The organism is Actinomadura miaoliensis, from assembly GCF_039536785.1.
GTDB classification, from domain to species: Bacteria; Actinomycetota; Actinomycetes; order Streptosporangiales; family Streptosporangiaceae; genus Spirillospora; species Spirillospora miaoliensis.
On sequence record NZ_BAAAZG010000002.1, the window covers coordinates 23,569 to 80,574 of the forward strand.

Annotated in this window: 48 protein-coding genes and 1 pseudogene (1 of these 49 only partly in view); 20 read left to right on the top strand and 29 right to left on the bottom strand. The window is 70.9% G+C overall.

Annotation, left to right across the window (positions count from 1 at the left end):
- Positions 1-4 precede the first annotated feature (4 nt).
- Positions 5-892, bottom strand: a complete 888-nt coding sequence (locus ABD811_RS04470; protein ID WP_344942353.1) for an alpha/beta hydrolase family protein — start codon at positions 890-892, stop codon at positions 5-7.
- A gap of 265 nt (positions 893-1,157) precedes the next feature.
- Entirely contained in the window at positions 1,158-1,937 is a 780-nt protein-coding gene (locus tag ABD811_RS04475; protein WP_344941163.1) for a hypothetical protein, read from the bottom strand.
- Between the two features lie 199 nt (positions 1,938-2,136).
- Between ABD811_RS04475 and ABD811_RS04480 the strand changes: the two genes are divergently transcribed.
- Positions 2,137-3,405, top strand: a complete 1,269-nt coding sequence (locus tag ABD811_RS04480) for an acyltransferase family protein (protein ID WP_344941165.1) — start codon at positions 2,137-2,139, stop codon at positions 3,403-3,405.
- Here the strand turns inward: ABD811_RS04480 and ABD811_RS04485 are convergent.
- Positions 3,398-4,225 (bottom strand): NAD(P)H-binding protein, encoded by an 828-nt coding sequence (locus ABD811_RS04485; RefSeq protein ID WP_344941168.1) that lies wholly within the window; start codon positions 4,223-4,225, stop codon positions 3,398-3,400. The genes ABD811_RS04480 and ABD811_RS04485 overlap by 8 nt on opposite strands.
- Before the next feature lie 89 nt (positions 4,226-4,314).
- Between ABD811_RS04485 and ABD811_RS04490 the strand changes: the two genes are divergently transcribed.
- Positions 4,315-4,689, top strand: coding sequence for a winged helix-turn-helix transcriptional regulator (locus tag ABD811_RS04490; protein ID WP_344941170.1), 375 nt, complete (start codon positions 4,315-4,317; stop codon positions 4,687-4,689).
- Between the two features lie 4 nt (positions 4,690-4,693).
- Here the strand turns inward: ABD811_RS04490 and ABD811_RS04495 are convergent, their stop codons facing one another.
- Complete coding sequence (locus ABD811_RS04495) at positions 4,694-5,518, bottom strand: SDR family NAD(P)-dependent oxidoreductase (RefSeq protein ID WP_344941173.1); 825 nt, start codon at positions 5,516-5,518, stop codon at positions 4,694-4,696.
- Between the two features lie 218 nt (positions 5,519-5,736).
- On the opposite strand from ABD811_RS04495, the gene ABD811_RS04500 reads away from it, so the two are divergent.
- From ABD811_RS04500 to ABD811_RS04510, 3 genes are all read left to right on the top strand, one after another.
- The gene (locus ABD811_RS04500; protein WP_344941175.1) at positions 5,737-7,710 is read left to right on the top strand and encodes a protein kinase domain-containing protein; all 1,974 of its coding nucleotides are present in this window, start codon (positions 5,737-5,739) and stop codon (positions 7,708-7,710) included.
- Between the two features lie 167 nt (positions 7,711-7,877).
- The gene (locus ABD811_RS04505; RefSeq protein ID WP_344941178.1) at positions 7,878-8,330 is read left to right on the top strand and encodes a hypothetical protein; all 453 of its coding nucleotides are present in this window, start codon (positions 7,878-7,880) and stop codon (positions 8,328-8,330) included.
- Positions 8,317-8,895 carry a DUF3995 domain-containing protein gene (locus tag ABD811_RS04510; protein WP_344941181.1) on the top strand — a complete coding sequence of 193 codons (579 nt, stop codon included), beginning with the start codon at positions 8,317-8,319 and terminating at the stop codon, positions 8,893-8,895. Before ABD811_RS04505 ends, ABD811_RS04510 begins: the two co-directional genes overlap by 14 nt.
- On the opposite strand, the gene ABD811_RS04515 is transcribed toward ABD811_RS04510, so the two are convergent.
- Together ABD811_RS04515 and ABD811_RS04520 are read right to left on the bottom strand one after the other, a co-directional pair.
- Positions 8,880-9,989 carry a hypothetical protein gene (locus tag ABD811_RS04515; protein WP_344941183.1) on the bottom strand — a complete coding sequence of 370 codons (1,110 nt, stop codon included), beginning with the start codon at positions 9,987-9,989 and terminating at the stop codon, positions 8,880-8,882. The two genes, ABD811_RS04510 and ABD811_RS04515, sit on opposite strands and share 16 nt — an antisense overlap.
- A 1,077-nt stretch (positions 9,990-11,066) precedes the next feature.
- Positions 11,067-11,363, bottom strand: a complete 297-nt coding sequence (locus ABD811_RS04520; RefSeq protein ID WP_344941186.1) for a hypothetical protein — start codon at positions 11,361-11,363, stop codon at positions 11,067-11,069.
- 239 nt (positions 11,364-11,602) lie between these two features.
- Here ABD811_RS04520 and ABD811_RS04525 point away from each other — a divergent pair, with 239 nt between their 5' ends.
- On the top strand, positions 11,603-12,991 hold the full coding sequence (locus ABD811_RS04525) for a hypothetical protein (RefSeq protein ID WP_344941189.1): 1,389 nt from the start codon (positions 11,603-11,605) through the stop codon (positions 12,989-12,991).
- A 256-nt stretch (positions 12,992-13,247) separates the two neighbouring features.
- Here ABD811_RS04525 and ABD811_RS04530 read toward each other — a convergent pair whose 3' ends face one another.
- Positions 13,248-14,144, bottom strand: coding sequence for a LysR family transcriptional regulator (locus ABD811_RS04530; protein WP_344941192.1), 897 nt, complete (start codon positions 14,142-14,144; stop codon positions 13,248-13,250).
- 107 nt (positions 14,145-14,251) lie between these two features.
- Here ABD811_RS04530 and ABD811_RS04535 point away from each other — a divergent pair, with 107 nt between their 5' ends.
- From ABD811_RS04535 to ABD811_RS04545, 3 genes are read left to right on the top strand one after another with little or no spacing between them, the layout of a single operon-like run.
- Positions 14,252-14,752, top strand: a complete 501-nt coding sequence (locus ABD811_RS04535) for a cysteine dioxygenase family protein (RefSeq protein WP_344941195.1) — start codon at positions 14,252-14,254, stop codon at positions 14,750-14,752.
- Positions 14,753-14,764: 12 nt separating this feature from the next.
- The gene (locus ABD811_RS04540; protein ID WP_344941197.1) at positions 14,765-15,262 is read left to right on the top strand and encodes a pyridoxamine 5'-phosphate oxidase family protein; all 498 of its coding nucleotides are present in this window, start codon (positions 14,765-14,767) and stop codon (positions 15,260-15,262) included.
- Positions 15,263-15,293: 31 nt separating this feature from the next.
- Positions 15,294-15,752 (top strand): VOC family protein, encoded by a 459-nt coding sequence (locus tag ABD811_RS04545; protein WP_344941200.1) that lies wholly within the window; start codon positions 15,294-15,296, stop codon positions 15,750-15,752.
- Positions 15,753-16,062: 310 nt separating this feature from the next.
- On the opposite strand, the gene ABD811_RS04550 is transcribed toward ABD811_RS04545, so the two are convergent.
- On the bottom strand, positions 16,063-16,656 hold the full coding sequence (locus tag ABD811_RS04550) for a TetR/AcrR family transcriptional regulator (RefSeq protein ID WP_344941203.1): 594 nt from the start codon (positions 16,654-16,656) through the stop codon (positions 16,063-16,065).
- 103 nt (positions 16,657-16,759) lie between these two features.
- Here ABD811_RS04550 and ABD811_RS04555 point away from each other — a divergent pair, with 103 nt between their 5' ends.
- A complete protein-coding gene (locus ABD811_RS04555; protein ID WP_344941206.1) occupies positions 16,760-17,449 on the top strand; it encodes a nitroreductase in 690 nt (229 codons plus the stop codon).
- A gap of 109 nt (positions 17,450-17,558) precedes the next feature.
- Here the strand turns inward: ABD811_RS04555 and ABD811_RS04560 are convergent.
- The 3 genes and pseudogenes from ABD811_RS04560 to ABD811_RS04570 form a co-directional block, all read right to left on the bottom strand.
- Positions 17,559-17,690: pseudogene (locus ABD811_RS04560) on the bottom strand (IS630 family transposase); the annotation flags it as partial.
- A gap of 67 nt (positions 17,691-17,757) precedes the next feature.
- The gene (locus tag ABD811_RS04565) at positions 17,758-18,675 is read right to left on the bottom strand and encodes a hypothetical protein (RefSeq protein WP_344941209.1); all 918 of its coding nucleotides are present in this window, start codon (positions 18,673-18,675) and stop codon (positions 17,758-17,760) included.
- Positions 18,672-19,226, bottom strand: coding sequence for an RNA polymerase sigma factor (locus ABD811_RS04570; protein WP_344941212.1), 555 nt, complete (start codon positions 19,224-19,226; stop codon positions 18,672-18,674). Before ABD811_RS04570 ends, ABD811_RS04565 begins: the two co-directional genes overlap by 4 nt.
- Before the next feature lie 189 nt (positions 19,227-19,415).
- On the opposite strand from ABD811_RS04570, the gene ABD811_RS04575 reads away from it, so the two are divergent.
- Positions 19,416-20,048 (top strand): NAD(P)-dependent oxidoreductase, encoded by a 633-nt coding sequence (locus ABD811_RS04575; protein WP_344941215.1) that lies wholly within the window; start codon positions 19,416-19,418, stop codon positions 20,046-20,048.
- 41 nt (positions 20,049-20,089) lie between these two features.
- Here ABD811_RS04575 and ABD811_RS04580 read toward each other — a convergent pair whose 3' ends face one another.
- The 6 genes from ABD811_RS04580 to ABD811_RS04605 form a co-directional block, all read right to left on the bottom strand.
- Entirely contained in the window at positions 20,090-20,716 is a 627-nt protein-coding gene (locus ABD811_RS04580) for a response regulator (protein ID WP_344941219.1), read from the bottom strand.
- Positions 20,709-21,863, bottom strand: coding sequence for a sensor histidine kinase (locus ABD811_RS04585; protein ID WP_344941221.1), 1,155 nt, complete (start codon positions 21,861-21,863; stop codon positions 20,709-20,711). Before ABD811_RS04585 ends, ABD811_RS04580 begins: the two co-directional genes overlap by 8 nt.
- Before the next feature lie 13 nt (positions 21,864-21,876).
- A complete protein-coding gene (locus ABD811_RS04590; protein ID WP_344941224.1) occupies positions 21,877-22,617 on the bottom strand; it encodes an ABC transporter permease in 741 nt (246 codons plus the stop codon).
- A 1-nt stretch (position 22,618) separates the two neighbouring features.
- Positions 22,619-23,524 (bottom strand): ABC transporter ATP-binding protein, encoded by a 906-nt coding sequence (locus ABD811_RS04595; RefSeq protein WP_344941228.1) that lies wholly within the window; start codon positions 23,522-23,524, stop codon positions 22,619-22,621.
- Positions 23,525-23,660: 136 nt separating this feature from the next.
- On the bottom strand, positions 23,661-25,727 hold the full coding sequence (locus tag ABD811_RS04600; RefSeq protein ID WP_344941231.1) for a phosphocholine-specific phospholipase C: 2,067 nt from the start codon (positions 25,725-25,727) through the stop codon (positions 23,661-23,663).
- A 96-nt stretch (positions 25,728-25,823) separates the two neighbouring features.
- On the bottom strand, positions 25,824-29,702 hold the full coding sequence (locus ABD811_RS04605; RefSeq protein WP_344941234.1) for an nSTAND1 domain-containing NTPase: 3,879 nt from the start codon (positions 29,700-29,702) through the stop codon (positions 25,824-25,826).
- A 173-nt stretch (positions 29,703-29,875) separates the two neighbouring features.
- Here ABD811_RS04605 and ABD811_RS04610 point away from each other — a divergent pair, with 173 nt between their 5' ends.
- The 3 genes from ABD811_RS04610 (at position 29,876) to ABD811_RS04620 (ending at position 32,860) form a co-directional block, all read left to right on the top strand.
- The gene (locus tag ABD811_RS04610; protein WP_344941237.1) at positions 29,876-30,337 is read left to right on the top strand and encodes a hypothetical protein; all 462 of its coding nucleotides are present in this window, start codon (positions 29,876-29,878) and stop codon (positions 30,335-30,337) included.
- Positions 30,338-30,534: 197 nt separating this feature from the next.
- Complete coding sequence (locus ABD811_RS04615) at positions 30,535-31,395, top strand: sugar phosphate isomerase/epimerase family protein (RefSeq protein WP_344941240.1); 861 nt, start codon at positions 30,535-30,537, stop codon at positions 31,393-31,395.
- 16 nt (positions 31,396-31,411) lie between these two features.
- Entirely contained in the window at positions 31,412-32,860 is a 1,449-nt protein-coding gene (locus tag ABD811_RS04620; RefSeq protein WP_344941243.1) for a xylulokinase, read from the top strand.
- 19 nt (positions 32,861-32,879) lie between these two features.
- Here ABD811_RS04620 and ABD811_RS04625 read toward each other — a convergent pair whose 3' ends face one another.
- Entirely contained in the window at positions 32,880-33,299 is a 420-nt protein-coding gene (locus ABD811_RS04625; RefSeq protein ID WP_344941246.1) for a hypothetical protein, read from the bottom strand.
- 202 nt (positions 33,300-33,501) lie between these two features.
- Positions 33,502-34,317, bottom strand: coding sequence for an SAM-dependent methyltransferase (locus ABD811_RS04630; RefSeq protein ID WP_344941248.1), 816 nt, complete (start codon positions 34,315-34,317; stop codon positions 33,502-33,504).
- Between the two features lie 203 nt (positions 34,318-34,520).
- Here ABD811_RS04630 and ABD811_RS04635 point away from each other — a divergent pair, with 203 nt between their 5' ends.
- Positions 34,521-35,699 (top strand): cytochrome P450, encoded by a 1,179-nt coding sequence (locus ABD811_RS04635; protein ID WP_344941251.1) that lies wholly within the window; start codon positions 34,521-34,523, stop codon positions 35,697-35,699.
- A gap of 37 nt (positions 35,700-35,736) precedes the next feature.
- On the opposite strand, the gene ABD811_RS04640 is transcribed toward ABD811_RS04635, so the two are convergent.
- Positions 35,737-36,123: a YchJ family protein gene (locus ABD811_RS04640; RefSeq protein WP_344941253.1), complete on the bottom strand. Its 387-nt coding sequence runs from the start codon at positions 36,121-36,123 to the stop codon at positions 35,737-35,739.
- Between the two features lie 166 nt (positions 36,124-36,289).
- On the opposite strand from ABD811_RS04640, the gene ABD811_RS04645 reads away from it, so the two are divergent.
- Positions 36,290-37,624, top strand: a complete 1,335-nt coding sequence (locus tag ABD811_RS04645) for a hypothetical protein (RefSeq protein ID WP_344941256.1) — start codon at positions 36,290-36,292, stop codon at positions 37,622-37,624.
- 277 nt (positions 37,625-37,901) lie between these two features.
- Here ABD811_RS04645 and eccCa read toward each other — a convergent pair whose 3' ends face one another.
- Together eccCa and ABD811_RS04655 are read right to left on the bottom strand one after the other, a co-directional pair.
- Positions 37,902-41,921: a type VII secretion protein EccCa gene (gene eccCa, locus ABD811_RS04650; RefSeq protein ID WP_344941259.1), complete on the bottom strand. Its 4,020-nt coding sequence runs from the start codon at positions 41,919-41,921 to the stop codon at positions 37,902-37,904.
- A 1,564-nt stretch (positions 41,922-43,485) separates the two neighbouring features.
- On the bottom strand, positions 43,486-43,785 hold the full coding sequence (locus ABD811_RS04655; RefSeq protein ID WP_344941262.1) for a hypothetical protein: 300 nt from the start codon (positions 43,783-43,785) through the stop codon (positions 43,486-43,488).
- A 302-nt stretch (positions 43,786-44,087) separates the two neighbouring features.
- On the opposite strand from ABD811_RS04655, the gene ABD811_RS04660 reads away from it, so the two are divergent.
- Complete coding sequence (locus tag ABD811_RS04660; RefSeq protein ID WP_344941266.1) at positions 44,088-45,536, top strand: helix-turn-helix domain-containing protein; 1,449 nt, start codon at positions 44,088-44,090, stop codon at positions 45,534-45,536.
- Between the two features lie 566 nt (positions 45,537-46,102).
- On the opposite strand, the gene ABD811_RS04665 is transcribed toward ABD811_RS04660, so the two are convergent.
- On the bottom strand, positions 46,103-46,627 hold the full coding sequence (locus tag ABD811_RS04665) for an RICIN domain-containing protein (RefSeq protein ID WP_344941269.1): 525 nt from the start codon (positions 46,625-46,627) through the stop codon (positions 46,103-46,105).
- Between the two features lie 285 nt (positions 46,628-46,912).
- On the opposite strand from ABD811_RS04665, the gene ABD811_RS04670 reads away from it, so the two are divergent.
- The 3 genes from ABD811_RS04670 to ABD811_RS04680 all read left to right on the top strand — a co-directional run bounded on the left by ABD811_RS04670 (position 46,913) and on the right by ABD811_RS04680 (position 50,376).
- Complete coding sequence (locus ABD811_RS04670; protein ID WP_344941273.1) at positions 46,913-47,173, top strand: hypothetical protein; 261 nt, start codon at positions 46,913-46,915, stop codon at positions 47,171-47,173.
- Between the two features lie 347 nt (positions 47,174-47,520).
- Entirely contained in the window at positions 47,521-48,810 is a 1,290-nt protein-coding gene (murD, locus tag ABD811_RS04675; protein ID WP_344941276.1) for a UDP-N-acetylmuramoyl-L-alanine--D-glutamate ligase, read from the top strand.
- A 432-nt stretch (positions 48,811-49,242) separates the two neighbouring features.
- Positions 49,243-50,376, top strand: coding sequence for an alpha/beta hydrolase family protein (locus tag ABD811_RS04680; RefSeq protein WP_344941279.1), 1,134 nt, complete (start codon positions 49,243-49,245; stop codon positions 50,374-50,376).
- A 507-nt stretch (positions 50,377-50,883) separates the two neighbouring features.
- Here ABD811_RS04680 and ABD811_RS04685 read toward each other — a convergent pair.
- The 6 genes from ABD811_RS04685 to ABD811_RS04710 all read right to left on the bottom strand — a co-directional run.
- The gene (locus tag ABD811_RS04685; protein WP_344941281.1) at positions 50,884-51,543 is read right to left on the bottom strand and encodes a hypothetical protein; all 660 of its coding nucleotides are present in this window, start codon (positions 51,541-51,543) and stop codon (positions 50,884-50,886) included.
- A gap of 21 nt (positions 51,544-51,564) precedes the next feature.
- Positions 51,565-52,668: a DNA polymerase III subunit beta family protein gene (locus ABD811_RS04690; RefSeq protein WP_344941284.1), complete on the bottom strand. Its 1,104-nt coding sequence runs from the start codon at positions 52,666-52,668 to the stop codon at positions 51,565-51,567.
- A 534-nt stretch (positions 52,669-53,202) separates the two neighbouring features.
- Complete coding sequence (locus tag ABD811_RS04695) at positions 53,203-53,640, bottom strand: TY-Chap domain-containing protein (RefSeq protein ID WP_344941286.1); 438 nt, start codon at positions 53,638-53,640, stop codon at positions 53,203-53,205.
- A gap of 5 nt (positions 53,641-53,645) precedes the next feature.
- Positions 53,646-54,131, bottom strand: coding sequence for a DUF6301 family protein (locus tag ABD811_RS04700; protein WP_344941288.1), 486 nt, complete (start codon positions 54,129-54,131; stop codon positions 53,646-53,648).
- 6 nt (positions 54,132-54,137) lie between these two features.
- A complete protein-coding gene (locus ABD811_RS04705; protein WP_344941290.1) occupies positions 54,138-56,867 on the bottom strand; it encodes a hypothetical protein in 2,730 nt (909 codons plus the stop codon).
- Positions 56,864-57,006, bottom strand: partial view of a DUF6507 family protein gene (locus ABD811_RS04710; RefSeq protein WP_344941292.1) — the final stretch only. The gene runs 226 nt beyond the window's last position; the window shows 143 of its 369 coding nt (coding positions 227-369); the start codon falls outside the window, past its right edge; it ends in the stop codon at positions 56,864-56,866. The genes ABD811_RS04705 and ABD811_RS04710 overlap by 4 nt, the downstream gene beginning before the upstream one ends.

The window sequence follows — 57,006 nt, forward strand, 5'->3', positions numbered from 1 at the left end:
CCGCTCAGACGGGGCAGGTGTCGCGGTAGTCCGAGATGGTCAGGTCGTTGGGGGCCGGGCACAGGAACTGGCTGTAGCGGGTGTCGTCGTCGATGAACCGCTTCATCCAGCTGATCATGTACTTGGCCATGGTGGTGTTGGACGTCTGCGGGAAGAAGTGGCTGGCGCCGCGCAGCTCCATGTACGCCTTCTCCGGCGTGTTGCTCAGCGTCAGGTAGAAGGGGATGGAGTGGGTGGCCACCGGCGCGATGGTGTCGGCCTGGCCACCGATGATCAGGGTGGGGGTGCGGACCTCGGGCCAGGTCGTGTCGAGGTTCCACGGCGCGATCGGGATGGCGGCCTTGAGCGAGGGACGGTCCTTGGCGGCCTCCAGCGTGCCGCCGCCGCCCATGGAGTGGCCGGCCACGGCCAGGCGCGACGCGTCCACCCGGCTGCGGACCGAGCTGCGCTGGGTCAGGTAGTCCAGCGCGGCCAGCAGTTGGGAGCCGCGGCTGTCCGGCTGGTCGAGCAGCGTGTTGGTCTCGATGCCGAACACCACGAAGCCGTGCGAGGCCAGGCGCGGGCCCAGCCAGTCCAGGCTGGACCAGGTGGCGGTGAAGCCCGGCGAGATGGCGATCGCGCCGAACGTGCCCTCACTGGTGGTGGTCGGGTAGTAGATGACGCCGCCGCCGAAGCCGGTGACGCTCAGGCTGGAGACGGCGGTCTGGGACGTCGAGTACGGGCCGCGCGCCGACTCGATGAGGGCCTCGGTCGGGTCGGGCCCGTGCTGGTACGGGCTCGCCGCGGTGACGGCGGGCGGGGCGGCGGGAGCGGCGTGCGCGGCGGGAGCGGCGAGCGCGCCGGTGCCGGCGGCCAGCGTGACCGCCAGGGCCGCCTTGGCGACGGCCCGCAGGGCGCGGAGGCGGGGGGCGCGGTGGCGGGGGGCCGGAGCGGTCAGGAGCCCGGATCTGATGGGCGGGGCGCTGTCAGATGGGGTGTTCCGGGACTGCACGTCGATGCACTCCTGTTCGGGGAGGAACCGCGGCACGTGGGGGCCGTGACGTGGTTCACACGGATATCGACGTGGAGAGCGTGCAATCCCCCGCGCGAGCAGGCATCGGCGAAATCGCCTGCCTCGTCGCGGCCCTTGGCCCCACCAGGGCCGTTACCGCCGGGGGTTACCGCCAGCCGTAGGCCGCGGCCGCGGCGTCCCACGCGCTTGCGCCGCCTGGCAGGGGCCACGCCCGCGTCCGCTCGTCGTCGTACGGGACGGCCGCGGCCGTCCGCGCGAGCCCTTGGACGAGCGCGTCGATCTGCCGCTGCGCGCCAGGCTCCGGCCGCCGCCGCAGCTTCTCGATGACGCCGGTCACGTAGTCCTCCACGGCCTCCAGGACCGCCCGTTGCCCGGCGGCGTCCATCCCCCGCGTCAGGACGAGCATCGGTGGGACGACTTCCTCGGCGAGTGCAGCGGCCAGACGGTCGTGACCGTCCAGCACCACATGCCCGTCCAACCCGCTGACGGCCCACAGGAGCACGGGCGGCAGCGCACGTTCCCGTACCTGCTTGCGGTAGGCCTTCACCCGTCCCGCGTCAGGAGGGGAGAGCGGATGCAACGGCAGGATCCCGCCCCACCCGTTGCCGTCCCAGTCGATGTAGGTGGACGGCTCGGGCTCGGCGCCGACCAGGCCCCACCCCCACCACCCGGAGAGCGGCTCCCAGATGTTCGTGTTGAACATCCGCAGCACCCACCGCCCGTCGTGCAAGGGGGAGGTGTCGGCCTCGTCCAACCACATGGCGAACCGGTACGCCCAGTCGCGGCTTTCGCGCACACGCGCCTCGGCGGCACGCATCGGCGGCAGGGGCGAGGTGTAACGTCCCGTACGGAAGACGTCCACGCCCGACCGGTCCTCGTCCACCAAGCCGAGCAGCACCGCGTCGCGTCCCTGCCGCAGGAGCATGCGTCGTGGATGCGCCACCTCCATGCGAAGCCCCGGCACCCGACCCCGTTCGACACTCAGGCCGAACGCACGCCCATTGCCCAAGGCCTCGATCTCCACGTAGCGCATCGCGGGTATCGTCCCACCCGCCCCCCGCCATTCAGGAAACGTTCAGGGAAACGTCAGCATCATTGGAGTGTCCGCACCTAGCGTGACCCCGATGCTCGTGCCCGCGCTCGCGTCCGTCACGGCGCCCCGCAACCGCTCCCGTCCGCAACCGACCGAACGCGTACCGCCCAGTTCGCGACGCCTGGCGTGGCTGGACGGCCTGCGCGGCCTGGCGGCCATGGTGGTGGTCTTCGAACACTCGCTGGACGTGCTGTTCCCCGAGGTGCGCCGCACCGCGAGCCCGTGGTTCGACTTCGGCCGGTACGGCGTGTTCGTGTTCTTCCTCGTCAGCGGCTACATCGTGCCCGCGTCACTGGAGCGGCGCGGCGACCTGCGCGCGTTCTGGATCGGCCGCTTCCTGCGCCTGTACCCGCTGTTCGCGGTGGCCGGGCTGCTCGGCGTGACGCTGGCCGCGACCGGGGTGGCCTGGCCGCTGCCCGCCCCGCTCACCGACCGCCCGTGGATGGCCACGCTCGCGCACGCCACGATGCTGCAGGACCTGCTGGGCGTGCCGAACGTCGTCAACGTCTTCTGGACCCTCTCCTACGAGATGGTGTTCTACCTGCTGGTGACGGCGATGTTCGTGGCCGGGGTGCACCGGGCCAGCGCGGGCACGGCGGCGGCGTTCGCGGCCGTCGCCGCGTTGGCGGGCGCCGCGCTGCCGGTCTGGCTGATCGCGCTCGACTGGCAGATGGGGTCGATCGCGGTCACCGCCCTCGTCCTCGCCTGCGGCCTGCTGGCGGTGATGTACGGCACCGGACGGCTCCGCCGCTACGGCGCGCTCGTCGTGGCCGTCCTCGCCCTCGCCCTGCTCACCGTCAACAGCCGGATCGGCGGCATGGAGAGCCTGGCGATCCTGGCGACGATGTTCGCGGGAACCGCCCTGTACCGGGTCGAACGCGGCCAGATCGCCCGCCGCCCCGGGCTGACGCTGGTCGCGCTGGTGCCCGCGCTGACCGTCGCCGCCGGGGCCTGGCCCGCCCTCACCTCGGGCGACGCGTCCTGGGGCTGGCCGGCGGCGGTGACGGCGGCGTGGCTGACGTTCCTGCTCGGCTGGACCCTGCGGCACCACCGGATGCCGAAGGTGCTGGCCTGGCTCGGCCTCGTCAGCTACTCGCTGTACCTCCTGCACCCGCTGGTGCTCCAGGTCGTGTGGCGCCTTGTCGGGGAACCCGACGACATGGCCCTTGCCGAACGCCTGGCCTGGGGGGCGGCCGCCGTCGCCTGCGTGGTCGCCGCCGCGGCGTTCACCTACCGCCACGTCGAACGGCCCATGCAGAACCTGGCCCGCCGCCTGTCCCGCCCCCGCACGGTTACCTGAACGCCGCCACGTTGCGGACGGCCCACTCGGCGAAGGTTCGCGGGGCCCGCCCCAGCACCCGCTCCACGTCGGGACTCACCTGCTGCTCCTCCGGCAGCGGCTCCCCCAGGATGTCGAGCGTGCCGTCCACGACGGGCTCCGGCATGAAGGTCAGCATCTGCGCCCGCGCCTCCTCCCGGGTCTGCTCGACGAACCGCACGGGCTCGCCCAGCGCGTCGCCGATGGCCGCCGCCCGCTGCCTCGGCGTGCTCGGCTCCGGCCCGGTGAGCACGTACGCGTGCCCCTCGTGCGCCGCGTCGGTCAGGGCCCTGGCCGCCACTTCCCCGATGTCGGACGGGTCGATGAACGGCAACGCCACGTCCGCGAACGGCGCGGCCGCCACCCTCCGCGTGCGGATCGACTCGGCCCACGCGTACGCGTTGGACGCGAACCCGCCCGGCCGCAGGATCGTCCACGGCAGCCCCGACTCCCGGACGACCTCCTCCATCGCCCGCAGCGGCGCGTGAGACGGGTTCTCCGGCCGCGTCCGCGCCCCCTGCGACGAGAGCAGAACGACCCTCCGCACACCCCCGGCCTTCGCCAGGTCGAGAAGACGCCCGTTCAGGTCCCGGTTGTCGACCACCATCCAGAACAGGGCGTCCGCGCCCTCAAGGGCGGGCTTGAGCGTCTCGGGCTCGGCCACGTCGGCCTGGACGTGCCGCACGCCCTCCGGCACGTCGGCGGGCCGCCGCGACACCGCCGTCACCTCCTCGCCGGCCTCGGCGAGCGCCCGCACCAGCGGCCGTCCCACGTTCCCGGTGGCCCCGGTCACCACGATCATGAAAGCCCCCTCCATCACTTGACGAAGGGAAGCTAACATCCTGGATATAGTAGGTACCTAGAAGAAAGTGACTACCGGAAGGGAACCCGATGGCCGCGAAGACCGCCGAGCCCGTCGCCCCCGAGCAGGCATGCCCCATCGCCCCGGTGGTCGACATCGTGTTCAGCCGCTGGACCACGCCGATCCTGTGGACGCTGCACGAGTACGGGCGGCAGCGCTTCGGCGAGCTCGAACGCCGCATCACCACGATCACGCCGAAGGTGCTGACCCAGCGGCTCCGCCAGCTCGAACGCGACGGCCTCGTCGTGCGGACCTACCACCCCGAGGTCCCGCCGCGCGTCGAGTACGAGATCAGCGACCTGGGCCGCAGCCTGGCCCCGCTGTTCGCCCACCTGAGCGAGTGGGCCGCCGCCAACCTGCCCAAGGTGGAGCAGGCCCGCCGCACCTACGACGCCCGCTCGTAACCCCTCACAGCGACGGCAACGAGGTGCCGGTCAGCTCGGCGCACAGCGCGAGCAGATCGTCCTGCACCTTCAGCGACCGCGCCGCCGGATGCACCTCACGCGGCCGCTGGTGGTAGAAGTACCCGCCGGTGACCGTCGCCTCCGGCTCGTCGCTCGTGGCCAGCCACGCCTGCGTGACCGCGCCGAGCGTCAGATCGTCGGGCGCGCCCGGCCCGCCCATCTTCGTCGGCACCCAGCCCGGCTCCACCGCGTTCGACAGCACCTCCGGCCAGGCCCGAGCGACGGCGAAGGCCAGCACGACGTCGAACAGCTTGCTGTCCGAGTACGCCTGCGCCCCGTTCCACCGCCGCCCGACCCACTGCGGATCGCTCAGATCAGGGTGCCCGTCACGATGCATGCCCGAACTCAGGTAGACGAGCCGATCCGGCGGGGTGATGAGCGCGGTGAGCAGGTAGGGCGCCAGCACGTTGACGGCGAACACCTGCGACAGCCCGTCAACCGTCTCGATCCTCGGTTCCCGGTACCCGACCCCCGCGTTGTGGATGACCGCGTCGTACCGGCCCAGCTCATTCGCCTGCCGCGCCACCGAACGCATCCCAGCGATGGCACCCAGATCCCCCACGACAACGGCCTCCGCCTCGGGCAACGCCTCCAAGGCATCACGCGCCCGTTCCGAGTTACGCGCATGCAACGTCACCCGATGCCCGTCCCCGGCGAGCAACCGCCCGGCCATCAACCCCAGCCCATCACTGGACCCCGTGATCAGTATCCGAGACATCCCCCAAGTCCCTTCTCTCCCCAGGTAGCCGCCCGCTTCCCTGCGACGCATTCCCGCTACACCCAGGAAAAAGACAAACGAAACACCAGGAACAACGGCGAGCGGTGGGGACCGTCCCGGACCGCCGACCTGGCCGGTTTTGAAACTCCTGCGTCCGTCACCAACCGGCTCGCTCGTTTCGTTCGTCCAAGAAGCCAGAGAAGGTTGTGGCCTCTTTTCGTACTTTGGTGTGGACCACCTGAGAGGGGCGGAGCACTGTGGTGAGGCTCTTGTCGGGGCGATACGAGCTGCTGGAAGTGCTGGGGCGGGGTGCGATGGGGGTGGTGTACCGGGCGCGTGACCGGGAGCTGGAGCGGATCGCGGCGGTCAAGGTGCTGCCCGCTCAGATGCTGCGCGACGAGGACTTCCGGGCCCGGTTCCGGCGGGAGGCGCGGGCGGCGGCGGGCCTGTCGCATCCCAACATCGCGGTCGTCCACGACATCGGCGAGGACGCCGGTGGCGAGCAGCCGGTTCCGTACCTGGTGATGGAGCTGGTGCAGGGAAGGACGCTGGCCGACCTGCTGAGGGAGGCGCCGCCGACCCCCGCGGAGGCCGGGCGGATCGTGCTGGCGGTCCTGGATGCTCTGGAGCACAGCCACGGGCGGGACATCGTGCACCGCGACATCAAGCCCGCCAACATCATGGTCCACCGCACCGGCGGCCAGGTGCGGGTGAAGGTGATGGACTTCGGGATCGCCAAGCTCATGTCGGAGACGGCCACTCGGCTGACCGCCACCGGAATGCTGATCGGCACCCCGTCCTACATGTCGCCCGAGCAGGCCGACGGCAAGCCCGCCGACGCGCGCTCCGATCTGTACTCCACCGGCTGCGTCCTGTACGAGATGCTCACCGGCCGGCCGCCCTTCACCGGGGACTCGCCCACGGTCGTGCTCTTCCAGCACATCCAGAAGACCCCGCAGCCGCCCTCTCGGCTGAACCCGGCCCTGGCCCCCTTCTGGGACGGGGTGCTGGCGACCGCGCTGGCCAAGGACCCCCAGGAACGCTACCGGGACGCCGCGGCGATGCGGCAGGCCATCGAAGCCGGGTCAGCGACCCCCACCGTCCAGGTGCCGCCTCCCGCGTTCGCCCCCGCCACCCGGCTCGACGGCCCCGCCCCCACCGAAACGACGCTTCCCGCGCCCGGCTCTCCCTACCGCGAGGAGCGGCCGGTGCCCGAGTCCACAACGCCGGATCACGTCGCTGCCCCGCCGCGCCGACTCCTGACCCGCCGCCGCCTGCTCACAGGACTGGGCGCCGCGGGTCTGGCCGCCGGCCTGCCGACCGCTTACTACGCCTTCGACCGGAGAGGCACGGCGACCCTCCTCGGCCGGCCCCTCGCCGGCCACAACGCCGCCATCAAATCGGTGGTGTTCAGCCCGGACGGCAAGATCCTGGCCACCGGCAGCGTGGACGACACGGTGCGGTTGTGGGACGTGGCCGCCCGTACCCCGATCGGCCGCCCTCTCACCAGCCACTACGACTCCGTCCTGTCGGTGGCGTTCAGCCCGGACGGCAAGACCCTCGCCACCGGCAGCGCGGACGACACACTGCAGTTGTGGGACGTGGCCGCCCGCACCCCGATCGGCCGCCCCCTCGTCAGCGGCACGGACGTCGGATCGGTGGTGTTCAGCCCGGACGGCAAACTCCTTGTCACCAGCGACGCGAACATGTCCGTCCGCTTCTGGGCCGTCGCCACCCGCACCCCGGTCGGCCGCCCCATCGACCACAACTCCACGATCAACTCGGTGGCGTTCAGCCCGGACGGCAAGATCCTGGCCACCGGCGACGCGGACATGACCGTGCGGTTGTGGGACGTGGCCACCCGCACCCAGATCGGCCGCCCCCTCACCGGTCACACCGCCGGCGTCGAATCGGTGGCGTTCAGCCCGGACGGCAAAGTCCTGGCCACCGGCGGCATGGACAAGACGGCGCGATTGTGGGGGGTGGACACCAGCATCCCGATCGGCCGCCCGCTCGACCACGACTCCGCGGTCAACTCGGTGGCGTTCAGCCCGGACGGCAAAGTCCTGGCCACCGGCGGCGCGGACAGGACAGCGCGATTGTGGGACGTGGCCGCCCGTTCCCCGATCGGCCGCCCCCTCACCGGCCACACCGCCAGCGTCGAATCAGTAGCGTTCAGCCCGAACCGCAAAATCCTGGCCACCGGCAGCTGGGACAGGACGGCGCGGTTGTGGCAACTGTGAAGTCCCGCGCCGTGGTGCGGCTGGATCACCACCGACTGTACGAGGCCCTTCACCGAGGCTCACGGGCTGCGATGCGCGCGGTCACGTCGTAACTCCCTCCCGTGGGGGAGCCGCCTCCCGCGCTTCGGGGAGTTGGTGCTCACCGCGTGGTGACTACGGTCGCAGCCATGATTGCGTCCAATCGGCCGCGGCGGTGGCCGGGGTACGCGGTGGCGGTGCTGTTCCTCGGTTACGCCGTGGGGAAGGCCGTGTTCGCCGTGCAGGCCCGGCTCGGGTTCCCGGGCGGCCCGCCCGTTTCGGCCGCCGAGCAGGAGCACTACTTCCTGGACGCGGCGACGGCCCAGTGGCTCGCGACCGCGACTGGCGTGCTGGGTGCGTGTGTCGCCATCGCCACGGTCACCCCGCTGGCGCGTAAGGTGCCGCGAACGTTGATGCTGCTGGTGCTGGCCGGGATGCTGCTGTCCGTCGGCGGCGGCGCGTCGATCATGATCGTGGACGGGTTCGTCGGCATCGGTGTGGGGTGGCGCTGGTACCACGGCCTCCTCGGGATCGTCGTGATCTGGCTGGTCATCGCGATGATCCGGTCTTATGCGGCGGCGGTGAGACGTGTCGCGGGCTGATCGGGCGCGGGCGGGCGCGTACGGGGCGGCGGCCTGCGCCGCGGCCTACGGATCGATGAAGCTGGCCCAGGCGCTGGGGGCAGAGGCGCTGGCGGACAAGGACCCGCTGCCTCCGCATCTGCGCGAACGGCTGCTCGCGCGTGATCCGCTGTTCGTCGCGAGCCACTGGATTCTGGCCGGTGCCGCGGTGGTCGGTGTGATCGTCGCGCTGGCCACCGTGCGGCCCTGGGGTGCGGCGGTCCCGCGCCGGCCGCTGCTCACGATCGCCTGGACGCTGGGGATCTTCATGATCGTCCGATCGATCGGCGGGGTGGGGTTCGGATTCGTCGGCGACGGGCTGCTGCTGAGCGGTCTTCGGACGGCACCGGCCGAACACGCCGCGCTGGCCCGCGAACTGGCCCGCTGGGACCTGCTGCTGTGGTCGCCGTTCTTCCTGTTGTGGGGCCTGGGCTGGACGACGGCCGGATGGCGGCTGAGCAGACAGGCCCCGCCTCAGAAAGCAGCCCAAGGACGCCGACGGCGCGGCACCTCCGGTCGGCTCAACGACGGTCAGCCGCTGACGTAGACGAGGGCGGTGCGTCCCGGGCCGACCAACAGGAGGCAGGAATCGCCTTCACCGTGCAGGACCTCTTCGAGCGGGAACTTCTTGGCGTAGGCGAGCAGGACGCCGGACGTGCCCGCGACCTCGGCGGCGATCGTCGCGTAGAGGTCGCGCGCCAGCCAGGAGACGAGTTCGTCGCCGGGGATCTCCGGTGTGGAGTCGTCGAATTCCCAGAGCACGGTCGCGGCCCGGGCCGCTTCGACGATGTTCCGTTCCGACGCGGCCAGCGCGGCTTTCAGGGCGGCGGCGTCCAGTGCCCAGAGGACGTCGTCGTCCTCGTCGTCGCCCTCCTCCGCGATCAGCCATTCCCCGTCTCCTGTCCAGCCCGTCCGGAAGGCGGCGTCGGGATCAGCGACATCGAGGTCGACCTCGTGGGTTCCGAAGCTCACCTCGAATGTCACCGCGTCGGTGTTGTTGGTCCGCAGGAATTCGCCGAGGAGTGCTGTGATGCAGGCGATCCGGTACTCGACCCCCACGGGGACATCAGGGGTGGTCGGCCCCGGAGCCAGGGACAGCCGCCAAGTGCTCCTCCACTGGCGCGTCAGTAGGTGCAGCTCATCGTCAAGCGGGGGGCCGCCTGATTCGGCGGCGACCTCGATCCGCAGCAGGTCGGTGGCATCTGCGGCGAGGTAACCGGCGACGTATCCGGCCAGTGCCCGACCTCGCCGGTCCAGGCCACCACCGGATTCCAGTGTCCCGATGAGAAACTCGTACGCCTGTTCCGCGCCCTCGGCGGGCAGCCCCCAGGACGCGTGCAGGGGACTGTCGGCCGTCTCGTCCGGGTCTTGGATGTCGAACCATTCGACGGCCACCGGGTGGCGCCGGCCGCCGGGCCCGGCGAAGGTTCCCGGAAACGCTCCGCACTTCGCCACCTCGGTCAGGGACGGCGCGGACGTCCAGTTCTCCTCGGGAGCCTCGCCTCGGACGACCGCGAGCCGCCATCCCGGCACCCACAACCTGAACAGGCATTCCAGAGCTTGGAATGACCCAACCTGGCGAGTAGCCGTCAACGCCGATCTCCGAAGTGCAGGTGCAGAGGAAACGCCAAGAATAACCACAAAGGGAGGCTTTCCAGCGGGTCATTCGGCAGCTGCGACGTCCTCGATCGTCGGCGGCACGTACGCCGCCGATCGGCCTTCCAGAACAGGGGATCGCGCTCGCGTCTCACCGTGCTTCCATCGCGACCAGTCCGCCCAGCAGGCGCCGCAACAGCCCACGCCGCTCCCGCCGCCGCCTTGACGACCTCCGCCCGCTCGACGTCAACGGCCGCCCACCTCGTCGTCCACCTGTTGACGCGGGCGGCCTCCGCCCCGGCGGCCTCTGCCCGGCAGGCCTGGGCGCCCCGGCCCCGTCCCACCCCGGCCTTCCCTGCCCGAGCCCTCGCACCGCGTCTCGCCCCGGCGGCCTGTACTCGTTCGGCCCCGGCGGCCTCGCTCCGTCGTGACCCCGCAGACCCGGCCCGCCCGGCCTGGGCGGCATCGCCCCGTCCTGCCCACGCGACCACTGCTCACCGCGCACCGGCGCCCTAAGCCCGTCCCACACTGGCACCGTCGGCCCCTCATGCCCCGGCGGCCTCGCGCCGTCACGCGCTGGTGGCCTCGCGCCGTCAGGCGCTGGCGGCCTCGCTCCGTCGTGGCCTCGCATACCTTGCCCGCCCGGCCTGGGCGACATCGCCCCGTCCTGCCCACGCGACCACTGCTCACCGCGCACCGGCGCCCTAAGCCCGTCCCACACTGGCACCGTCGGCCCCTCACGCCCCGGCGGCCTCGCGCCGTCACGCGCTGGTGGCCTCGCGCCGTCACGCGCTGGCGGCCCCGCGCCGTCGTGACCCCGCAGACCCGGCCCGCCCGGCCTGGGCGACATCGCCCCGTCCCGCCCACGCGACCACTGCTCATCCGGCACCGGCGGTCTCTGCGCGGTCGGTGTGGGCGGCCGCTGGGGAGGGCGGCCCCATGTACGGGCCGCGTGGAGGAGTTGGGCCAGTTCGTCGGGGGTGGTGGCCTCGACCAGGCGCGCCGTCCCCGTGTGGTCGTAGACGAGCGCCCACAGGCTGCCGGTGAAGCGGCCGTGCCAGATCACTGCTTCGGGGAAACGGGCGCGCAGGCCGGCGAGCGCCTCGTCCGTGATGACCGCCGTCATCGCTCCTCACCGCCCGCACGGCGGTTGAGGTGCCCGATGATGTGGACGGCCGCGTCGATGATGTCGTAGGCGGGCGTGATCGGCTCCTGCCGGCCGGTGTAGAACCACAGCTCGTCGCCGTCCTCGGGACGCGGCCGGCACGTGACCGTGTCCGCCGCCTCCTCGCCGCCCTTGACCTGCGGATTCGAGACGCGCAGTCCGTCCGCCGTCAGCTTCGTCACCAGCCCTTTGGCCGCCATGTACGTGCCGAGCACCGCCAGCCGGTCGTAGGCACCCCTACGATCGATTCCCATGGGGGTTGGCCTCCTTGGAAGGTCGATTCCCTAGGCCCCGGGATGCGTGCTGCTACACCGCCCGGGGCCGCCTGGTCTTCGGGGCGGGACGCGGGCCTCGGAGGACCCGCCCGCGCGCAGATCAACGTCAACCCGCGTCCCGCTACTCTCAGTGAAAAGCCCCCACGCTCCGGAATTCCATGGCGACAATGGAGTCACGGACTCTGTATCCCCCTATCCCCATGTGAAGGGCGGACGCGATGATCAATGAGCAACGTCCGGAATGGGCGGCTCGTATCGAAAATGAGCGCGGTCGGCGGGGTTGGGGAAGATTCGCCATGGCCCGCCGCCTACGTCAGGCCGTGGGAATGGACGATCATCCACCCACCAAGATCAAGAACCTGGCCCGGCAGATCTACGGCTGGGAGCGAGGTGATCACTTCCCTCGCGACTGGGCGGACGCATACGTGCGAGTGTTCGAGATCGATTACGAAGATCTCTTTCCGGACGCACCTCAGGATCAGAACGCCGCCCCTACGGGTACCGTGGAGGACGCATCTACGAACGGCACGTACCCGAATAAACGGGACGAGGATGGCGAAGAGATGGAAAGACGCACGCTGTTGCAGGCGCTCGTCGCGCTCGGCGTTCCGGTCGCCGTGGGCCTCGAAGCGCTCCAGCCCATCCGATCCGGTGTCGACCGCGCCGTAGGCCGCAACGAGGACAGCCATCTGGACGAATGGGAACAGACGATCGCCGATTACGGTCACACCTACCGGCACGTCGCCCCGCGCCAGCTGATGCTGGAACTGGCCGCCGATCTGGCCACCGTCCAGCTGATCACTTCGCGGAACAAGAAGGAGAAGAGCGCGGCCTATCCCTCGTGGTGCCGGGTGAGCGCCGGCCTGTCACTGCTGATGGCCAAGACGCTGTCCAATCTCAGCCAGCCGCGCCTGGCCCGCGAATGGTGGTTCACTGCACTCCACGCCGCCGAGACCGCCGGCGACCGCGACCTCTACCTGTGGATCAGCAAGGAGCGCTTGATTCACGGTCTCTACGAAGGTCGTCCGACCGTGCTTCTTCTCCGAGAAGCCAACAAGATCATTGAACAGACCTCGGCCGCTCCGTGTCGTGGCCTGCTCGGCGTACGGGCGGCGCGCGCGCAACTGCTTTCGCTCGACGGTGCCGATGGCCAAGCCCGCGTGGAGATCCGAGCGTGCGGTGAAATGTTCGAGCGGCTTCCCGTATCCGTCACCGACAGCAAGCAACTGTCCATCAACGAGGGCTGGCCGGAAGATCGTCTGCGCTATACCGAGGCATACGTGTACGGCCAGCTCGGCGACCGCGACGAACTCGACCGCGCCATCGGCCGTCTCCGCACCATCCACCCCATGGACGGGCCTCGTTATCGGACGCAGGTGGACCTCCTGGAAGCCGTCGGCCACGTGCGCGCCGGGGACGTCACCGAAGGAGTCCGCCACGCCCGTGACGTCTACGCAGGTCTCCCGGGTGAGCAGCGCAGCGTCATGGTGACCAACCTGGCCGATCAGGTGCTCGCGTCCGTGCCCGCGCGGCGGCATGCCGAGGCCGGGGTCGCCGAGTACCGGGAGCTGCTGGGCGCCACCACCGACCGCAAGGCCATCACCTGAGCAAGCGGGCCGCGCGGACGCTGCCCGAGAAGACACACGCGCTGCCAGCCGCGCGGGGACCGATGAGCCCACGGCATGCTCTGCCCCTGGGCGTGCAGGGCGGGCAGCGATCGTGGCGCCCCACACCCGGTAGGGTCGCGCCGGTCGCGCACCGGGAAGTGGCCGAGGCGCCCCGGGTGCGTTGAGTACTGAATCAATCGATGGGGCAGTGATCGAGGCCCGATCGGACGATCATGGTGCTGGGCATCACGCCGCTTCACCCCACGTCTATGGTGGGCGGCTCGCCCGGTCGGGTTTCCTGGACGGCGTGGTGCAGGGCGGTCACGAAGGCCGTGGTCGCCGGCGGATCCGGCGGGTCGCCGTAGGTGGCCAGGTAGACGTGCCGCCGGAACTCCTGCACCACGCTGGCCTCGATCCCCGGCGCGCGGTGGGTGCGCAGCGCCAGCCCCGGCATCGTGGTCACGGCCATGCCCGCCGCGACCAGCGCCTGCTGCACGATGGTGTCGTCGCTGGTGTACGCGATGGACGGGACGAAACCCGCCTTGCCGCAGGCGTCGAGGAACTCGCGGCGGCAGTTCTCGCAGCCCGCGATCCACGCGGAGTCGCGGTTACCGGCCAGCGTCTGGTCGGGTTCGAGGCTGAGCAGGTACATCGGGTCGTCGAACAGGTGCGTGGCGCGGATGTCGTCCGGGATCGTGTCGTCGTAGCCGAAAACGACCGCGACGTCGATCTGCCCGGTTCGCAAAAGGTCGAGTGACACCCGCGGGTGCGCCTCGACCAGGTGCAGTTCGACGCCGGGGTGCTCGCGGCGCAGCGTGCTCGCGGCGTGCGGCACCAGCCCGGCGAGCGCCGACTGGAAGCCGGCGACCCGGACGCGGCCGGTGCGCAGGCCCACCATCGCGGACAGCTCGGCGGCGGCGGTGTCCACCCGGCCGACGATCTCGGTGGCGCGGCGGGCCAGGTGCTCGCCCTCCGGGGTGAGCCGGATGCCCCGGCCGACCCGCTGGACCAGCCTGGCCCCGGTCTCAGCCTCCAACCTGGCCAGATGGTGGCTGACGGCGGGCTGGGAGTAGTTCAGGTGCTTGGCCGCCTTGGTGACCGAACCCTGTGAGGCGACCGCCGCGAGAACCCGTAACCGCAGGATGTTCAGCATTCATCGAGGGTACGCATGTGTTCGCCCAAGTACTGGCATTGGACGGAATGAGTCGGCGCACGAGACGCTGATCAGGACGAACCCGCTGTGCGAGGGAGGACGCGGCCATGCCCCGCTCACTGGTGACGCTCACCGATCTGGTCGCGGCCGTGCGCCAGGCCGTCGACGTGCGGACCGGCTGGACGGACACCGCGGAACTGGTCGCCGATCAGCTCCGCGCGCACCTGCCCGGCCCCGAGATCCTGACCCCCGACCAGCGTCTCGGCCGGCCCGACCGGGTCGCCGGCCACCTCCTGCACACCGAACCCGACGGCGCGTTCTCCGTCCTCGGCCTGGTCTGGCGCCCCGGTCAGACCACCCGGATCCACGACCACATCACCTGGTGCGTCGTCGGCGTGCTGTCCGGTGTGGAGCACGAGGAGCTGTTCGACGGCGCGCTCAACCCGATCGGCGTGCGGGACAACCCGCCCGGCGAGGTCAGCGGCTTCGCGCCGCCCGGCGACATCCACCGCATCCGCAACGTCAGCGACGAGACCGCCATCAGCCTGCACATCTATGGCACCGACATTTCCCGCGTGGGCTCCAGCGCCCGCCGCTTCTACGACTGAGGAGCTCGAATCGTGGACCAGAACGCCGTCGACGAGGTGCTGAACCGCCCGCTCAGCCAGGAACTGCTGGCCCGTGACCTGGCCCGGCTGGCCTTCGTCGCGCTGGACGGCACGCCGCGGTCGATCCCGATCGGGATCGTCTGGAACGGCTCGCAGATCGTCATGTGCACCGCCAAGAACACGCGGAAGCTCCCTGCGCTGCGCCGCAACCCCGCGGTCGCGCTGACGATCGACACCGAGTCGCACCCGCCGAAGGTCCTGCTCATCCGCGGCCGGGCGGAGCTGGACGTCGTCGACGGCATCCCGGACGAGTACTTCCAGTGGAACGGCACGTACGAGATGACGCCGGAACAGCGCGCCGAGTGGGAGGACGGCGTGAAGGCGCTCTACGACGGCATGGTCCGGATCGTGGTGAGGCCGACGTGGGCCAAGCTGATCGACTTCGAGACCACCCTGCCCACCGCCATCGAGGAGCTGATGCAGCGGCAGCGGGAACGCCGGCGCGCCTGACCACACCCCACGGACCCCGACAGGAGATCTCATGACCCACACCGAGCAGCGCGGCGCGTTCCAGCGGATGGACAACATCGCCATCGTCGTCGACGACCTCGCCGCGGCCAAGGCGTTCTTCACCGAACTCGGGATGGAGCTGGAGGGCGAGGCGACGCTGGAGGGCGACTTGGTGGACCGCCTCATCAGGCTCGACGGAGTTCGAACGGACATCGCGATGATGCGCGCCCCGAACGGCACCGGACGGATCGAGCTGACCAGGTACCACTCGCCGGCGAGCCCGGGTGGCGACCAGCCCGTCCCGGTGAACGCGCTGGGCATGCACCGCATCATGTTCGCCGTCCACGACATCGAAGACGTCATCGACCGCCTCGAACCGCACGGCGCCGAACTCGTCGGCGAGGTGGTGCAGTACGAGGAGAGCCACCGGCTCGCCTACCTGCGCGGCCCCGCCGGCATCATCGTCGCGCTGGCCGAGGAGATCGGCTGACCGGCGCCTGAGGCGCGCGACCGCTCCCGGCTGTTCCTCTCCGACACGACCCGAGCGACCGCCGAGTTCGCCCGCGTGCTCAAGCCCGCCGGGCACCTGCCCGGGAGCGGATCCGGGCCCACGCCCTCGCGAGCGTGCGCGCCTTCGAGCACAACGGCGAGATCCGCGTCCCGGGCGTCGCCCGCTGCGTCGCCGGAACGAAACCGGACAGCGTCGGCCGCGGCGCGGTCCCGGGGGCGGCAGCGCGGCATCCGGGCCTCCCCGTTCCGGAGCCGCGCAGGCGGCTGTTGCGACACCGAAGTCCGCCGTGTCAGGTCGTGGTCGGCAGGGCGTGCGCGAGGAGGATCTCCGCTGCCGCCCGTGCGTGCCGGCCGTAGTCCGGTTCGCCGAGCACCATGGCGCGACTGGCCGCCCCGTCCGCGAGGGTGACCAGTTGTTCGGCGAGTGCGGCGGGTTCGCGGCAGCCCAGCTCCGTCACCAGCGCGGTGACGAGCCGGACCATCCGCAGCTTCTGTTCGCGGGCGTAGGAATGGACCGCGCTCTCCGGGTCGGGGAACTCCGCAGCGGCATCGATGAACGGGCACCCGCGCACTGGGGCCGTGTCCGGCACGGGCTGGTCGAACAGCCCGAGGATCCGCTCCCGCGGGGGGATGTCCTCGCGGGTCAGCACGCTTTCCAGAGTGGCCCCCGACGAGGCGAGGTCCTGGAGGTAGGCGATCACCAGGTCGCTCTTGGTCCTGAAATGCGCGTAGAGCGTGCGCTTGGACACCGGTGCTTCCTCCGCGACCTGCTCCATGCCGGTCGCGTTGATCCCCTGGGTCGCGAACAACCGGGCGCTGGCGGCCAGGATGCGCTCTCGCCCGCCGCGTCCTCGCCCTTGGGATGCCGCAGTCGTCGCAGTCACACATGAAGTATACGCCTGCGTTTACTTCGATAGGGCAGGCCTGCTAACGTCCCGCCATGTAAACGCTTCCGTTTACATCGATCGCTGTCGAGGAGTGTGTTCCATGAGCCTGCCTGCCCCCACGGAGCTGAGTGGCTGTGCGGAGAAGCTGATACGCGGGCGTCACGCGACCCGCGCGTTCCGTCCGGAAGCGGTGCCCGAAGACACGATGCGTGCGATCTTCTCGCTGGCCGGCGCCGCACCGTCCAACTCCAACGCGCAGCCCTGGCGGGTGGAGGTGGTGAGCGGCGCCCCACGGGAACGCCTGGCGGACGCCTTGCAGGCGGCCCACGCCGAGAAGCGCATCTCGGTCGACTTTCCGTATTCAGAGGACATGTACTCACAGGTGCACCAGGCGCGCCGGGCAGCGTTCGGTGCCCGGCTGTACGGAGCGCTGGGCATCGGTCCTGACGATCACGAGGCGCGGGCGGCCTACGACGCGGAGAGCCTGCGCTTCTACGGCGCACCGCACGCTGCGTTCCTGTTCGTCACCGGGGACGGCGGGGCTCGGCTGGCCGCTGACGTCGGTGCCTACATGCAGACCCTGCTCCTGGCGATGACCGCGTATGGCGTGGCGAGTTGTCCGCAGGGGCTGCTGAGCTTCTATGCCGAAACAGTCCGCGCCGAACTCGGAGTCACCGGGGGACACCTGCTCCTGGGCATCTCCTTCGGCTACGCCGACGAGGCCGCGCCGGTGAACCACGTCACGACCGAACGGGCTGCGCTCGAAACGGTCACGACCTTCCACGGCTAGAGCGGTGTCCATGAACGCTCACCGTGTTCGGTCACGCGGCATTGGGGCGGGGGCCGCCCCAGCGTCGCCGGCCTTGGGCGGCCGGCACGTCGGGATGGCGAGCGTTGGCGTTGAAGCAGCGGACGCCATGGGTTCGGCGGTAGGTCGCCGGCAGCCGATCCGGCCGTCCCCGCCCGGCCCAGGAGGTGCCGTGGCGGGGACGGATCGACAGCGGCCCGAACTGGTCGAAGGCGAAACACCTGCGGTCGGCATGGCGGACCGGGTGGTCGGAGTCTCGCTCGCCCCGGTGAACGTGAGTGGTCAGCGCACTAGCGGGGGCAGTTGCGGAAGAGGAGTTCGTTTTCGCGCTTGCCGGTCGGACGGTCCTTCTGGACGAACAGCATGACCTCGCCCGGCGCGTGGGGGTTCGCGTCCGTCACGTACCAGTCGCCGGGGATCTTGTCCCGTCCGACGTTGACGTAACCCTGCGGGCCGCCGGTGTCGTAGTTGAAGACGGTCGCCGTCACCTTGCGCTTCTTGATCCGTTCGACGGCCTCGTCCACGGTCAGGCCGCGGATGTCCAGGCAGTGCAGCGCCTCGCCGGGGGTGAACGCGCTGTTGGTGCTGTTGTACGGCTCGCCGGGACGGGCGGGACGGCCGATGGCGATCGTGGCCTCGCCCTTGAAGCCGATGGGGACGCGCAGCCCGCGGACGCAGACGTCGCCGCCGCCTCCGGAGTAGCAGCCCTTCTCCTCGATCAGCTTGATCGTCTCACCGCCGTCCTGCATGACCACCTGACCGGCCACGCTCGGGGACGCCGGGACCATGGTGAGGTTGATCTTCATCCCGTGGGCGGCGAACTCCCGCCGGTAGCGCTGCGGGTCGGCCACCGGGTCCTTGATCCTGACCTCGATGTAGCGTTCGCGGCGGACGAAGCTGAGCGCGGCGACCGGCTTCGGGTCGAACGTCCCGGGCCGGGCGCTCGTGGACGGAACGGCACGCGGGTCCGGTGCAGAAGGCGTCGGCGACAGGATCAACGCGGCGGCGGCGGCGCAGGCGCCCGCCGCGACGAGCGGAACGCCGAGGGTCCAGCGCCACCGGCGGCGGGGCGCCGGCGCCTCGGTGCCGGTGTCGGCGGTGATCTGTGCGAACAGCGCCTCGCGCGTCTCGGGGCGTACCGGCCGCACGGCCTCGTCGTCGCTCAGCGGTGCGGCCTGGTGGAGGAGGACGTCCAGGTCGTTGGTCATGCGGGCTCTCCCTTCGAGCGCGTGACGAATGCGGGGACGGTCGTGTGGTCGGCGCCCCGGCGTTGCAGTTCCTTGGCGAAGCGGCGGCGGGCGCGGTGCAGCCTGATGCGGACCGCGTTGCGGGAGACGCCGAGCACCGTGGCGATCTGCCCGTTGTCCAGTCCCTCCCAGGTGGCGAGGCCGAGCAGTTCACGGTCGCTGGCGGACAGCGCCCGGAACGCCGCGCCGATCTCCGGCCGCGCCGGGTGCGGGGCGGGGGCGGCCGCCAGGTCGGCGGCGAGGTCCCCGGCGATCCTGGCGGTCAGGTCCCGGCGCCGCCGTTCCCCGCGGCGTTGGTTGGCCAGTGCGCGCCGGGCGACGCCGTACAGGTAGAAGCGCGCGGCGTCGCCTCGCGGGACGTCGTCGAGGCGGCGCCAGGCGACGAGGAACGTCTCGGCGATCACATCGGCGGCGTCGTCGGGGTCGTCCGTGCGTCTGCGCACATAGCCCGTGACGTGTCCGAGGTGAGCCGCGTACAGCTCCTCGAAACGGGCCGAACGTTCGTTTCCCAAGCCGTCTCCTTCCGGAGCGCCGCCGTGCCGGGGCGCTGATGACCGACGACGAGGGAGTGTCCGGCGGACGGCCGAGCATTTCACGCGACGCTCCGCCCGGACATCTCGACCACGAGCAGGAAGTGAAGCGGCGGGCGCACGCCCCGGGGGCCCAGGGGGCCGAGCCGAATCGCTGCGAATAATGAAGGAATGCGACTCACCCTTCTGGGCGCCACCGGGGGCACCGGGCGTGCGCTGCTGGACCAGGCTCTGGAGGCGGGGCACGAGGTCACCGTGGTGGTGCGGAACCCGGACGGGCTGCCGGACGCCGTCCGCGACCGCGTCACCGTCGTGCGGGCCGAACTCGCCGACCATGACGCGCTGGCGGCGGCGGTCAAGGACGCCGACGCGGTGATGTCCGCGCTCGGTTCGCGGGCCGGGCGCGCGCCGACGACGGTGTGCTCCGACGGGGCCCGCGCCATCATCCGGGCGACGGGCGGCACCGGCCGCGTGCTGTTCGTGAGCGCAGGCGGGCTGGAGAGCGACGCGGGCGACGGCCTCGCCGCCCGGTACCTGGTGAAACCGCTGATCCAGCGGATACTCCGGGCCCCCTACGACGACCTGCGGGAGGCCGAGAGGCTACTGCGCGCCTCCACGCTCGACTGGACGATCGTGCGGCCAGCCCGGCTGGTCGACGGTCCGCGCAGCGCCCGGCGGCGAACGGCCGTCGACCGCAGCGTCCGCGGCGGCATGACCACCAGGCGCGCGGACCTGGCGGCCTGCATGCTCGACCTGGTCAATGACGAGACGTCGGTGCGGCACGTCGTCTCTGTCGCCTCCTGACCCCTCGCACCGCGAGCCGGGCCTGTCGCCGCGACAGCGTGTCAGGGCAGCAGATGCCGGTCGTAGGCGACGGCCACCGCCGCGGCTCGGTCTTTGACGTCCAGCTTCGCGTAGATGTGGGTGAGGTGCGTCTTGACCGTGGCCTCGCTGATGAACAGTTCCGCCGCGATCTCCCGGTTGCTGGTGCCTCGGGCCACCAGGCGCAGGATCTCCAGTTCGCGGGTGGTCAGGGACTCGCTGCGGGGTTCCCGCACGCGGGAGACCAGGCGGGAGGCGATGGCCGGGGACAGCACGGTGCGGCCTTCGGCGGCGGCGCGCACGGCGTTGAAGAGGTCGTCGCGGGGGGCGTCCTTGAGGAGGTAGCCGGTGGCGCCGGCCTCGATCGCCGGGATCGTGTCGGTGTCGGTGTCGTAGGTGGTGAGGACGAGGACCTTGCAGGGCAGGCCGCGGCGGGTGAGCTCGGTGATGGCCTCCACGCCGCCTCCGCCGGGCATCCGCAGGTCCATCAGGACGACGTCGGGGCGGAGCCGTTCGGCGAGCGCCACGGCCTGACGGCCGTCGGCGGCCTCGCCCAGAACGCGGAAGCCGGTGGTCGCGGCGAACATGCCGCGCAGCCCGTCCCGGACCACAGGGTGGTCGTCGACGATCAGCACGGTGATGTCAGCCATGGCGGATCAACGGTACGCGGACGGAGACGGCCGTGCCCCGGCCGGGTTCGGACTCGATCTCCAGGGAGCCGGCGACGCGTTCGGCGCGTTCCCGCATGGCGGTCAGGCCGAAGCCGCGCGAGGGGCGGGTGAAGCCCCGGCCGTCGTCGCGGATGTCGAGCGTCACCTCGTCGTCCATGTAGGAGAGGGTCACGCCGATGCGGTTCGCGTGCGCGTGGCGGGTGGCGTTGGCGAGGGCCTCCTGGGCGATGCGCAGGAGGGTGGCCTCCAGCTCGTCGTGCAGGGGTTCCTCCCTTCCGGTGACGGTGAGGTCGGCCCTGCCATCGGTGATCTTCTTGAGGGCGTCGGGGAGCGTGTCGTGCTCCAGTTGGGTGGGCGCGAGGTCCTGGACGGAGCGGCGGGCCTCGCGGAGGCTCTCCCGGGCGAGGTCGGTGGCGCGGCGGACGTGCTCGCTCTCCTCGGCGGCCTGGAGTTGGGTGATGATGCCCGTCAGGCCCTGGGCGATGGTGTCGTGGATCTCGGCGGCCAGGCGGCGGCGTTCGTCGGCGACGCCGGCTTCACGGGCCTGGACGATGAGCTGGGCCTGGAGGGCGGCGTTCTCGGCGAGGGCCTGTTCCAGACGGGCGTTGGTCCGTTCGAGTTCGGTGATGGTCTCCGCCTGGACGCGGGCCTGCTCGGTCTCTCTGTCGGCGATGCCGCCGATGACGAAGACGAGCCCGGAGTTCAGGACGAGGAGGCCGCCGAAGGCCGCCAGGTGGCCTGGACTCTCCGGCGGCAGCCCGCCCGCCTGGGCCCCGGCCATGGTGACCGCCGTGGCGAACGATCCGGCGCGGGCCCAGCGGCGGGTCAGGTAGCGAGGGGCGTCGAAGTACCCGAGTACGGCGTAAACGCTGTAGAAGGGGTTCAGCCAGGACAGGGCGAAGGCGAGGACGGTACGGGTCCAGAAGTAGATGTGGCCCGGGATCTTCTCGGCGACGTGGAAGATCTGGAGGGCCACCGCGGTGAGGATGAGGGGCGCGGCCGTCCGCTGCTCCCCCGGCGACATGACGAGTTCCCGGACGAGCAGTGCCAGGAAGGTCGCGAGGGACAGCAGGCCGAACGGTCCCCACCGGTAGAACCGTTCCCACTGCTCCTGGATCGTCGCCATCGCGAGTATTTTCCTATTCCCAGCGGAACCAGCGCACCGCGGCCGCGATCAGGACGGCGGCCCAGGCGGCGGTGACGCCGAGGTGCGTCCAGTCAGGCCAGGCGCCGTCGGCGGCCTGGTGGAGGGCCTGGGACGCGGCGCCGAACGGGAAGTACTCGACGATGTGACGCAGCAGCTCGGGCATGGTCTGGACGGGGACCCAGACACCGGCGACGAACATCATCGGGAAGACGGCGAGCGAGCCGACGACGGTGGTGGCCTTGGTGGTGGGCGTGACCGCGGTGACCGCGGCGCCCATGGCGAGCGCGCCGAGGGCGCCGAGGAGGAGCGCCAGCAGGTAGCCGGGAAGGTGACCGGGCAACGCCACGTCGAACGCCAGCCGGCCGACCGCGACCACCAGCAGCGACGAGCCCAGGGCCGCCGCGAAGTGCAGGACGATCTGCGCGGTCAGCAGCGCGGCGGGCCGTACGGGGGTGGTGGACATGCGGCGCAGGATGCCGCGTTCGCGGTAGCCGGACAGGACGGGCGGCAGCGCCTGGATCCCGGCCATGATCATGGCGAGCAGCACGTTGACCGGGACGTACAGGTCGATGACCCGGCCCCCGCCGAGCTCGGGGTCCGGGTCCCGGAACGACGGGATCAGGCCGAGGATCGTCAGCAGGACGCTGGGGAAGACGACGATCCAGAACAGGGTGAACGGCTCGCGGCCGAAGAGCCGCAGTTCCGCCTTGAGGACGGCGGTGGACACGGACACGTCAGTTCTCCCGGTCTTCGGTGAGTTCGAGGAAGGCGTCGTCCAGCGTGGAGTCGGTGACCCGGAGCTGGCGGGCGGTGATCTGGTGGCGGGCGAGCAGGGAGATGACCGCGTTGACGGTCGTGTCGGTGCCGTGGATGGTGAGGTGGCCGTTCCGGCGTTCGATGGTGGCGGCCTCGGGCAGGCCGGCCAGGTCGCCGTCGTCCAGGGGCCGGGACGGCGCGAACGAGATCACGGTGCCGCCGGAGCTGCGGCGGATCAGGCCGGACGGGGTGTCGAGCGCGGCGACCCGGCCCTGCTTGAACACCGCGATCCGGTCGCAGAGCCGCTGGGCCTCCTCCATGAAGTGCGTGACGAGCAGGACGGTGACGCCGGAGTCGCGGACTTCCTCGATCAGCTTCCAGGTGTCGCGGCGGGCGCGCGGGTCGAGACCGGTGGTCAGCTCGTCCAGCACGACGACCCTGGGGCGGCCGATGAGGGCGAGGGCGATGAACAGGCGCTGCTTCTGGCCGCCGGACAGCCTGCCGAATCGGGTGGTGAGCTTGCCGGTGAGGCCGAGGCGTTCGGCGAGTCCGCGCCAGTCGGCCGGGTCCGGGTAGAAGGCGCCGTAGAGCTCCAGGGCCTCCCGCACGGTCAGCTTCTCCTGGAGTTCGCTCTCCTGGAGCTGCACGCCGAGGGTGCGGGTGAGCTGGTCGCGGTCGGTGCGCGGATCGAGGCCGGCGACGCGGACGGCGCCGGCGTCGGGTTCGCGCAGGCCCTCCACGCATTCGACGGTGGTGGTCTTGCCGGCGCCGTTCGGGCCGAGGATCCCGAAGATCTCCCCCTCCTCGACGGCGAACGTGACGTCGTCCACCACGGGACGGCCGCCGTAGGCCTTGCGCAGGCCGTTGACTTCGATGATGGGCATGGTCCGAGGATCGCCTCGGGCGGTGCCCGCCCACATCGCCCGAGGCGCTCGTCCCGCCATCAGCCGATCGGTTGATGCCGCCGTACGACCACGGCGGCGGCGCGGGGCCGGCCTGCCCGGCCCCGCCTGTTCACCGTCAGCCGGAGACGCTGGGGCGGCCGTTCTCGACGTGGCCCATCAGGCGGCGGCGGAAGGTCTTCTCCCCGCGGATCGTGATCTCGACGTCGTACCAGCCCCGGCGGGTGTGCCAGTTGACGGTGCGGCTCTGACCGGCGGGGACGGTGATCTCACGGCGGCGGTTGCCGTAGGCCAGGGCCGCGAGCCGGAAGGTCAGGGCGGTGCGGCCGGTATTGCGGAGGGTGATGCGCAGGTCGGCGCCGGGCGTCGACGTCACCTCGGCGGTGTCGCGCACACTTCCGGCGAATTCGCGGCGGAAGCCGTTCGGGCCGATGAGCGTCAGGTCGTAGGCGTCGCCGTTGAGGGGGATGTCGGCGCGTTCGGTGCGCGACACGTCGAAGTGCCGGGGGTTCGGGAACTCGCCCGCGTACGGGTAGAGGGCGAAGTGCACGCTCTCCGATCCGCGGTTGGCGAGGTCGACGCGCAGCGTCCGGCCCGTGACACGCGCCGACGCCTCCGGCTGGTACGGCAGGGGGCGGGCGGGGCGGGTGCCCGGCTCCTGCGACGGCATGCGCTGGTCGGCGGGCGGGGTCGGACGCCAGCGGCCGGTGAACGGCGGAACGTCGCCGGGCCGGGTCAGCTTCGGCGGGCGTCCGGCGGAACGGAAGTCGAACGCCGAGGTCAGGTCGCCCGCCACGGTACGGCGCCAGTCGCTGATGTGCGGCGCGCGCACGCCCAGCCAGCGTTCGGTGAACCGCACCAGCGACGAGTGGTCGAACACCTGCGAGTTGACGAACCCGCCCACCGACCACGGCGACACCACGATCATCGGGACGCGGAAGCCCAGCCCGATCGGCTTGCCGCCGGTGAACTCGTCGGCGGCCGAGGACGGCGGGATCGGCGGCGGCACGTGGTCGAACAGGCCGTCGTTCTCGTCGTAGGTGATGAACAGCGCCGTGGACGACCACACCTCCGGGTGGGACGCGAGGGCGTCGAGGATGTCGTAGGTGATGCGAGCGCTCTGGATCGGCGACGACGCCCCGGGGTGCTCGGAGTCGACCGACGCCGGCACCAGGTACGACACCTTGGGCAGCCGCCCGGCCGCCACGTCGGCGCGGAAGCGGGCGGCCAGGCTGCCGGGCTCGTGGCGGCGCAGCGCCCGTTCGAACAGGCGGCGCTCGGCGGCGGGCAGGGCCGCGACCTTGGCGTCCAGGTCCTCGAGGAGGCGCTCGCGGGCGGCGGCGTCCGCGCCCTGCACGGCGCCGTAGAACGACTCGATGGACTTGTACCGGGACGGGATCACCTTGGCGGCGATGCGCTTGAACGAGGCGAAGAACTCGATGTTGTTGTCGGTGAAGTTGTCCCACTCCTGGTAGACCTGCCAGGACACCCCGGCCTTCTCCAGCAGCTCGGCGTACGTCGTCCACGTGTAGCCGGGGTGCGCGTCGGAGTAGGCGGCGTTGGTGACCGCGCGCGAGCCGTCCGCCTCGAAGCCGGTGTACCCGGAGACGAAGTAGTTGCGGTTCGGGCTGGTGGAGCTGAACACCGAGCAGTGGTAGGCGTCGCAGATGGTGAACGTGTCGGCGAGCTCGTACTGCAACGGGATGTCGGAGCGTTCCAGGTACGTCATGGTCGCCGGGGTCTTGGCCCCGATCCAGCCGTTGTTCCAGCCGTCGGCGTGCGCGGCCTGCCCGTCCGGCCAGCCGTGCGGCAGGTCGCCCATCCACTGCGGGTCCCGGCCCGCCGTCCGGGCCGCCTCGCGCAGGGAGAACGGCAGCACCGTGCCGCCGCCCGCCGAGGGCTGCTCGAACACCGAGCCGCCGCCGGGAAGCCGGAGCGCGTTGCGGTCGGAGAAGCCGCGCACGCCGCGCAGCCGTCCGAAGTAGTGGTCGAACGAGCGGTTCTCCTGCATGAGGAAGACCACGTGCTCGATGGCCTTCAGCCCGCCGGGGCGTACGGGCAGGGCGAGCGCCGCGTGCACGGACGGCGGCAGCAGGGAACTCGCCAGCGCGCCGCCGCCCACGACCGCGCCGCCCCGCAGGAACCGGCGGCGGCCGATGCCGCCGCCACGAGTGTCGGTGTTCATGGGAGCTTTCTCCAGCGCCGCGATGACGGCCGCCGGACGCGTGGGCGGCCCGCCGGTGTCCGGGCCGCGAACGGTGCCCGATGCCGCGCGGGTGGTTCAGCCGCAGGCGGCGGGGAGGGAGAAACGCCGCGACCACTTGCGCAACGAGGACCCGTCGGTGGTGGCGCAGATCCGGTTGATCGCCTGGTCAAGGTCGGTGGACCACACGCGCAGGACGCGGTCGTCCCCGGCGGTGGCCATGGTGCGGCCGTCGTGGCTGTAGGCGGCGCTGTCGAGGGCGCCGGTGTGGCCCCCGGTCAGGGGGTTGCCGGACGGGTAGGCGCGGGACGGGACGGAGACGTTCCACAGCCGCACCGTGCCGTCGTCGCCGGCGCTGGCCAGGGTGCGGCCGTCCGGGCCGAACCCCACCCAGCGCACGGGCAGGCTGTGCCCGGTCAGGGGGTGCCCCGGCGCGACGGGACGTGCGGGGTCGCGCACGTTCCACAACTGGACGGCGTGACCGGCGCCCGCCGTGGCCAGGAGCCCGCCGTCGGAGGAGAAGGCGCCCCACAGGATCCCGCCCTTGTCGCCGGTGACGATGGGCGGCAACGCGCGGGGGCGTGCCGGGTCGTGGACGTCCCACAACCGCACCTTGTCGTCGGAACTGCTGCCGGCGAGGGTGCGTCCGTCGGGGCTGAACGCGGCCCAGTGCAGCTTGCTGATGTGCCCGGTGAGGGGCTGCCCCAGCCTCGTGGGGTGCGAGGGGTCGGACACGTCCCACAGCCTGAGCGTGAAGTCGCGCCCTCCGGTCACCAGGACGCGTCCGCTGGGGTGGAACGCCAGCGCGTCGGCGGCGGCTGCGTCCCCGATGGGGATCGACGCCAGCGGGCGTGGACGGGCGGGATCGGACACGTCCCACAACCGCGCCGTACGGTCGCGGCCGGCGGTGGCGAGTATGCGGCTGTCAGGGGTGAACACCGCGCGTGTGACGTCGTCGGTGTGCGCGGTCAGGGGCGGCCCCCAGGGTCGGCGGGACCGGGGGTCCCAGAGCCGTACGGTGCGGTCGTCGGAGGCCGTGGCGATGGTGCGGCCGTCGCGTGCGTAGGCCACCGCGTTGATGGTGCCGGTGTGGCCCGTCAGGGCGGTCTGCGGCAGGTTCCACAGCCGCACGGTGCGGTCGTTGCCCGCGCTGGCCAGCCAGCGGCCGTCGGGGCTGAACACGGCCCAGACGACGAAACCGGTGTGGCCGACCAGGGGCGGCCCCAGGCGTCCCGGCCGGGCCGGGTCGGACACGTCCCACAGGCGGAGGGTGTGGTCGGCGCCGCCGGTGACGAGGGTCCGGCCGTCGGGGCTGAAGTTCACGGCGAGGATCGTGTCGGTGTGACCGGTCAGCGGCCTGCCGAGGGGCCTGGCACGGGCGGGGTCAGAGACGTCCCACAACCGCACCGTGCGGTCGTCGCCGACGCTGGCGAGGGTGCGGCCGTCGGGGGAGAACGCGACCGCGTACACGTCCTCACGGTGGCCGGTGAGGGGCGGCCTCCACAGGGTGGGGTGCGCGCGGTCGGTGACGTTCCACAGCCGGATCGTGTGGTCGTGGCCCGCGCTGGCGACCGTGCGGCCGTCACGGCTGAACGCCGCGGACGCGACCGAGTCGGTGTGGCCGGTGAGCGGCTCGCCGAGGGGCTTGGCACGGGCGGGGTCGCGGACGTCCCACAGCCGCACCGTCCGGTCGTACCCGGCGGTGACGAGGGTGCCGCCGTCGCCGCTGAACGACACCGAGAACGCGTAGCCGGTGTGGCCGGTTAGGGGCTGCCCCAGCGCCTTGGGACGAGCGGGGTCCGACACGTCCCACAGCCGCGCCGTACGGTCGCGGCCGGCGCTGGCGAGGGTCCGGCCGTCGGGGCTGAACTGCAGCCAGTTGACCGAGCTGGAGTGCCCGGTCAGCGGCGGCCCCAGCGGGCGGGGACGTGCCGGGTCGGAGGTGTCCCACAGGCGGATGGTGGTGTCGACCCCGGCCGTGGCCAGGGTGCGGCCGTCCGGGCTGTAGGCGACCGCGTAGACCGCCTGGGTGTGCCCGGTCAGCGGCCTGGACAGGGCAATGTTCTGCGTGTCGAGCAGGTCGGTGCGCGCCAGCCTGGTGGGGCGCAGGCGGTAGGCGGCCAGGTCGAGCCGGGCGGCGAGCGACGGGTCGGTGTTCGCGACGTGGTCCGCCGCGGTCATGATCCGCTCGGCGGTGGCCCGGTCGCGTTCGGTCCTGGCCGCCGAGCGCTGCTGGACGGCGACGGCGGCGGTCACCGAGGCGAGCAGCGCCAGCGCGGCCAGCGCGGCGACGGCGGCGCGGCGCACGACGGCGGCGCGCCGTTCGTGCCGGGCCGAGTCGGCGAGGAAGTCGCGCAGGCGGTCGCCGAGCAGGACGTCGTCGCGGTGCCGGTCGGCCCACTCGGTGGCGGCGGCCAGGCGGCTGCCCCGGTACAGCAGGCCCGGGTCGCGGTTCTCGCGGTCCCAGGCGAGGGCGGCCTCCGCCAGCCGCTGGTGGGTGAGCAGGTCGGCGCGGTCCTCGTCGCGCCAGCGGCGCAGGCGCGGCCAGGCGTCCAGCAACGCCTCGTGCGTGATCTCGACGGTGTCGGCGTCCAGCGTGACCAGCCGGGCGCGGGCCAGCGCGTCCAGCACCGCGTCGACGTCGGGGCGCCCGGCGCCCAGCTCGTCGCGGTGGACGCGCCGCTTGGTGTCCCCGGTGCCGTCGCCGAGGGCGACCAGGCGCAGGAAGACGCCGCGGGCCAGCCGCCGCTGCTCGGCGGTCAGGCCGGTGTGGACGGCCTCGGCGGTGCGGGACAGGGCGTGCCGGATGCCTCCGGCGGCCTCGTAGCCGGCCAGGGTGAGGGTGTTGCCGCGGCGTCGGCGCCACGTCTCGCGCAGCGCGTGCGACACCAGCGGCAGCGCGTTGGCCTGGCCGCCCGCGTCGGCGATCACCCGGGCCAGCAGGGCGCCCTCGACGACGCATCCGGCCCGGACGGCGGGCTGGGTGATCGCCCGGCGCAGCTCGTCGGTCGTCATCGGCCCCACCGGCACCTGGGCGTCCCTCAACGCCTCCACCAGGTCCGGATGCTGGGAGCAGCGGGCGTAGAAGTCGGCGCGGACGCCGAGGACCACCCGGGTGCGGCTGTTGGGGGCGTGGACGGCGGCGAGCAGGGCGGCGATGGTCCGGGCGCGCTCGGAGTCGTCGGCGCACAGCGTGAAGACCTCCTCGAACTGGTCGACCACCAGCAGCAGGTCGACGTCCGCGGGGTGCCCGGCCAGCGCCTCCAGCACCGCCAGGTGCAGCGCGCGCTCGTCCACGGCCAGCTCCTTGCGCAGCGCGGGCGCCGAGCCGCCGCCGAGCCCCGCCAGCGACACGGCGCACTCGTCCAGGGGATGCGGGCCGGGGGTCAGCAGCACGGTGGGCCACGCGGCGCCGGCCGCCTCCGTCTCGGCGCGGATCCGTGCCAGCAGCCCGGCGCGCAGCAGCGAGGACTTCCCCGAGCCGGACGCCCCGAACATGGCCAGAAACCGCCGCGAACGGACGCGGCGGACCAGATCGTCGGTGAGGCGCTCCCGGCCGAAGAACCATTCACAATCCTCCGGCTGAAAGGCCGAAAGACCCGCATAGGGGATTCTTTCCGGATCACCGGCGGGCCCGGATGTGATGGACCGTGAATCTGCGGATTCGTCGGGCTCGTCGGAATTGTCGGCCGCCAGTTCCGCGGCCGCCCGCCGCCACCGCTCCTCCCATTCCGCGGTGTCACCCTCGCAAGCCTGGACATATGCGAGCGTGACCGTCAAACTGGGCAATCTACGTCCGGACGCCGCGTCTGCCAGCGTGGACGCCGAGTAATGCGCCCGCCGCGCCAGCTCGCGATAGGGCGGGGAACCCGCTTTCGCCCGCAGCAGACGCAGATCCGCGGCGAATCGCGTCACCACCCCGCCGTCATCGTCCAGCGGCCGTTCAGGACGAGGCATCGCCACCCCACATGGTCACGTCGCTGCGCCCATTGTCCGGCGGCTGTTGTCCGGTGTCCACTCACCGACACCGGACAACTTTCAGCCGTTAGAACCGATCCAAGAAAGACCGGTCACAGCACCCGGGAGCATATCCGGTCACCGACAAAAAACCTTCAAAAGGAGAAACAGCCATGAAGCTCTCCACTGCCGCCCGCGTCGTGGCGGGCGCGGCCCTGGGCACCGGACTGGTGGCCCTCGCCCCGCCGTCCGACGCCCCCGCGGCCACCGTCTCCACCGTGTCCTCCACCACGTCCACCGCCGCCGGCCCCGCCCGCACGACGACCGCACTCCGGGAGAACTGCTGGAAGGGCAACCCGGATCCGATCAGGGGTGCCCGGATGGAGTACTACGAGTGCCGGCGGGACATGCCGGGCACGCAGCAGACCTTCATCTACCTGCGGGTCAAGGACACCCGCGCCGACGGCAGGTGCGCCGTGGCGCGCGGAGCGATCGGCTACAGCTGGGACCGGCACTCCGTCCGCACCCGGGTGAAGGTCAGGAGCTGCACCCCGGGCCGCTGGTCGGCTTGGCGTACAAGCGACTGGTGGAACGGCAACCAGGGCTACGAGTACGTCTACCTCCGCCGCCGCTGACGGTCGCGGCGGCTGACGACCTCCCCTCCCCCTGACACGCAGGTTCCCCTCCGCCCCCGGCGGAGGGGAACCTGCGGCGCCTCCGCCTTCTCGTCGTAGGGTGGGCGACCGGCGCGTCACGGCGCCCACGGCGAACGCGCTCGTCGCCGCGGGCGCCGTGGCCGCCGCATGAAAGCCGGGAGTGAGGGGGGAGCGACATGAACAAGCTGGGCGTGCACGCGCTGGTGTGGACGGGCGGCTGGGACGAGGACGAGGCGCGGCGCGCGATCGCCGAGACGGCGCGCGCCGGGTTCGACCTGATCGAGCTTTCGGTGCCGGTGCCGTCCTCCGTCGACACCGGCATGACACGGCGGCTGCTGGACGAGCACGGTCTTGAGGTGGCGTGCTCGCTCGGCCTGCGTTTCGACGCCGACATCTCCAGCCCCGACCCCGAGGTCGCGCGGCGCGGCGCCGAGCTGCTGGACGACGCGCTGTCGCTCGCCCGCGGCGTGGGCGCCGGATACCTGGGCGGCGTCATCTACTCGGCGCTCGGCAAGTACCCCGGGCCGGCCACCCCGCAGGGGCGCCGCAACTGCGTGGACGGGCTGGCGCGCCTGGCCGAGAAGGCGGCGGCCGACGGCATCACGCTCGGCCTGGAGGTCGTCAACCGGTACGAGAGCAACATCCTCAACACCGCCGAGCAGGCGCTGGAGCTGATCGACGAGGTCGGCGCCGACAACGTGGTGGTGCACCTGGACACCTACCACATGAACATCGAGGAACCCGACTTCGCCGCCCCGGTCGAGACGTGCGGGGCGCGGCTCGGCTACGTGCACATCGGCGAGAGCCACCGCGGCTACCTCGGCACCGGCACCGTCGACTTCCCGCAGTTCTTCGCCGCGCTGGCCCGCTCCGGCTACGACGGCGTGATCACGTTCGAGAGCTTCTCGTCGGCGGTGGTGTCCCCCGCCCTGTCCAACGACCTGGCCGTCTGGCGGAACCTGTGGCAGGACGGCGCCGACCTGGCCCGGCACGCCCGCGAGTTCATCGCCTCGGGCCTGGCGGCGGCGCGGGGCTGAGGGCGCGGGCTGTTCCATGGGCGTTCCCGTCCTGGTCGGCGTCGACCTCGGCACGAGCGGCGTCAAGGTGGTGGCGCTCGGGCTGGACGGCGTGGTCCACGCCGAGGCGGCCCGCGAGTATCCCGTGCGCAGCCCGGCCCCGGGGCAGGCGGAGACGCGCCCCGAGGACTGGTGGGACGCGGTCGTCGCGGCGCTGGGGGAGGTGCTGTCGTCCGGCGCGCTGGAGGTCGCCGGCGTCGGCCTGGACGGGCAGATGCACGGCCTGGTGCTCGCCGACGAGGACGGTTCGCCCGTACGGCCCGCGCTGCTGTGGGCCGATTCCCGCGCCACGTCCGAAGTGTCCGCGTGGGAGGAGCTACCGGATCCGCTCCGGCACAAGCTCGCGAACCCGCTGGCCCCCGGCATGGCGGGGCCGCTGCTGCTGTGGGTGCGGCGGAACGAGCCCGCCGCCTACGAGCGGGCGCGTGCGGCCCTGCTTCCCAAGGACTGGTTGCGTCATCGCCTCACCGGCGGGGCGTTCGCCACGGACCCGTCCGACGCCTCGGCCACGCTGCTGTGGGACGTCCCCGGTGACCGTTGGGCGGAGGACGTCGTCACGGGGGTCGGCCTGGACGCCGCGTTGCTGCCGCCCGTACGTCCCTCCGGCGAACGGGCCGGAGGGCTTTCGGGCGGTGGGCTCTCGGGCGTCGACGCGGGTGTTCCCGTAGCGGTCGGTGCGGCGGACACGGCGGCGGCTCTGCTGGCCACCGGGCTCACCGACCCGGGGGACCTGCAGATTTCCGTGGGGACGGGCGCGCAGATCGTTCGTCCCGTCCACGACCCCGTCGTCACTCCGCACCCGCGTACGCACCTGTACCGCTCCGCGGCGGAGGACAACCGGTGGTACGCGATGGCGGCCGTGCAGAACGCGGGGCTCGCCCTGGGCTGGGCACGACGCGTGCTTGGCCTGAGCTGGGAGGAGTTGTACGCGGCGGCGGACGGCCCCCCGGGCGCGGGCGGGGTGACGTTCGTTCCGTACCTGACCGGTGAACGTTCCCCCGTGCTCAACGCCCAGGCTCGTGGCGCATGGCTCGGCCTGGATCTCGCCAGCGACCGCGCGTCCCTGGCCCAGGCCGCCGTCGAGGGGGTGGCGTTCGCGATCCGGCACGCCCTGGAGGAACTGCCGTCCGTCCCCGGGGCACCGCTGGAACACGCACGTCTCGTCGGGGGCGGAATCGCCACCCCCGGCTTCCGTGCGCTGCTCGCCGACGTGTTGGGAATCCCCCTGCGTCCCGTAGGGGTGCGCAGCGCGTCGGCCGTGGGGGCGGCCATGCTCGCCGCGTCAGCCGCGGGACTTCCCATGCCCCCGCCACCCGTCACCACCGACGCCGTCGTCGCCCCCACCGGCCGCGCCGAGCAGTACCAGGGCCCCTACCGCCGCTACCGCGACCACGCCGAGAGCCTGGCGGGGGTGCGCTCACCCTGAGCCGCCGCGCCCCCGGGGCTCATCGAAGGAACATGCTCCTGGAGTCCTTGGCGCGAAGCTGCGCCTTTCCGTCGGTGGCCTGGCTGATGACGGCTCCGACGGTCGCCTGCGTCTTCTTCTGCCACCCTACGAAGGTCCCGATGGGCTTGGCCGTCACCTCGACGGTGTAGAGCTTCTTATCGCATGTGGCGGGGCCTTTCCCCGCGGCGACCCTCCGTGGCAACTGATCGCCGCTTTGCGCGACGGCGACGCTGAGGGTGTTCCCCTTGGTGCAGGTGTACGTCACCTTCACCGCCACATTCCGCCCGCCCTTCAACACCGTGGCCGAGTCGGCCCGGATGACGTCGTGCGCGATGGTGTCGGCGGCCGCCACCGGCGCGGTGACCAGCAGCGCGGCCGCGGCCGCGCCGAGCGCGTAAACCCGTTGCCTCGCCTTCATGGTGCCCTCCCCTTCCGTCGTGCACGTGGCTCGTGCCCGTGGCTTGGTGTGTGCATGGCTCAGGTGCGCGGCTCATGCGCGTGGCGTCATGCGCGCGGCTCTGTTTCCCACGCTTGCGGAAGGGCTGCGAATTCCCAACCAAGCCCGCGCCAACATTTCCGATGCGCGGCGCAAGGGCGGTTCGGAGGCGGTTCGGGGCGGATCAGGGGATATGGGCCACGCCGCCGTACATGGAGACCTTGTCGACGGGCGAACGCGCGTCCGGCGCGTCATCGGGACGCCACTCGACGATCGAGGTGATGCCGGGCGGCAGCAGTTCGAGTCCGGTGAAGAAGCGGGCGAACTCGTCCCGGGAACGCAGCCGGAACGGCACTCCGCTGCGTTCGTTGGCCGCGACGGCCTCGGCGTACTGCTCGGGCGTCAGATGGTCGCCGGTCGCGTGCGTGATCACGACGTGGCTGCCCGGCGGGAGCGGTTCCAGCAGCCGGGCGAGGATGCCGTAGGGGTCCTCGTCGTCGGGCAGGAAGTGCATGATCGCGACGAGCATCAGCGCCACCGGCCGCGACATGTCCAGGGTGGCGTGCAGTTCCGGATGCGTCATGATCCCGTCGGGGTCGCGGAGGTCCGCCTCCAGGTAGGCGGTCGCGCCCTCGGGAGCGCTGGTGAGCAGCGCGCGGGCGTGCACGAGCACGATGGGGTCGTTGTCGACGTAGACGATCCGCGCGCCGGGGTCGATCGCCTGGGCGACCTCGTGGACGTTGCCCGCCGACGGCAGACCCGTGCCGATGTCCAGGAACTGCCTGATGCCGCGCTCGGCGGCCAGGTACGACACCGCGCGCCTGAGGAACCGCCGGTTCTCCAGGGCGGCCAGGCGTACCGTGGGGAACCCGGAGGCGACCATCTCCGCGGACGCCCGGTCGGCGGCGAAGTTGTCCTTGCCGCCGAGCCAGTAGTTGTACCTGCGGCTGGGATGCGCCTTGGTCGGATCGATCCCCAGGGGTGCCTGCTCGTTGTCCACGCTGACCTCGTTTCGCCCCGTTCGCCTGGAGCGCCGCGTGCGGGCGCCGGGTAGGCGCGTCCCATTCTGCCGGGACGCGCGCCGACCGAAGCGTCGGACTTGTCTCAAACATGAAACTTGTACGCAAACAGGTGGCGTGTCCGTACAAATCAGGACATGATCGGCTTCGTTGCGACGGTGCGGCGAGCCGGAAGGCGTAGGCGATGGACCTCTTCTACAGCCCGTACGACTTCGACGTGCAGGAGGACCCCTACCCGGTCTACGCGCGCCTGCGCGACGAGGCGCCCGTCTACCGCAACGAGCAGGACGACTTCTGGGCGCTGTCCCGGCACGCCGACATCCTCGCGGCGCTGCGCGACTCCGACCGCTTCTCCAGCCGCAACGGCCTGCGCATCGAGCCCGCGTTCTGGGGGCCGGACGCGGAGCGGTTCTTCTCGTTCGTCGCCATGGACCCGCCCAAGCACACCCGCATGCGCGGCCTGGTCTCCCGCGCCTTCACCCAGCGCCGCGTCCAGGCCCTCGAACCGCGGCTGCGCGAGATCGCCCGCGCGCACCTGGAACCGCTGCTGGACGGCGACGCCTTCGACCTGATGGAGTTCGCCGGCCGCTTCCCCACCGACGTGATCTCCGAGCTGGTCGGCGTGCCCGAGGCCGACCGCGACCGGCTGCGCGACCTCGGCATGGCGATCATGTACCGGGACGAGGAGTCCACCGACCTGCCCCCCGAGGCGCTGCAGGCCATCGGCGCGCTCGTCGGCTACTACACCGAGCTGACGGTCGAACGCGCCCGCGAGCGCCGCGACGACCTGCTGTCGGGCCTGCTGGACGCCGCCGAGGGCGACGACCGGCTCACCCCCGAGGAGATCGTCGGGGTGCTGATCCTGCTGGTCGGCGCGGGCATCGAGACCACGATGCTGCTGCTCGGCAACGCCTGGCACGCCGCCTGGAAGCACCCGGACGAACGCGCCCGCGCCTTCGCCGGACGCGTCGAGGACTGGATCGAGGAGACCCTGCGCTGGGACCCGCCCACGCAGGCCCTGGCCCGCACCACCACCGAGGCCGTGGAGCTGCACGGCGTGAAGATCCCGGCGGACGCGCGCATCCTCCTGCTGGTGGGGTCGGCCAACCGCGACCCGCAGGTGTTCGCCGACCCCGACCGCTTCGACCTGGACCGGGACACGGGGCCGTCCCTCGCGTTCGGCAACGGCCGCCACCACTGCCTGGGCGCCAACCTGGGCCGCCTGGAGGCCCGCATCGCCCTGCGGGAACTGGTCGACGTCATCGCCGACTACGAGATCGACACAGCCGCCGTGAAGCGCGTCCACTCCTCCAACGACCGCGGCTTCGCGTCCCTGCCGACCCGCATCACGGCCCGCCGCTAGACCAGAGCTACGGCTGGAGCCGGGGCTACGGCAACGGCTAGAGCACCTTGCCCTGGACGTAGACCCACGCGTCGTCGTGCCGGACGAACCGGCTGACCTCGTGCAGTTCGCCCGCCTGCCCGCCCTGCACGTAGTGGGCGCGGAACTCCACCGTGCCCTTGCGGTCGGACGGCCCGCCGTCGGCGACGCTCAGGATCTCCAGGCGCTGCCAGCGAAGACCGGGGTCGAGTTCTAGTTGCGGCGGCCGCGTCGCGGGATGCCAGCTCCTGAGGAGATAGTCCGTTTCCCCCAGGGCGAAGGCACTGTAACGGGACCGCATGAGCTGCTCAGCCGTCTCGGCCTGTGCGGCGCCTTCGTGCAGCCGTCCGCAACACTGCGCGTACGGCATCGACGACCCGCACGGACACGCCCGACGTTTCCCCATACACCCATTCTGGGGCCGGATAGCGGGCGTCCGAAAACGGTGGTACCGGCAAAACGCGGACCACCTGTGATTTACGCAACAACATTTCGGAATAGGCGGGCGGCGGATTCTGTGTCACGTTGAGCACGTCGGGGGGGCGGCCAGGAGTCGACCGGGAGGAGACCCGATGACGTGGCGCCGGAGAGTGCTGTCCACCGTCTCGACGCTCGTGCTGGGAGTCACCGCGGTCGTGGCCGTGGACGTCCCGGCGGCGTCGGCGGCCCCGCTGGACCTGTCCAACTTCAGGTTGCAGGTCGCGTCCAACGCCGAGTATCTGAAGTCCACCGTCTCCAGGCTCGACGCCGACCTGCCCAACGTGGGCGTCGGCGACATCATGGCGGAGGCCAACCGCACGGGCGGCGTACGGAACGGGGCCGCGTGCGAGCCGGCCGCCGTCACCGACGCCGACAGCGACAAGACGGTCTCGGTGTCCAAGAGCCTGTGCTTCGAGGACGGCGACAACGGCACCACCGACTGGATCCCCCAGGGCGTCACGACCGTGGCCGACGCGCAGGCCGACCAGAAGTGGGGCACCTCCAACCAGCCCGTCCTGGTCAGCTGGTACTTCGCGGGCAGCGCTCCCACGGGCAACTCGCAGAAGGGCGTGCGGGTCACCTTCATCGACCCGAGCACCGGACGCTACCGGCACGTCCTGCTCGCCCACCCGTACGAGAACTCCGCCGGCAACGCCAGCTACACCAGCGTCCGCACCGACCAGACCGCGGGCGAGGGCAACTCCCTGCACGCGGGCGGGATCGTCTGGTACGGCAACTTCCTCTACGTGGCGGACACCGGGCGCGGCTTCCGCGTCTTCGACATGCGCCACATCTACGACCTGACGGCCGCGGGCAGCAAGGGCAACGTGACCGACAAGAGCAAGGTCGGCCGCATCGACGGCGTCTTCTACGGCTACGGGTACCGCTACGTCATGCCGGAGGTGACGGTGTGGCAGCACTCGGTGCCCGACAGCGGAACGCCCTGCACGACGAGCGCCGTGGCGCCGAAGTTCTCGTTCGCGGGCCTGGACCGCAGCGGTGTCGACCACCTGCTCGCGGGCGAGTACTGCGACGGCGCCATCGGCCGCGTGTTCACCTGGAAGATCGCCGACGCCACGCTCGACGGGGAGCAGCGGCTCAGCGGGTACTGGAACGCCGACGCCGCCTACAACCTGCCGGTCTCCAACGTGCAGGGCGCCACGCGGTTCGGCGGGCGCTGGTACATCAGCCAGAGCCACGGCCAGAACGTGTCCGGCCAGGACGACCTGGGTGAGCTCCACACGACGACACCGGTGACGTCCACAACGGGCACGTTGCGTGTGGACAGGACGCAGCCCGCCGCCATAGGCGTGGAGGACCTGTCCCACTGGCCGTCGGGGACGCAGGACACGCCGGCCCTCGGCACCATCTGGTCGGTCTCCGAGCACCGCTACGGCCGCATGGTGTACGCGACGCCCCCGCAGTAGTTCCCCGAGGACTTGTGGGCCGTGCCTGCGGGGGGCGCGGCCCACAAGCTGCTAGACCGGCCCGCGTTGGCGCCGGGGCAGCAGCACCAGGCTCGCCACAGGGACCGCCGCCAGGACGAGCCAGGGCACGGCAGCAGGAAGCCCCGAATCGAGCAGGGAGCCTGTGGCCGCGCTGCCGACGAGCACGACGAGCCCGGAAATCCCCTTCCAGAGGTCGAGAGCGGTCTACCGGCCGGCCATGGGGATCTCGAAGTGGACGGCAGCAAGCGTTGCGGGGTCAGCGACCGCCCTCCGGCTCCGGCACGGGCGCGGGGCCCACCGGCTGCGACGCGCCGGGCCGCGGCTCCGCCACGGCCGTCTGGACCAGCCGCGGCGAGGCGCCCCGCTGGATCCAGAACCCCCTGCCGGGCGGCTGCGGAGCCGGATACAGCGGCGGGAACAGCTGCCCCTCGGACCGGTCGCCCGACATCAGCAGCGCCGCCGTGCCCGTCTCGCGGACCGCCAGCAGCAACGGCTCGTACAGCCCCCGCGCGGCCCCGGCCACCCGCCGCGACACCACGAAGTGCAGCCCGATGTCGCGCCCGCTCGGCACGAACGGCAGGAACGGTTCGAGCGGCTGCTGCCCGGCCGTCGTGAGCAGGTCGTAGTCGTCGACGAGCACGACCACCCGCGGCCCGCCGCTCCAGCGCCCCTCGGCCGAGTCGGAGTCGGGCATCCGGGACTCCAGCTCCCCGGCGACGCCCGCGGCCAGCCCGGCGGCCAGCCGCGCGGTGCCCGCGTAGCCGCCCAGGTACGGCTCCGGCACCACCTCGCGCAGGCCGCGCCGCGGATCCATCACCGCGAACACGACCTCCTCCGGCGAGTACCGGCTGACCAGCCCCTCGGCGACGAGCCGCAGCAGGTTCGTCTTGCCGCACTCGCCGTCCCCCAGCACGATCAGGTTCTGGTCCTGGTCGAACAGGTCGAGCCCGACCGGTTCGAGCGCCCGCTCGTCCACGCCGACCGGAACCGCGTCCGGCATCCGGCCCGGCCCCGGCAGCGCGGCGGCGGGCAGATGGTGGGGCAGCACCCGCACCGGCGGCGCCGTGGGGCCGGTCCAGGACGCGCGGATGGCCCGCGCCGCCGCCTCCACCACACCGCCGAGGTCGTCGGTGTCGGGCAGGCCATCGAACCGCGGCAGCGCGACGTGCCCGAACAGCCTGCCGTCGGTGAGGACCCGCCCGGGCAGGTCGGCGGCGATGGTCTCGGCGAGCTTGCGGTCGACGGCCGAGTCGGTCGGGTCGTTCAGCCGCAGCTCGACGCGCTGCCCGAAGTTCGACTGCATGGCGATGCGCACGTCGTTCCAGCGCAGCATCCCGGCGACGACGTGGATGCCGTAGCCGCTGCCGCGCTGCAACAGGTCCGACACCAGCTCGTCGATCTCCTCGAAGTCGTCGCGCAGCGCCCCGAACCCGTCGATGACCAGGACGACGTCGGCGCACGGCAGCTCGGGCACCCTCCCGGCGGCGTGCAGCCGCCGCAGCCCGGCGACCGAGTCGATGCCGTGCTGCCGGAACACCTCCTGGCGGTGGTCGAGCATCCCCAGCACCTCCTCGACCGTGCGGCGCACCCGCTCCCGGTCGGCGCGCCCGGCGACGCCGCCCACGTTCGGCAGCCCCGCCAGCGCCTGCAACCCGCCGCCCACCAGGTCGACCCCGTACACCGCCACCTGGGCGGGGGAGTGGGTCAGCGCCAGCGACAGCACCAGCGTGCGCAGCAGCGTCGTCTTGCCCGTCTGCGGCCCGCCGATGATCGCGACATGGCCGCCCGCGGCCGTCAGGTCGACGTCCCAGCGCCCCTGCCACTGCCGGCGCGGATCGTCCAGCAGCCCGACCGGCACCCGCAGCGGCGCGACCGGCGCGGACGCCCGCATGCCGTCACCGGTGACCCCCACCGGGCCGACGACGGCGTCCAGCGTGACGGCCGCGGGCAACGGCGGCAACCAGATGGTCTGGACGCGCTCACCCGTCAACTGGCCGACCAGCACGTCCAGCAGCGTGGGCCCGGCCGTCCGCTCCGGCAGCCGCCCCTGCTCGTCGACGGACGTGCCGGGCGCGTCGGCGGCCACGTTGTACACGGGATACGGACGCACCGGCGCCGGCCCCGCGTCCTCGGGCTCCTCCACCACCGGCCCCCGGTACGGCCCCGACACGTACCCGCCCTTGAACCGCTGGTAGAGGCTGGTGTCGACCTTGAGGTAACCGAACCCCGGCAGCGCGGGCAGATGGAAGGCGTCCGGCGTGTCCAGGACGGTGCGGGACTCCTCCTCCGAGAACGTGCGCAGCCCGATCCGGTACGACAGGTACGTGTCCAGGCCGCGCAGCTTGCCGCCCTCGATGCGTTGGCTCGACAGCAGCAGGTGCACGCCGATGCTGCGCCCGATCCGCCCGATCGACAGGAACAGCTCGATGAAGTCGGGCCGCGCCGTCAGCAGCTCCCCGAACTCGTCGATGATCACCAGCAGGTGGGGCAGCGGCGGCAGGTCGGGCCGGTGGTGGACGCGCTGGTAGTTGTAGTCGCCGATGTTGGCGATGTTGCCCGCGTCCCGCAGCACCTGCTGCCTGCGCTGCACTTCCCCCGACAGGCTGGCGTAGGCGCGTTCGATCAGCCCGGCGTCGTCCTCCAGGTTGGTGATGACGCCCGCCACGTGCGGCAGCTTCTCGAACGGCGCGAACGTGGCGCCGCCCTTGTAGTCCACGAGCACCATGGACACCTGGTCGGGCGGATGCGACAGCGCCAGCGACAGCACCAGCGTCCGCAGCAGCTCGCTCTTGCCCGACCCGGTGGCGCCCACGCACAGCCCGTGCGGCCCCATGCCGAGCTGCGCGGCCTCCTTCAGGTCGAGGATGACCGGCTGCCCCGCGTCGTCCACCCCGATCGGCACCCGCAGGAACGCCCGCTCGCTGCGCGGCGCCCACAGCCTCTTCAAATCCAGCCGCTCGGGCTCCTCGACGCCCAGCAGCCTGGTGACGTCGAGCGTCCCGCCCTGCGACGCGGACTCCTCCACCGACTCCCGCGACAGCCGCAGCGGCGCCAGCATCCGCGCCAGCCCCAGGATGGTCGGCGCGGACACCTGGTCGAGCGTCCCCTCCAGAACGGCCGGAACGGCGCCGCGCAGATCCTCCACCCGCACCCGCTCACCGTCCACGGTGATGCGCACGCCGACGTCACCGGGCTCCTGCGTGCGGTCCGCCACCAGGTGGATCACCGTCGCCGCCAGGCCCGCCGGGTTGATCGTCTCGTCCGGCCGCACCAGATCCGCGGCCACGTCCCCGTACAGGTCGTGCACCACCACCAGCCGCCGCAGCAGCCGGTACGCCTCCCGCTGCCCCAGGCCGCGCCGCACCTCGGTGGCGAAGTCCGTCCGCTCCTTCAGCTCGTCCGCCAGCAATGCGCTCAGCCCGCCGGGAGTCGGCGCCACCAGACGCAACGGCGCCCCGCCGTCCCGCCGCGTCGGATCGAGAACGTGCGGCAGCCACTTCACCCAGTCCCAGTCGCCGATCCGGTCCGCCCCGGCGGCGACCCCGAACGCGACGTCCTCCGGCGCGTGGAAGGCGGCGAGCTGCGCCAGCAACGCCCGCATGACCGCCAGCACGTCGTCCCGGGAGCCGATCACGCTGACGTTGCCCGCCATGTCCAGGGGCACCGTCAGCGGCATGTCGGGCGCGGCGCCGAACCGGCGGATCGCCCCCCGGGCCTCCGCCAGCATGAACGGATCGGTCGGCGCCAGCGCCGTGCCGCGCTCCCCCAGCTCCAGCTTCGTCCCCGGCATCGTCCCGGTCCCGACGCGCACCCGCAGGAAGTCCGGATCCCGCCGCCGCCGCTCCCACAACCGCGCCGGGTCGCGCACGACGTCGTACAGCGCCTCCGGCGGCGGATCCAGCAGCCGCGCCCGCGTCCGCGCCTCCCGCTCGGCCCGGCCGAGCTCCTCGCGCAGCTCCTCCAGATACTCCAGGTACCGTTCCCGCTGGTTACGCCGCTGCCGCGTGACCTGCCCCCGCCTGGAGAGCAGCAACGCCGCCCCCACCAGCACGGCCACGACGAGCATCACCGCCCCGAGCGCGATGAACGCCGGATTCCGCAGGACGGTCATCACCGTCAGCGACGCCATCATCCCGACGATCGGCAGGATCGCGAACACCTGCCCGCCCACCCCACCGGCCTCGGGCAGGGTCGGCGGCGCCTCCACCTCACGCGTCTCCTGCGCCGCCAACGGCTGCACGGTCCGCGCGGGCCGATGGACGATCCGGACCGTCACGACTCCTCCTCGCCACCCTTGACCCGATCAGACCAAACGTGTCACGGCGAAGCGTATTGCGCACCTCCGACATCACACCGCCCGCATTCCAATTCGGCCCGCCCAATCCGGGATTAATCACCCGACTTACGCCAATCCGTCATCTCCCTAGCCCCCAACCGGCCTCGTCACGAGGCCGTACGAGCGGTTCACCCGGGGAACACCCACCGCCCGCACGGCACTTTCATGCCTTCGGATCACAACGGTTCTCCGTGATCATCCGCAGCTTCACGGCTCGAACCACGCGACGACCCCGATCACCTCATCCCGCCACGCCCATCCGACCGCGCCAAGACGGTCGTAAACGGGCTGCCCGGACAGGCTGAGCGCCACCCGCCACACGGCCCCCCTCGCCACCCCGGGAGCGCTTCGCAGAGCCGCGTCCACATACCGAAACGCCGCCTTCCGATCGTCGGTCACCCCACCCACGCTGAGCCGGTACCCCTGGACGTCCCACGAGTACAGCGCAGGCTCCCTGCCACCCCTCACCGCCCTGGCGCCAGTGCCGCACCGAACACCCGCCGCCACAGCCCGCCCTTCCCCGCCCTCACATGCCGCCCCCTCTCCGCCCGCCTGGCACGAGGCACCGCCCGTCCCCCACCCCCGGAAACCGGACGCGCGACCGGCACCCCAACCGCCGTGGCCACACCTGGACCAGCCCCACTCGCCGGGGCAACGCCCCCCAAAGAGCCACCGGACGAGGGAGCAGGCCCCGCAGAGACGCCCTGCGGCGAGACCGCGCCCGGAGCGGCTCTCTGCAGGAAGGTGCCCGCAGAAGCCCCCTGCGGCGAGACGGCGCCCGAAGCAGCACTGTGCGGAAAGATGACCGGACAGTCCCTCGGCGGGGAGACGGTGCCCGCAGCCCCGGACGAAAAGACCTGCCCCACGGAGACGCCCGGCAAGAAGACAGCACCCGAAGAAGCCCCCGCCCGGGAGACCGCACGCGGACCGACCCCCTGCGAAAAGGCGAAGCCCGCAGACGGACGCGGCGGGGAAACCGTACGTGAATCGGCACCCTGTGAGAAGACGGCCCCCGCAGACACGCCCCGCCGGGAGACGGCAGCCGAAGAGACGCTCGACGGGGGAGCACCCCCCGAAGAAAATCCCTGCAACGAGACGCCGCCCGCAGACGCGCCCGGCGGGGGAACCGTACGCGGAGGGGCACTGCGCTGAACGTCCGTGCACGGCCGGGCGCTTTGTGGCGTAACAGTGCCCGAAGAAGCGTTCGGCCGGTAGTCCGTGCCCGGAGCGAGACCTTGCGGGGAAGCGACGCCCGTAGAAGCGTCCTGCGGCCAGACGGTCGGCGGCAAGGCGCCCTCCGGCGAGGCGGTAGCAGGGCAGGAGACGCGTGCCAACTCCCACGCGAGTTCCTGAGGCGATTCGGTCTCCAGCAGCCGATCCCGTCCCGCCTCCTGGATCAGCGCCCAGAAGTGCCCCGTGTACTGCCCCCACCACAGGCATACGCCCGGGAAGCGGCGCCGCAACTCGGCCAGTGCCCGCTCGACCTGAACGCTGGACGGCGCCGTCATCGCGCCTTCCCCTGCCGGGCCAGGTATCCGCGAATCGCCACGACCGCGTCGGTGACGTTGTCGGCGGGCGCGATCGGTTCCTGCCGGCTCGTGTAGAACCACAACGCGCCGCCGTCCTCGAGACGCGGTCTACACGTGACGACGACCCCGGCCGCCGCCCCCTCCGCACGGCAACCGTCCACCTGCGGCTCCGTCACCCGCAGTCCACGCGCGGTCGGCTTGACCAGCAGGTCCCCGGCGGAAAGCTGCATGGCCAACAGCCCCAGCGGATCGGTTTCGGCCCTACGCTCATGCATGGGTTCGGACCCCTTTCGTCCGGATCAAGGGCCCGGCCGGCGCTGCCTTCGCCGCGTCCGGGCCCGCCTCATGTCTGGGCACCCCGCGACGCGCAGTCCGTGCCGACGAAGCGGAGTAGTCCACGAGCGTGACGGCGCGATCACTCTCCGCCAACACCGATCCCTCCCATGACGATCAAGGACCGATAGGCCACATTGGCCTACCCGCCAATTGACCACCGACGGTGATGATGTTGATGAATTGCTTAGAGTGACGCCGAGAACCCGACCGACCACAGCCGAATTGATCGGGAAGGGGCGCGATGAACGAGCAGACCAATGATCGAATCTGCCCGGCATGCCGAATCACCCGATTGAGCCGCTACAACCCCGACCCCCTGTGCGCACCCTGCATCCCCCAGGTCCGCGACAGCGGCATGAACCCCCTCTGGACCTGGGATTCCTCTCCCCTCCGCCACGCCCTCGCCCGCGGCGACATGCCCGCCGTGCTCGCGATCATCCGTGGCGCCACCGGCCTGAGCCAGCTCGAATTCGGCCAGCTCATCGGCTGGTCCCAGTCGGTGGTCTCAAAGATCGAGAGGCGCAGACGCGATACCTTTTACGACATCCGGGAGATCCTTCGTATCGCCGATCTCCTGGGCATGCCACGCAAAGCCCTCGCTCCCCTCATTCTCGGCGACCACAATGGCATCCTGGGAACGGACGACAACCCCGCACCCCTGGGAGCCGGTATGGACATGAGCCGCCGAGAATTCCACGAGATGACGGCCGGGCTGGCGGCCGGAACGATGCTCCCCGCGTTCAGCATCCCCCAACGCGCCGACATGGGCCACGTCCGCTACCTGCGGGCTTGTCGCCTCCAGGTAGAAGCCGCCTTCGACACCTCGGGCAGCGTCACTGTGCTGGACCAGGCCCGGCGTCACTTCACCTCGGCCCGGCACCTGGTGGACGAGGCCGATTACACCGAGACCGTCGGCCGTCAACTGCTGGCGGAGGGAGCCCGGCTGGGCGAGATCACCGGCTTCATGGCCTACGACCGCAACGACCAGCCGCTGGCACGGCGCCTCTACGCCCAGTCTGCGGAAATGGCCGAACACTGCGGCGACCCGGCCGTCCAAGCCGAGTCGTACACCGATCGTGCCCAGCAGCTGACATTCGCGGCGCGCGAGACCGGCCGGCGAGGCCCTGCCCGCGAGGCGTTGCGGCTGACCGCCCGAGCCACCTCCGTCGCCCAGTACATCCCCTCCCCACGGCTGCACGCCCTGATCGCTCTCCGCCAGGCACTCGCACACGCCGCGCTCGGTGACGAACTGGCGTTTCGGCAAGCCATCGACACCGCTCGCCGGGAACTGAGCAGAGGCCCTCACCCCACCGACCCGGCATGGACGGACTTCGTCACGCCCTCTGAGATCAACTCGATCGAGGCCAGCGGATACCAGATGCTCGCCCGCGTCCAGGGCACCGGCAGCGACAGGGCACTGAACCTGTTCCAGACAGTGCTGGCCGACCCGACACGCACTCCCCGCGACAAGACGACGATTCGCGCCCGCGTGGCAGTCACACTGCTCCAAGAGGGCGACGTGAAAGAAGCTCTCAACGTGGGCAAGGCAGCCCTCCCGGCGTCCTCCGGTGTGACATCAGGCCTCGCCCTCAACACCCTCCGCCCCCTCCGAGCCGCCGCCGCCGACCGACCCGACGCCGAAGACTTCCGCCACCACTACGACCAAGCACTACGCGCCTCCGCCGCCTGAACAAGCAATCCCACGCCGCGGCGGGGCGACCATCGGCCCCCGACGGCTGCGGTGGGACGGTGCCATAGGCCGCGGTCCGCGCTGCCGGGCCCGTATCTGCGCGAGGACAACCTGCGTTCATCCGCCTGGTGCACGAGATCGAGGGCCTGGCGGCGGGCGGGCGCACCACACCGCCAGAACAACACGTTGGGCTCGCCCATGCGCATTGTCGCGAAGCCGCCGTCCGACCACCGTTCGCCGGTAACCGTCCGAAGGCCTGACCGTCAGGACGCCGACCAAGACGTGCTGGGCGCACCGGCTCAACGCCAGACCAGCTCAACGCCCGGGCGCCATGTGGCCCCGGCCGATGACCTCGGTCGCTCGCGCGTGCACGCGTGTTGGCGTCTCGCGAAATTCGCGAACTGGCTCCGTCGAGACAGCCGAGGGCGGGGGGGACGGCACCCTATGCCGGACGGCGGCCCCATGCGAGCGCCCTCGGCGCGCGCGTAGTGAGACCCGCCGTCAACCCCGCCCGGCCGGCGCCAGAATCCGATCCTCCTCGCGAGCCAAACGGCGTCAGCAGGCTGCTACGGCTGCGTGACGACAGACTCTTCGGGGATGAGCAAAAACGCGTGGTAGAAGTTGAACTCGCCGTCCCAGGCGCGGTCCAGGTGGATCTCGGCGTCCCGGTTGGGGAGGTTTCCGGCTGTGGCCATGGCGAAGTTGGTGCCGCGCAGCCGTAGCGCGCGTACCACCGGCTGGCCCGGGATGTCGGGCAGGCCCGGGATGGGGACGGGCTCCCATAGCCCGGCGTTGCTCTGGTTCATCCGCAGGGTCACCACTGCGTCGGCTCTCGCCAGGTTCCCCCGGATACCGAGGTATCGCCGGTTGGGCTGGGACCGGATGTAGTAGGCCCCGGGGCGGCCTCGTGCGGGCTCGAACTCCCAGTAGACCGATGCGTTGTTGGGCCAGGGGTCGGCCCAGTAGGTCTGGAGTTCGTCGTTGTCGCTGGTCTCGGCGTCGCTGATGCCGTCGGGCATGAGGTAGGCGTTGATCACCTTGTGCACGATCAAGACGTTGCCGGCCGGGATGGCGCCGGTGTAGTCAGGCATTGCGTCTCCTGGGGGTCGGGGGTGTCCACCAACCCATTCCCTCACCCATAGAGATCAATTGATTACTATTGGTGAACAATCGCGAACCTTCGGGTGAGTAGGCCCTTCGCTCAGTCGCCGCCTTGGATCCGCCGCTGCGGAACAACGGGAAGCCGGTGGACCGGTTGGCCACCCCCTGCCGGTGAGGTGTCTTTGTGGCGCGATGACGAGGGTGCCGAGTGGCTTCACGCGCCGTCTCACTGGTCCCCGAACACTCAGCACCGTCGGGTGAGCAGTCCGGCTGAGGTGGAGGCGCTGCTCGAATCACCGCCAGATGAGCCAGTGCAGGTCTGGGCGTGGATCGACGAGGCGGCGGGGCTGATACATGCGCGCCAGTTCGCGCCCAGTGAAGGCAAGCCCGAGGATGAGGCATGCGGGTCCGCATGCATGGCGCTGTCCACACTGCCGGCCCGCCCGCTGACGGTCGTGCACGGGCGGGGATCGGCCATCCGAGTCCGACCTCGTGACACCGAGGTCGACCTCGGCGACGCCTGCATGATCGATTGAAACCAGCGCCCAGCCGTCGCCGTGCCGGTCACCGAACTCACGGCAGATGGCGGCCGCCCGCGACCGCCCCCGGCCAGGAGTACCAGCGCCCATTCGGGTGCGGCGCCCATTCGGGTGCGGCGCCCGGTCGGTCGGCCACCGTCCGCGGCGTGCGCGCCGACACGGCGGCGACATGCATGTCGGGGACGAACTATCACTGGCCCAGCACGCTCATCGCGCCGTGTTGATGACCTTCTGAGCCCGATTGAGACGGCACTCGAAGGGCGCGCCCCACGACGCCGGCAGGGTGTCGCTCTGCAAGAGTTTGTGGGGGAGCCACAGGTCACAGTCGGTGAGGAGGGGTTCGGATGCGGGTCGCGGTGATCGGCTTCGGCGTTGAGGGCCGGGCCGCGGTGGACTACTGGACGGCGCGCGGACACCAGGTGGTGGTGCACGAACGCAGCGGTCCGGTCGACGTTCCCGACGGGGTCACCCTGGCCGATGACTACCTCACCGGGCTGGACACGGTCGACCTGATCGTCCGCAGCCCCGGTGTCCGCCCCGAAACACTGCCGGCCGAGGTGCCGACCACCAGCGTCATCGCCGAGTTCATGGCCCGCTGCCCCGCCCCGGTCATCGGCGTCACCGGCACCAAGGGCAAGGGCACCACCGCCACCGCGATCGCCGCGATCCTGCGGGCCGCCGGGCGGCGGGTGGTCGTCGGCGGCAACATCGGCACCACCCCGCTGGCGCTGCTGCCCCGCATCGATCCAGACGATCTGGTCGTGCTGGAGCTGTCCAGCTTCCAGCTGATGGACCTGCAGCGCTCCCCGCAGATCGCGGTGGTGCTGGCGGTCACCCCCGACCACCTGAACTGGCACCGCGACATGGACGAGTACGAACAGGCCAAGTCCTCCATCGCCCGCTACCAAACACCCGATGACCTGGTCGTCTATGCGGCCGACAACCCGCCCGCCACCCGGATCGCGGCCACCGGCCCGGCCCGGCGCGTGCCGGTCGGCGACCCCGAGGGCGTTCACCTGCACGACGACGCCATCTACCTGCGCGACACCCGCGTGATCGAGACTGGTGACGTGCCGCTGCCCGGCCCGCACAACCTGACCAACATCGCTGCAGCGATCGCCGCCACCCACGACCTGATCGGCGGCGACCACCAGGCGATCCGTAGTGCGGTGCGCGGCCTCCAGGCGCTGCCGCACCGGTTGCAGGTCGCCGCCACCCGCAACGGCGTCACCTGGGTCGACGACTCGCTGTCCACCACCCCGCAGACCACCATCGCCGCCATGAACGCCTTCGACGGCCCCAAGATCCTCATCCTCGGCGGCTCCACCAAGGGCGTGTCCTTCGACGATCTGGCGCAGGCCATCGCCGAAGCCGCCGCCCACGCCCGGATACGCGCCGTCCTGCTCACCGGCGCCGAAGCGCCCCGCATCGCCGCCGCCCTGGACGCCGCCGACGTCACCGGATACGAACACGTCCCCGGCCCCATGACCGACCTGGTCACCCGTGCCGCGCATCACGCCCACCCAGGTGACGTGGTGCTGCTGTCACCGGCCTGCTCCAGCGTCGGCGACTACCGCAACTACGCCGACCGCGGCGACCAGTTCGCCACCGCCGTCCACGCCCTCCCGAGTTGACCCCGACCCGCCTTGCGGAATGGGCGACCAATTCCGTGCGTCCTCCGGCTGATGACGCGTCAGGCCATCGGCCTAGGCACGGCCATTACCGCATCCCCAAGCCGAAAACCGCCCTCCCCTGACCACCGCACGCAGCGGCGTCGACTCCTCCCCCCGGCGCACGACTTCACCTGGCGTCCCCTGCACAGGCGCCGCCCGCCGCACCCGCACCATCACCGAGTGCCGCCTGATCCGCGCTGCTGACGCCTCACACCGGCCGAACACGGCGCCGCCCTCTTGACGACAACGCCGCCAAATGCGCCCATGGGCCCCGCGTCCGCCGATCACTGCCATGGGTCCAGGCGGTGAGCCTGTCAGAAGTAGGGGGTCACGGCGGGGCGAACCGTCTTCTCGGCCGATGTATGCGCCGATCCGGCGGCACATGATCAGGTCATGGCACTCAAGACCCGAGCGCTCGCGACCGTCACCGGGCTGTCCACCCTCTCGGCGGCCCTCGCCTTCGCCGTCCCGGCCGCCTCCGCCGAGACCGTTCCCGCCCTGCCTCCACCGACCGGCTCCCGGCAGGTCGGCATGACCTCCCTGTATCTGAAAGACACCTCCCGTCCCGATACGTGGGTGCCTTCCGTCAACGCGCGAGAGCTGATGGTCTCCCTCTGGTATCCGGCGAAGGCCCATGACGGGCAGAGGGCCCCGTACATGACGTCGAACGAGTCTCAGGCTCTGCTGAAGGGCTCAGGCATCACCGGGGTACCAGGTGACGTGCTGAGCAAGACGCGCACGCACGCGTTCCGCGACGCCCTCCCGGTCGGCCGGGTGCGCGGCATGCCGCTCGTCGTGCTGTCACCCGGCCTCGCCTGGCAGCGCAGCTCACTGACGTCCCTGGCCGAAGATCTGGCCAGCCGGGGCTACGTGGTCGCCGGAATCGACCACACATACGAGACCCACGCCACGACCTTCCCGGACGGCCGCGTGACCACCTGCGTCGCCTGCACGGTCCCGGCCGAGGAACGCGCCGAACGGGCCATCAGGGGCCGGGCGGCCGACGTCTCCTTCGTCCTCGACCAGCTCCTCGGCAGGCACTCCAAGTGGAAGGGCAGCGTCCTGATCGACCCGTCGAGAATCGCGATGGTGGGCATGTCGCTGGGCGGCGGAAGCGTTCCCGAGACCATGCTCCGCGACACCCGGGTGCGCGCCGGGCTCAACCTGGACGGACCGCACCGGGTGGCGATTCCGGAGCGCGGCCTCCAGCGCCCGTACATGATCCTCGGCCAGGCGAGGCCGGACGCCACGTGGGATCGCGACTGGCCGCACGTGACGGGCTGGAAGCGGTGGCTCGCGGTGCACGGAGCGATCCACTCGTCCTTCACCGACTACGACACGCTGACCCAGCAGATCGGCGTCGACCAGGGAAGCAGGCTCCCCGGCAACCGCTCCGTCGAGATCACCCGGGCGTACGTCCGCGCCTTCATGGATCTCCACCTGCGCCACCGGCCCCAGCCCTTGCTCGACAAGCCGTCCGCGCGCCATCCCGAGGTGACGTTCGAAGGCCGAGCCCCACACCCCTGATCACCTCATTCGCCTCGCGAGAAGCAAGGACCGACGCACCGTGGGGGGAGGACGGCGAGAACCGCCTGCGGAGACATTGCCCAGCAACATCGACTTCCACTTTGAGATCTACGCCGAGAACCGGCGTGCCACGCACCGCAGGCACCCCGCGGAGTGTGGGTTGACGGCGCCCAAGACCGGCGTCTCCTGGTTGTCGAACCACCACCAAACCAGACCATCAGCCCATCACCTCGGCGTCCGCCCACCACAGTGACACTGGCCACCGTCCACCAGAACCACGACCGTCTACCACCGAAAGCAGATGGCCGTCGGTACCTCCCCCGGCTACGGCAACACCCTCATGCTCCAAGACGTCCAGGCCGAACCCGCCTGAGCCGATCGGCTGGCCGCCGCGACTACAGCGAGGTCAAGCCCGGCATGGCGGTCGGCTCGGGATTGGTGCGCCGCCGACGCCAAAGGTGAGCACAGCCGGCGGCCACACACCGCCTGGGGGCGTCTCGGTCTTCCTCAGGGATGTGCGGCCTCTCCGTTCAGCGAACTGATCGCCTTGCCGAGCGCTTTCTGCTCGTCTTCCGGCAGCGATCGGGCGGCGTGCAGCATGTGCAGGGCGGTCTGGAGCCGCGTCCGGTCGGCTTCGGTGCCGAGGTCCGCGAGGTAGGGAGTCACGACCAGGCCGAGCGCCTTGAGGTCGGCGCGTGCGCAGAAACTGGCCAGGAGATCCTTCAGGAGATCGTCGGCGGCGCGTGGCGCGGCTCCTACCGAACGCAGTCCTTCGGCGATCGCGAACCGGTTCCAGTCGGCGTACTGCCCGTCCGGTACGTCATCGATGTGCGCGGCCGCCAACTCGAAGTGCCGGCGCGCCTGGTCGGGGTCGGCGAGGTCCCTGTAGGCCTTGGCCATGTTGAGGTGCAGAGAGGCGTAGAAGCCCTTGACCCGGCCGTCGCCCACCCGATCCGCGCGGTCCAGGCTCTCCTGGTTCCAGCGGAGGGTTTCCTGCGCGGTCGGCTGGTGCCGGGCGAGGTAGTGGGCGGCGACGCACGCTTCGTAGTCATCGCTCGCGATCTTCCACGCCTGCTCGAACGCCGCGCGCGCGTCGGCGTCACGTCCCTCCGCCTCGGCCTGCATGCCGTGGGAGCACAGCTGGACAACGGGGTTGTCCGGGTTCATGTCTTCCTCTTTCTTCGCCGCTCATACCGTGGCGGCCGGTGAGATGCGGTCATCGGCGCCGGTGCCCCGGACCGGCATGACGAGGGTGGTGAAGCTGCCCTGGTCGGCGGAGCGGACCACGACGGGCTGGATATCGGACGTGACCTCCAGGAGCACGTCCGGGCCGACGCCGACGTCGAGTGCCGCGAGCAGCACGGCCGGGTCGAAGGCGATGCGCAGCGGGGGTCCGGTGCAGATGGCGGGCAGTGCGGCCGCCGCGGGTTCGCAGCCTTCCAGCACGAGCCGGTGGTCCTCGGCGTGCAGGGTGACCGGCCCTTCTCCCGCACCTTCAGCGAGCCGGTCGCGCAGTGCCTGCCTACCGGTGATCAGGCGGTTCCGGGCGGCCGGTAGGTGATCCAGGATCATCCGGTAGTCGGGGTACGCCCCCTCGATCGCCGGAAGCGTCACAGACTGCCCGTCGCCGTGGATCCGCGCCGTCTGGCCATCGACCTCCAGGCCGACCTCCGCCAGGCGTACGACCCAGGGGATGACGTCCTTCATCGCCGAGGCGTCGACCACCACCTGGCACGGTGCACCCTCAAAGGAATGCGGCCGCAGGGTCCGGACCGCCAGGCGGTACCGGTCCGTGGCGACCAGGCGAACCTCCTCGCCGTCCAGTTCGATCAACACACCGCCGAGGATGGGGAACTCCTCGGCCACGGCCGGAGAAGCCGCCGCGGGCGCCACCTGGCGGACGGCGCTGGACAGTTCGGCACCACCGACCCGAGCCACGGTGCGGGACGCCCCGGCCGACAGGTCCCGCAAGATCTCCTCGATCGCCGACTGCGCCGCGGCCGCCGTCTCCCGTGACTTCCTCGCATGCCCTTCGAGGACGGCACGGGCTTCCTCGGGAGGGCCGTCGAGCACCACCGAGGCGTCCGTCAACGGCATGCCCGCCGTCCGCAACCGCCTCACGAGAACGGCCCGAGCCTCCTGGTCCGGGTGGTAGTAGCGATAGCCGGTCGCGTCGTCGACGAAGGCGGGACGCAGGACGCCGCAGTCGTCGTAGAACCGCAAAGCGCTCGGAGCCAGCCCCACCCGGCGCGCGAAGGCACCGATGCTCAACAGCGCGTCGACGTCATCCATGAGCTGGATTGTCCGGCTTCAACCTCCTTGAAAGTCAAAGCAACGCAGCCGTCCGAGCCACCGGGACCCGCGGGGAGCTGCCGCCGGGACGCCAGGATGAACGACAAGCCCCACAACGGATCCCACCAGCGACCACAGCTGAGCTCCACCCCGCCCGACGTGAGAGGCCGGTGACCAGCAGCCGTTCACTGGACCCGAGACGCGGGGAGCCGAAGCTGAGCCGGTCACCGACCCGCACGTCCGTGAGTTCGGCCACCGCCTCCTCCGGCTGCGCGGCCTCGGCCGCGATCTAGGCGGTGAAGGTGAACGGCTCGGGAGGACGCGCGACGGGGTAACGATCAGCCGCGCGATCCGTTCCTTGGCAGAGGTTCGTAGTACCTGAGGCCGACCGTTGGATCTGGTCCGCGGGATCAGCTAAGGGCGGAACCAAGTCGCCGTCCAGCCGCTTCCCCTAGGTGCGCAACCTGACTACCGTCAGCAGACCGCCGCCCGAGCGAAACCTCTCAACGCGCTCTTGCCTTGAGCTGCAGGACACTACTCTCGGGCCAATCCGAGCTTCGGGAGCTCGATCAGGTCACCGGTCTCTTCATTCCAGGCGCGATAGCGCCAGTGCGAGATATCCCCGATTCTGTAGCCGTCACGTAGCGCGATCGCGATGGCCCTGGCCAAATCTCGGTACTGCCTCGACGAAGCCGGCCATCGAAGCTCCTGCCACCAGTTCTCGTGCATACCTTCGGGGCAGCGCCACCCAGCATCCATGATCACTTCTTCGCCTCGTGGAGTGGCGCGCACCTCATCACGCTCAAGAAAGCTGTTGACCACTACATATGCGAACAGTTCAGTGCTCGACTGAGCGAACTGAACGTAGCGCTGCCGATCCGTCTCCACGGGCTCCAGTATCACAACCAGGGCGCCCGCCGGAAGGTTGGCCAGTTCTTCAGCGAGGCCGACAGTGAATGCTTCCCAGTCCATGGCGCTCACAGTCCTTGACTCACAGCCCAGTCGTGTTCATCCAGGTACTCATTCGTGGCGACGAAAATCTTGACCAGCGTCGACGATCGCATGACCACGATTGTGGTCTGCTGGCCACGCCACCGCACCTCAGGGTACTCGCCGGGGCGCCGGTCAGTTGGTTCACCCAGCGTCTTCGTCGCGATCGCGGTCACATCGGCGAAAACATCCTGCAGCCACGACCGGCCTTCGATCGTCTCGTTACTGACGTATTCCGATGCGGCCACCGATACCCGCTCAACTTGGCCGTCACTGGTGATGTTGATATCGCCACTGGCCATGCCGAGTCCGGTGTCCAGACGCACACCTCTACGACGTCGCGCCTCAACCGTCCAGCCGAAGTCGTGGACGAGTTGGTCAACGTCGGCCGCGTTCCAGGACCAGGCCAGATCTCGAAACCTCGTCACCAACTCGACGACTTCCCGATCTGAGAGTCGTCTGTGTTCCGCCATGAGATGTCATCCTACCGGAGTGAGGCCGGCGACCCGCCGGATTTTGAGAGGACGTCCGTCGCGACTGAGATCGAACTCCAATGTGGTGGCCTTGCCATGTTTGTCCACGTGCACGAGATGGTACTCGACTTCGAGTTTCCCCTCGTCCAGTGCCGCTTGCAGCCGCGCTCGAAGTTCTGGGTTGTTCTCCAGAGCCTTCCGCAGATCGGGGTCGCGCCCCAGGAGCCACTCCAGGTATTCCGGACTGCCCTGCTCCGCCTTCTTCCCGCCACCCACTTTACTCTCTCCCAATGTCGAGCCGGCACCCTTACCTTCGACTACGACCAACTTCAGCCGATTTTCTTCGACCGAGACCACGTCCAAGGTTCCGCTTCGCCCCGGCCCATCGAAGAGAGGAGTGAGTTTCACTCCCCGCCTTCCGGCGAAATCTTCCGCCCCTACCATGCCCAGCCGCTCACTGAGGCGCTGCAGGACCTTACCCTCCTTGTTATAGTCATCGGCCAGATCCCGCAGTTGATCCAGTTTGGCGAGTTGTTGCTGCTTCTGCTCCATTGACAGGTGCGGATCATTCTGTACCCGCTCCAACAGCTCGTCAATCTTCTTCTCGAGCTTCTTCTCACTCAGATCGTGAATGTCGTCGATGCCGAACTCGTTTTTGTCGCCGAACTTCTTGATGCCCAGCAGTTTACGAATCTCACTGTTCAGGTTGGCTCGATTCTTCTCCACCGGAGTCCGCTTGGCGACAAGTTCTTCGATCCGAGCAGCAGCCTCAGGGGTAGGCGTGTAGCCCTGCTTATCTCCCTTCTGAGCCAAAAAGTCCAGGTGATCCTTGCTTCGCGGATCAGGGAGGAAATTGCCGTTCCGGTCATGTAGTCTGCGCGTATCTTCCTGACGGAAGGAGCCGGGAGGATCTCCCTCGTAGTGCAAACGGCCGTCTGCAGTCCAATACTCCCCCTCGGCGTCACCGGGCTTGTGCAGCCTCCCGTCTTCCCCGATGTACATACCTTTCGGCAGCGGCTCCTGGGAGGTGTCACGCCGCGGAAGATCCTCGCTATTCCCTGCTGCCTCGTTGTTCTCTGTGTCGGGCTTTCGTCCCGTCCCCTCTTCGGGAGACTGTCCCGAAGCACTGTTGTCTGGCTTTTCACCTGAGGGCGGAGCTTCCCGGTCCCCGCCCCCGCCGGGCTGGGTTCTGGGGCGGCCGTTGCCGTCCAGTTCGCCGGCGCCTGGAGTGCCTTGACGAGGCGCAACCGGTCCATTGCCGCCTTCGCCTCCGGGGCGGCGCGCCGTCCCTTCGGGACTTCCTTCGCGGCCAAGGGGCGTCCGGTCGGAGCCGCCACCAGACGTGGGGTTCCGGTCGCCCTCGCCTGTATGGGGCGGCTTGTGGGCGCTGTTGATTTCGTGGGGAGGGCGGCCGCCTACGGTGGCGAGTTCCGGGGTGCGGTCTCGAGGGACCGGGGGAAGGTTGTCGTCGTTGTGGGGCGGGCGGGCGCCTGGGCGACGGTCGACGTTCTGGAAGTCGGGCTCGTAACGCCTGCCGATGTCGTCGATTTGGCGCCTCACGTCGCCGACGGTCGGGCGTGGGTCGGGAACCGTGTGCGGGGCGCGCGCGGGCGGGTCAATGCGGATGCTGGCAGGGTCGATTACCCGGGGGGCCTTGGTGCCGCGGAGGGAAGCCAGTTTCTCCTGGATGGTGGCGAAGGCGCTGCGGCCGGAGTTGACCAGGCCCGTGAAGCCGGGGATGTGACCGGCGGCGCTGGCGGCGGCCTTGCCGCCCTTGCCGAACTTGCCGGCCTTGAGCAACTTGGTCAGCGGGCCGAAGGTGGCGACGTTGACGGCGGTGGCGCCCAAAGCGCCAGCGTGGTTGCCCTTGGCGTGTTCGTCCCAGCCGATGAAGTCCTTGCCGAGGGCCTTCCACGCCTCCAGACCTTCTTTGGCCCTACCGTCGCCTCTGATGGCGGATGCGGCCAGAATTACGGGGCTGGAGCCGTAACCGAGTTTGAGCAGGCCGTCCCAAGAGGCGAGGAACGTTTCCGTATTGGTGAAGTCGACCAGGGAGAAGGTGCCGGTGACCATACCCCAGGCCGCCTTGCCCGCGCCTTTCGCAAAGCGTTCCCACCAGGGGTCCGGCTCCTTGACGGTCGAGCCCCAAGGGACACGGGCGCCGTCAGGAAGGCGCGCCCAGCCGTACCGCTGGTAGCCGGGTGGAAGTTTGCCGTGGTCGTCACCGAACTCGCCGGGGACGTAATGCGGGCCGCCGGTGAGGGCGTTGATTTTGTTGGCGCAGTCGCGTTCGGCGCGCTGGAAGGCGGTGACACCCCAGGCGTTCATCCGGTTGATCAGGCTGTTGTAGCGATCCCGGGTGGCGTCGTCCTCCATGGCGTCCGGGTCGCCCATGACGTCGCCGTTGAAATCGGCGATGTCGGCCTTGAGAATGGTCAGCTGCTGCTGGATCTTGGCGACCTCGGCGGCGAAGGCCTCCAGTGCCGACACGACGGTGGCCGTCTGGCTGCCGACCGTGTCGCCCTCCGCCTGGACCGGGCCCATGGCGGCCAGGACCTTCTCGGCTTCGGGGGCCGTGTAGAACTGCCTGAGGCCGCCTTTCGTCCAGACGCTGTTGACGCGCCGCCCGGTCTCCTGAATTCCGGCTCCGGCCTTCTTGAGGCCCGCCGCCGCCTGCTGCACTTTTTCGGCGACCCCGGAGAAGTCCGGCAGGCCGCTCATGTCGATGCTGGTCACTTCTGCTTGTACAGACCGTTCGGACCCGGCGCCTCGATCGCGGCGCGTTGCGCGGCGGCCGCCCTGCGCGCGTAACGGCGGGCGCGTTCGCCCATCTCGTGGTCAGCGGCCACGTAGTACGAGGTGGCCTCGGAGGTCT

What these genes read in the sequence shown, in the direction of transcription:
- ABD811_RS04475 (WP_344941163.1), bottom strand. Translation starts at nt 1,937, where the DNA reads ATGCTCCTGCGGCAGGGACGCGACGCGGTGCTGCTCGGCTTGGTGGAC.
- ABD811_RS04480 (WP_344941165.1), top strand. Translation starts at nt 2,137, where the DNA reads ATGCTCGTGCCCGCGCTCGCGTCCGTCACGGCGCCCCGCAACCGCTCC.
- ABD811_RS04485 (WP_344941168.1), bottom strand. Translation starts at nt 4,225, where the DNA reads ATGATCGTGGTGACCGGGGCCACCGGGAACGTGGGACGGCCGCTGGTG.
- ABD811_RS04490 (WP_344941170.1), top strand. Translation starts at nt 4,315, where the DNA reads ATGGCCGCGAAGACCGCCGAGCCCGTCGCCCCCGAGCAGGCATGCCCC.
- ABD811_RS04495 (WP_344941173.1), bottom strand. Translation starts at nt 5,518, where the DNA reads ATGCGTCGCAGGGAAGCGGGCGGCTACCTGGGGAGAGAAGGGACTTGG.
- ABD811_RS04505 (WP_344941178.1), top strand. Translation starts at nt 7,878, where the DNA reads ATGATTGCGTCCAATCGGCCGCGGCGGTGGCCGGGGTACGCGGTGGCG.
- ABD811_RS04520 (WP_344941186.1), bottom strand. Translation starts at nt 11,363, where the DNA reads ATGGGAATCGATCGTAGGGGTGCCTACGACCGGCTGGCGGTGCTCGGC.
- ABD811_RS04525 (WP_344941189.1), top strand. Translation starts at nt 11,603, where the DNA reads ATGATCAATGAGCAACGTCCGGAATGGGCGGCTCGTATCGAAAATGAG.
- ABD811_RS04530 (WP_344941192.1), bottom strand. Translation starts at nt 14,144, where the DNA reads ATGCTGAACATCCTGCGGTTACGGGTTCTCGCGGCGGTCGCCTCACAG.
- ABD811_RS04535 (WP_344941195.1), top strand. Translation starts at nt 14,252, where the DNA reads ATGCCCCGCTCACTGGTGACGCTCACCGATCTGGTCGCGGCCGTGCGC.
- ABD811_RS04545 (WP_344941200.1), top strand. Translation starts at nt 15,294, where the DNA reads ATGACCCACACCGAGCAGCGCGGCGCGTTCCAGCGGATGGACAACATC.
- ABD811_RS04555 (WP_344941206.1), top strand. Translation starts at nt 16,760, where the DNA reads ATGAGCCTGCCTGCCCCCACGGAGCTGAGTGGCTGTGCGGAGAAGCTG.
- ABD811_RS04565 (WP_344941209.1), bottom strand. Translation starts at nt 18,675, where the DNA reads ATGACCAACGACCTGGACGTCCTCCTCCACCAGGCCGCACCGCTGAGC.
- ABD811_RS04575 (WP_344941215.1), top strand. Translation starts at nt 19,416, where the DNA reads ATGCGACTCACCCTTCTGGGCGCCACCGGGGGCACCGGGCGTGCGCTG.
- ABD811_RS04580 (WP_344941219.1), bottom strand. Translation starts at nt 20,716, where the DNA reads ATGGCTGACATCACCGTGCTGATCGTCGACGACCACCCTGTGGTCCGG.
- ABD811_RS04585 (WP_344941221.1), bottom strand. Translation starts at nt 21,863, where the DNA reads ATGGCGACGATCCAGGAGCAGTGGGAACGGTTCTACCGGTGGGGACCG.
- ABD811_RS04595 (WP_344941228.1), bottom strand. Translation starts at nt 23,524, where the DNA reads ATGCCCATCATCGAAGTCAACGGCCTGCGCAAGGCCTACGGCGGCCGT.
- ABD811_RS04600 (WP_344941231.1), bottom strand. Translation starts at nt 25,727, where the DNA reads ATGAACACCGACACTCGTGGCGGCGGCATCGGCCGCCGCCGGTTCCTG.
- ABD811_RS04605 (WP_344941234.1), bottom strand. Translation starts at nt 29,702, where the DNA reads ATGCCTCGTCCTGAACGGCCGCTGGACGATGACGGCGGGGTGGTGACG.
- ABD811_RS04610 (WP_344941237.1), top strand. Translation starts at nt 29,876, where the DNA reads ATGAAGCTCTCCACTGCCGCCCGCGTCGTGGCGGGCGCGGCCCTGGGC.
- ABD811_RS04615 (WP_344941240.1), top strand. Translation starts at nt 30,535, where the DNA reads ATGAACAAGCTGGGCGTGCACGCGCTGGTGTGGACGGGCGGCTGGGAC.
- ABD811_RS04620 (WP_344941243.1), top strand. Translation starts at nt 31,412, where the DNA reads ATGGGCGTTCCCGTCCTGGTCGGCGTCGACCTCGGCACGAGCGGCGTC.
- ABD811_RS04625 (WP_344941246.1), bottom strand. Translation starts at nt 33,299, where the DNA reads ATGAAGGCGAGGCAACGGGTTTACGCGCTCGGCGCGGCCGCGGCCGCG.
- ABD811_RS04635 (WP_344941251.1), top strand. Translation starts at nt 34,521, where the DNA reads ATGGACCTCTTCTACAGCCCGTACGACTTCGACGTGCAGGAGGACCCC.
- ABD811_RS04640 (WP_344941253.1), bottom strand. Translation starts at nt 36,123, where the DNA reads ATGGGGAAACGTCGGGCGTGTCCGTGCGGGTCGTCGATGCCGTACGCG.
- ABD811_RS04645 (WP_344941256.1), top strand. Translation starts at nt 36,290, where the DNA reads ATGACGTGGCGCCGGAGAGTGCTGTCCACCGTCTCGACGCTCGTGCTG.
- ABD811_RS04655 (WP_344941262.1), bottom strand. Translation starts at nt 43,785, where the DNA reads ATGCATGAGCGTAGGGCCGAAACCGATCCGCTGGGGCTGTTGGCCATG.
- ABD811_RS04660 (WP_344941266.1), top strand. Translation starts at nt 44,088, where the DNA reads ATGAACGAGCAGACCAATGATCGAATCTGCCCGGCATGCCGAATCACC.
- ABD811_RS04665 (WP_344941269.1), bottom strand. Translation starts at nt 46,627, where the DNA reads ATGCCTGACTACACCGGCGCCATCCCGGCCGGCAACGTCTTGATCGTG.
- murD (WP_344941276.1), top strand. Translation starts at nt 47,521, where the DNA reads ATGCGGGTCGCGGTGATCGGCTTCGGCGTTGAGGGCCGGGCCGCGGTG.
- ABD811_RS04680 (WP_344941279.1), top strand. Translation starts at nt 49,243, where the DNA reads ATGGCACTCAAGACCCGAGCGCTCGCGACCGTCACCGGGCTGTCCACC.
- ABD811_RS04685 (WP_344941281.1), bottom strand. Translation starts at nt 51,543, where the DNA reads ATGAACCCGGACAACCCCGTTGTCCAGCTGTGCTCCCACGGCATGCAG.
- ABD811_RS04690 (WP_344941284.1), bottom strand. Translation starts at nt 52,668, where the DNA reads ATGGATGACGTCGACGCGCTGTTGAGCATCGGTGCCTTCGCGCGCCGG.
- ABD811_RS04695 (WP_344941286.1), bottom strand. Translation starts at nt 53,640, where the DNA reads ATGGACTGGGAAGCATTCACTGTCGGCCTCGCTGAAGAACTGGCCAAC.
- ABD811_RS04700 (WP_344941288.1), bottom strand. Translation starts at nt 54,131, where the DNA reads ATGGCGGAACACAGACGACTCTCAGATCGGGAAGTCGTCGAGTTGGTG.